The sequence below is a fragment of the Micromonospora sp. B006 genome, assembly GCF_003408515.1.
GTDB classification, from domain to species: Bacteria; Actinomycetota; Actinomycetes; order Mycobacteriales; family Micromonosporaceae; genus Micromonospora; species Micromonospora echinospora_A.
Window position 1 is genome coordinate 4145482 of the sequence record NZ_CP030865.1, and the last position, 55330, is coordinate 4200811.

The window sequence follows — 55330 nt, forward strand, 5'->3', positions numbered from 1 at the left end:
CGGCCTGGACCAACTGCCGCCGCCCGAATCCCTCCCCGGACAGGACCTCGGCCGCGCGGACTCCCGCCAGCCAGGCCGGCAGCTGCTCGGCGCGCTGCACGACGTCCCAGACCACTTCTACCGGCGCCGCCACGTGTGCGCTGCGTTCCACGAGGATCATGAGTATCTTTCCCCCACTTAAATCACATCCGCGATATTCGGCACTCTATGTGTAAATCGGACTTAAGCGGACGGGTTCGGAAAAGACACGCCGAACTGCCTTGCGTCAAGCAGTCATCCCGGCCTATGGCGCGGCGGTCCGCCGAGCCCTAGAGTCGCGAGCACGCTTCATGTCTTGGAGGGTGACTTGACGACCGCGCCGATGCCCGAGTTCCCCGCCGGCTTCCGCTGGGGGGTCTCCACCTCCGCGTACCAGATCGAGGGCGCGACCACTGCCGACGGTCGCGGTCCGTCCATCTGGGACACCTTCGCCCACGAGCCGGGCCGGGTCACCGACGCCAGCACCGGCGACCAGGCGTGCGACCACTTCCACCGGTACGCCGAGGACACCGCGCTGCTGGCCGGGCTGGGCGTGTCCGCGTACCGGTTCTCGATCGCCTGGCCCCGGATCCAGCCGGCCGGCACCGGCCCGGCCAACGCCGCCGGGCTGGACTTCTACGACCGGCTGGTGGACGGCCTGCTCGCCGCCGGCGTGGACCCGGTCGCCACGCTGTTCCACTGGGACCTGCCGCAGCCGCTGGAGGACGCTGGCGGCTGGCTGAACCGGGACACCGCGGCCCGCTTCGCCGAGTACGCCGACCTGGCCGCGGCCCGCCTCGGCGACCGGGTGAAGCTCTGGATCACGCTCAACGAGCCGTTCATCCACATGAGCATGGGCTACGGCATGGGCGTGCACGCCCCCGGCCGGATGCTGCTGTTCGACGCCTTCCCGGTGGCCCACCACCAACTCCTCGGGCACGGTCTCGTGGTCTCCGCGCTGCGCGCCCGCACCACGTCCCCGGTGGCGATCGCCAACAACTACTCCCCGGTGCGGGTCGCCGGCGACACCGACGCGGACCGGGCCGCCGCGATGGCGTACGACGCGCTGCACAACCTCCTGTTCACCGATCCGCTGCTCGGACGCGGCTACCCGGAGGCGCCGGGTGTGGACCCGGCGGTGATCCGCGACGGGGACCTGGACGTGCTGGCCGCGCCGATCGACGTTCTCGGGGTCAACTACTACAACCCGACCGGCATCCGGGCGCCCGAGGCGGACTCGCCGCTGCCGTTCGACATCGTGCCGCTGGACGGCTACCCGCGTACCGCGTTCGACTGGCCGGTGGCCCCGGACGGCCTGCGGGACCTGCTGCTCCAGCTGCACCAGCGCTACGGCGACGCGCTGCCGCCGATCCAGGTCACCGAGAGCGGCTGCGCGTACGACGACGCGCCGGACGCCGACGGCCGGGTGCACGACCCGGAGCGGATCGCGTACCTGGACGGGCACGTCCGCGCGGTGCGCGAGGCGATGGCCGCCGGTGTGCCGGTGACCGGGTACTTCGTCTGGTCGCTGCTGGACAACTGGGAGTGGGCCGAGGGCTTCACCAAACGGTTCGGCCTGGTGCACGTCGACTTCGACACGCAGCGGCGGACGCCGAAGTCGTCGTACACCTGGTTCCGGGACCTGGTGCGGAGATGACCACTGTGAACCCGACGCCGGCGTCGCTGCCGGCGGCGCTCGCCGAACCGACGGTGCCGGTACGGCGGAGCTGGATCGCGCTGATCTTCGCGGCCAACCTGGGCGTCTGGATGGCGTTCTTCACCCCGATCCAGGTGCTGCTGCCGCAGCAGGTGGAACGCATCGCGCCGGCCGACAAGGAGGCGATGCTCGCGGTGGTGACCGGTATCGGCGCGCTCGCCGCGGTGCTGGCGAACCCGCTCGCCGGGGCGTTGTCCGACCGCACCTCGCTGCGGCTGGCCAACCGCCACTTCGGCCGCCGGCACGTCTGGACCGCGCTCGGCGCGGTGATCGGCGCGCTCGCCCTGGTGCTGCTGGCCCGGCAGAACACCATCGCCGGGGTGGCGGTGGCCTGGGTGGCAGCGCAGGTCTGCTTCAACGCGATGCTCGCGAGCCTCACCGCCGCGATCCCGGACCGGGTGCCGGTGGCGCAGCGGGGCGGCGTGTCCGGCTGGGTGGGCATCCCGCAGGCGCTGGGCCTGGTGCTCGGCGCGGTGCTGGTCACCGCCGTGGTCACCGGCAACGCCGCCGGGTACGCCGCGATCGCGCTCGCCGTGCTGCTGCTGTCGCTGCCGTTCGCGCTGCTGACCCAGGACGACCACCTGCCCCGGGAGCACCGCTCGCCGCTGCGGCTGCGCTCGCTGTTCTCCTCGATGTGGATCAGCCCGCGCCGCCACCCCGACTTCGCCTGGGCGTGGTTCACCCGGTTCCTGGTGCAGACCGGCAACGCGCTGGGCACGCTCTACCTGCTCTACTTCCTCACCGACGGGGTACGGGTGGCCGACCCCGAGGGCTCGCTGCTGATCCTGATCCTGCTCTACACGGTCGGCATGATGCTGACCGCGGTGGTCGCCGGGCGCATGTCCGACCGCTCCGGCCGGCGCAAGGTCTTCGTGATCGCCTCCGGGCTGATCATGGCGGTGGCGGCGCTGCTGCTCGCGATGGCGCCGACCTGGCCGATGGCGATGGTGGCGGCGCTGCTGCTCGGCGCGGGCTACGGCGTCTACCTGGCGGTGGACGCCGCGCTGATCACGCAGGTGCTGCCCGCCGCCACGGACCGGGCCAAGGACCTGGGCGTGATCAACATCGCCAACTCGGCGCCGCAGGTGCTCGGCCCGGCGCTGTCCGCGCCGATCGTGGTGCACCTCGGCGGCTACCCCACCCTGTACGCGGTCACCGCGGTGGTCACCGTGCTGGGCAGCGCCCTGGTCGTGAAGATCAAGTCGGTGCCCTGACCCGGCCCCCTGCCGGAAACCCATGGCGGGCCGCCGTAGGCTGGGGGACGTGACGGTACGTGTACGCTTCGCCCCCTCCCCGACCGGTATGTTCCACGTCGGCGGCGCCCGCTCGGCGCTGCAGAACTGGATCTTCGCCAAGCAGCAGGGCGGGGTGTTCGTGCTGCGCATCGAGGACACCGACGCGGCCCGCAACAAGCCCGAGTGGACCGAGGGCATCCTGTCCGCGCTCGAGTGGATCGGCATCGACCGGGGCAGCTACGAGGGCCCGTACTTCCAGTCCTCGTACGCCGGTGAGCACCGGGCCGCCGCGCAGCGGCTGTACGAGGGCGGCCGGGCCTACTACTGCGACTGCACCCGCGAGGACGTGCAGGCGCGTACCGGCCCGCAGCAGCGCGGCTACGACGGCTTCTGCCGCGACCGCGGCCTGGGGCCGGGCGAGGGCCGGGCACTGCGCTTCCGTACGCCCGACGAGGGCGAGACGGTGGTGGTCGACCTGGTGCGCGGCGAGCCGACGTTCGAGAACAAGCTGATCGAGGACTTCGTCATCGCCCGCGGCGACGGCTCCCCGGTCTTCCTGCTGGCCAACGTCGTGGACGACATGTCGATGGGGATCACGCACGTGATCCGGGCCGAGGAGCACCTGCCGAACACCCCGAAGCAGCAGCTTCTCTGGGACGCGCTCGGGGTCAAGCCGCCGATCTGGGCGCACGTGCCGGTGGTGGTGAACGAGAAGCGGCAGAAGCTGTCCAAGCGGCGGGACAAGGTCGCGCTGGAGGCGTACCGGGACGAGGGCTACCTCGCCGACGCGATGCGCAACTACCTGATGCTGCTGGGCTGGGCGCCGTCGGGCGACCGGGAAATCGTGCCCTGGTCGGTGATCGAGCAGGAGTTCCGGCTGGACGAGGTCAACCCGTCCCCGGCGTTCTTCGACGAGAAGAAGCTGCGCGCCTTCAACGGCGACTACATCCGGGCGCTGCCGGTGGAGGACTTCGTCGCCGCGTGCCAGCCGTGGCTCACCGGCACCGGGACCATCGCCCCGCCGCCGTGGCAGCCGGAGGAGTTCGACCCGGCCGCGTTCGCGGCGGTGGCCCCGCTGGCGCAGACCCGGATCGCGGTGCTCAGCGAGATCGTGCCGAACGTCGACTTCCTCTTCCTGGCCGATCCGCTGATCGACGAGGCGGCGTGGGCGAAGGCGATGAAGGAGGGCGCGGCCGACCTGCTGGACGCCGCGATCGTCGCGTTCGAGGCGCTGGAGTCCTGGGACGCCGAGTCGCTCAAGGCCACGCTGGAGGCGGTCGGCGCGGAGCGCGGGCTGAAGCTGGGCAAGGCACAGGCGCCGGTACGGGTCGCTGTCACCGGCCGCACCGTCGGGCTGCCGCTGTTCGAGTCGCTGGAGGTGCTCGGCCGTGACCGTACGCTGACCCGGCTGCGCGCCGCCCGCGTACGCCTGGTCTGAGCGGCGGGCCCGCGCCGGTCGCCGCCGGCCCGGGCGTGCCGTGGCCGGCCGGCGTCAGCGGCGGGCGGCCCGGCGGCGCAGCAGCAGCCCGCCGCCGAGCGCGGCGAGCACCACCACCGCGCCGGCCGCCCACAGCCAGCCCGTACCCCCGTCGTCGTCCGCCTCGGCGGCGGCCGGGGTCGGGGTCGCCGGGGACGGCGCGGCGCTGGTGGGCGCGGCGGTCGGCGCGGCGCTGGTCGATGGCGCGCTCACCGACGGCGCCTCCGCCGGGGTGCCGGTGGTCAGGGTGAACCGGACCTCCCCCTTGATCGGGTGGCCGTCGTCGGACGCCAGCCGGTAGGTGACGATGTAGAGCCCGGCCGCGCCCGGCCGGAACGGCACGATCACCCGCTTGCCGGAGAAGGTCGGCGCGCCGCCGGTCGCGGCCACATTGTCCGGTCCGGTGACGGTGACCTCGGTCGTGGCCTCCTTCGGCGTGGCAAGGAACCGCAGCTCGATCCGCTCCGGCGCGGCGGCCAGCCGGGCCCCGTCGCGCGGGTCGCTGCCGGTCAGCGAGTTGTGCGCGGCGGCCGGCGCGGCCGGCAGCACCGACACCGCCGCCGCCACCCCGAGCACCACCAGCCAGGTACGCGCCACACGAGCGACCCTGCCCCCCATGGTTCCCTCCGTCCGGGTAAGATCCGGCCGATGATCATCGACCGCTCATTGGTCGGTCTCAGCTCGCAAATAGTTCCAAATACTCTTCCACCTGCTGCAACCAAGCGCCGTTCTGCGGAGTCTTTGTGGTGGACACCGGTCCAGTGTGACTGCAGCGGAAGCCAGCCATCGAACGGGGCGAGGAGGCGGCGATGATCCGGAAGGTGAGACGGCTGCTGATCGCCGTGACCGGGACGATGGCGGCCCTCGCGTGCACACTGGCCCTGACCGGCGCGACGGCGGCCCACGCCGCCCCGAAACCGACGCCCGCGCCCGCCCCGACCGGCGTCGACATCACCGGCGACAAGCTCGACGAGCCGCTGCGGCTGCGCACCGACAGCCGGTCGGCCGACGTCCACCTGGTGATCGACCAGGTCAAGTGGCTGGGCACGACCGGCCAGCTGCGCGGCCCGGCCGCCGCGGACCTCGGTCCGAAGTACACGGTCGTGGTGCACGTCGCCGCCGGTCCGCAGCGCACGTACGACCTCTTTCCCCTGGCCAAGGGCGGCCCGCGCGTCTACCGGCCGGCGAAGCAGCCGGACAAGAGCAACCCCCGCGCGGGCTGGTTCTTCGGGCGGCTCAACATGCCGGAGACGCTGCGGTCGGTCGGGGTGCCGATGCCGGCGCAGTTCGACACGCTCGCCGGTGGCATCGGCGGCGGCGACCGGGTGCTCCCGGAGGAGGCGCTCGACCCGGTGGGCGATCTCGACACCGCCCTCGGCGAACTCCAGCGGCTGCTGCTGCTCAACGTGGGCGTCGTGCTGGTCATCACCGCCGGACTCGCCGGCATCGCGCTGCTGGTGCGCCGCCGCACCCGCTGAGCCCGGCCGCGACACCAGGCCCGGCGTCCGCCCGGCCGGCGTCAGCGCGGGCGGCTCCGCGTCAGCACCGACGGCCCCGCTTCAGCACCAGCGGCTTGGCGGCCGCTCCCGGCGCGACCGGCGATTGAGCGGGCGTACCGCGCCGTGGCGGTGGGCGCCCGCCCAGCCCGCCAGATCGCTGCGGCAGCCCTGCTCCGGCGACGGCTCGTCCGCGAGATGCGCCGGCTCGGCGGCCCGCTGGCGGGGCACCACCGGCTCGTCCTCGGCGCGCTCCGCGGCCCGGCCTGCGGCCTGCTCGCCCTGGTGGTGCAGGCACGGCCGACGCGGGTGCGTGGCCGTGACCGGCTGGTCGTGGCCACGCCGGCACGGCTCGTCCTGGGCGCAACCGTGCTCGGCCTCCCCCTGCGCCATCCCGGCCTCCTCACCATCGCCCTCGCGCGCCCGCCGGAACGGCCCGGGCGCGCCCTGACACCGTACTGGCCCGCCCGGACAAGATCGCCAGCGCGTACCGGTGGAGATCGTCACGCCACGGCGACGCCGCCACCTCGGGGTGGAACCGCTGCTCAGCGCGTGTCAGGCTGGTGCGGTGAGCGAACCGGGCGGTACGGAGACGTCGGCGACGCTGCGCCGCATCGAACGGGCGGCGGGCAGCCTGGCCACCGCCAGCGTGGCCCGGATGGACGAGACGCTGCCCTGGTTCCGCGGCCTGCCCGCCGACCAGCGCTCCTGGGTCATGCTCGTGGCCCAGGCCGGCGTGCGGTCACTGGTGCAGTGGCTGCGCCAGGGCGGCGGCGCGACCGACCGCACCCAGGAGGTGTCGGACGAGGTCTTCGCCGCCGCGCCGCAGGCGCTGGCCCGCTCGATCAGCCTCCAGCAGACCGTGGCGCTGATCAAGGTGACCATCGACGTGGTCGAGGAGCAGGTGTCGGAGCTGGCCGTGCCGGGCGAGGAGCAGTCGCTGCGGGAGGCGGTGCTGCGCTTCTCCCGGGAGATCGCGTTCGCCGCCGCCCGGGTCTACGCCCGCGCCGCCGAGAGCCGCGGCTCCTGGGACGCCCGGTTGCAGGCGCTGCTCGTCGACGCGTTGCTGCGCGGCGACTCCCCGGACGTGCTGGCCAGCCGGGCCGCCGCGCTGGGCTGGACGGACGCGCCGCCGGTCGCGGTGGCGGTGGGCCGCTCGCCGGGCGGCGAGGTGGCCGCCGTGCTGCACACCGTCTACCGGCAGGCCCGGCGGATCGGCGTCGAGGTGATCGGCGGCGTGCACGGCGACCGCCTGGTGATCGTGCTGGGTGGGGCGGCCGACCCGGTGGCGGCCACGGAGAAGCTGCGTACCGCCTTCGGTGAGGGACCGGTGGTGGTCGGCCCGGCGGTGCCCAGCCTGGACGAGGCCACCGAGTCGGCGCGGGCGGCGCTGGCCGGGTTCCGGGCCGCGCCGGCCTGGCCGACCGCGCCGTGCCCGGTCGCCGCGGACGAGCTGCTCCCGGAGCGCGCGCTGGCCGGCGACACGGAGGCCCGCCGCCGGTTGCGCCACGACGTGTACGCGGCACTCGCCCGGTCCGGCGGTGAGCTGCTGGAGACGCTCGACGCGTTCTTCGCCGCCGGTGGCACGCTGGAGAGCGCCGCCCGGGCGCTGTTCGTGCACCCGAACACCGTGCGCTACCGCCTGAAGCGGATCGCCGAGGTGACCGCCTTCTCACCGCTGGCCCCGCGCGACGCCTTCGCGCTGCAGGTGGCGCTGACTGTGGGTAGGCTCGACCCGGTGGTACCGGCAGTCGCACCGGTCCCGAGCCAGACAGGCAGCACAGCCGGGCGGAAACCGTCCCAGAGCGGCGACGATCGCCGCCGACCTTTGTAGGTTTCCTCCAAAGGTCCTAGTGCGGTTTCGTGCCGTGCGTTACAGCGCGACCCGCCGGTATCCGTCAGAGTCGTACACGTGCTCGCCGTACTCTCTCCCGGACAGGGTTCACAGAAGCCCGGCTTCCTCGCGCCGTGGCTCGACCTCCCCGGCGCCGAAGCGCGTCTGCGCTGGTGGTCGGCCCTGGCCGGGGTGGATCTGATCCACCTGGGCACCGAGGCGGACGCGGACGAGATCAAGGACACCGCCCGCACCCAGCCGCTGCTCGTCGCCGCCGCGCTGCTCGCCGCCGAGCACCTGCCGATGCACGACGTCGCGCTGGTCGCCGGGCACAGCATCGGTGAGCTGGGCGCCGCCGCCCTGGCCGGGGTGCTGCCCGCCGAGGCCGCCGTGACGCTCGCCGGCGTACGCGGACGCGAGATGGCCGCGGCCTGCGCGCTGGAGCCGACCGGGATGGCCGCCGTACTCGGCGGTGACCCGGACGAGGTGCTCGCCGCGCTGCGGGCCCACGGGCTGCACCCGGCCAACCGCAACGGCGCCGGTCAGATCGTGGCCGCCGGTGCTGTCGACGGGCTGGACAAGCTCGCCGCCGAACCGCCGGCCCGCACCCGGGTCATCCGGCTCCAGGTGGCCGGCGCGTTCCACACGCCGTACATGGCGCCGGCCGAGGCCGCGCTGGCCGGCGTCGCCGCCGGTGTCACCGCCTCCGCCCCGGCCCGGATCCTGCTGTCGAACCTCGACGGCGCGCCCGTCGGGCACGGCCCGGAGACGGTGCAACGGCTGGTCCGGCAGGTCACCGCCCCGGTCCGCTGGGACCTGTGCATGCGCACGCTCGCCGACCTCGGGGTCACCGGCGTGATCGAACTGCCGCCCGCCGGCACCCTGGCCGGGCTGGTCAAGCGGGAACTCAAGGGCGAGGGCGCACCGGAGATCGTCACCCTGAACACCCCCGCCGACCTGCCCGCCGCGCGACGGCTGATCGCCCGCCACGCCGGTCCCGCCGCCCGCCCGCCCGCGCCGTGGTTCCGGACGGTGGTCTCCCCCGCCGCCGGCCGCCTCACCCGGGCGGCCGAGGCGACGGTGGGCGTCGAGGTACACGCCGGCCAGGTCCTCGGCCAGGTCACCGGAGGGCGAGGGCCGGTCGAGGTGACCGCGCACGACAACGGGCTGCTCACCGAGTGGCTCGCGCACCACGACGACCCGGTCGCCCCGGGCCAGCCCCTCGTCCGCATCGGAGGAACGCACTAAATGGCCGGCAGCCGGATCGTCGCGATGGGGCACTATCAGCCCTCCCGCGTCGTCACGAACGACGAGATCGCACAGATGGTCGACACCAGCGACGAGTGGATCCGGGACCGGGTCGGCATCGTCACGCGGCGCATCGCGGGCGACGAGACGGTGGCCGACATGGCCACCGCCGCCGCCGGCAAGGCGCTCGCCAACTCCGGCCTGACCGCCGCCGACATCGACCTGGTCGTGGTGGCCACCTGCTCGTCGGTGGACCGCAGCCCCAACCTGGCCTGCCGGGTCGCGGCGAAGCTCGGCATCAACGCGCCGGGGGCGTTCGACCTCAACACCGCCTGCTCCGGCTTCGCGTACGGGCTGGGCACCGTGGACCACGCGATCCGGGCCGGCGCGTCGCGCAACGCGATCGTCGTCGGCGCGGAGAAGCTCTCCGACTTCACCGACTGGACCGACCGCTCGACCTGCATCATCTTCGCCGACGGCGCGGGCGCCGCGGTGGTCACCGCGACCGCCGACGACGAGCCGGCCGGGATCGGGCCGGTGGTCTGGGGTTCCGCCCCGGAGAAGAGCGACGCGGTACGCATCGAGGGCTGGCAGCCGTACATCGCGCAGGAGGGCCAGTCGGTGTTCCGCTGGGCCACCACGGCGATCGCCCCGCTCGCGCTGCAGGCCTGCGAGCGGGCCGGGGTGCACCCGTCGGAGCTGGCCGCGTTCGTGCCGCACCAGGCCAACGGCCGGATCATCGACGGCATCGCCAAGCGGCTGAACATCCCGGACGCGATCATCGCCAAGGACATCGTCGAGTCCGGCAACACGTCGGCGGCGAGCATCCCGCTGGCCCTGTCGAAGCTGGTCGAGCGGCGCGAGGTGCCCTCGGGTGCCCCGGTGCTGCTGTTCGGCTTCGGCGGCGGCCTGACCTACGCCGGTCAGGTCGTGCGCTGCCCCTGAGACCCCCTCGGGCGCGAACGCGCCGAGGCGCGTGGCCGGCGACGCCGGTCACCGGAACCCCCGATGAGAGGAACCAACCGCAATGACCCGTGACGAGATCACCGCCGGCCTCGCCGAGATCCTCGAAGAGGTTGCCGGGGTGAACCCGGACGACGTGGCCGAGGGGAAGTCCTTCACCGACGACCTCGACGTCGACTCGCTCTCCATGGTGGAGGTCGTGGTGGCGGCCGAGGAGAAGTTCGGCGTCAAGATCCCGGACAACGAGGTGCAGAACCTCAAGACGGTCGGTGACGCGGTCAGCTACATCGAGGCGCAGTCCTGATCATGAGTCGTCCCGACGTCGTCGTCACCGGGCTCGGCGCGACGACCCCGCTCGGCGGGGACGTCGCGTCGACCTGGGACGCCATGCTCGCCGGCCGCTCCGGGGTGAGTGCGCTCACCCAGGAGTGGGCGGCGGACCTGCCCGTCCGGATCGCCGCCCAGCTGGCGGTCGACCCGTCCGAGGTGCTGGACCGGGTGAAGCTGCGCCGGCTGGACCGCTCCGAGGCGATCGCCATCATCGCCGCCCGGCAGGCGTGGGCCGACGCCGGGCTGGCCGAGGCCGGGCCGGACCCGGAGCGCCTGGCGGTCAGCGTCGGCTCGGGCATCGGCGGCGCCACCACCCTTCTCGCCCAGGACGACATCCTGGAGGCGTCCGGCCCGCGGCGGGTCTCCCCGCACACCATCCCGATGCTGATGCCGAACGGCCCGGCCGCCTGGGTCGGGCTGGAGCTGGGCGCCAAGGCCGGCGTACACACGGTCGCCAGCGCCTGCGCGACCGGCGCGGAGGCGATCGCGCTGGGCCTGGACATCATCCGCGCCGGCCGGGCCGACGTGGTGGTGGCCGGCGGCACCGAGGCGGTCATCCACCCGCTGCCGATCGCCGGCTTCAGCTCGATGCGGGCCATGTCGACCCGCAACGACGAGCCGGAGCGGGCCTCCCGGCCGTGGGACTCGGGCCGCGACGGTTTCGTGCTCGGTGAGGGCGCGGGCGTGGTGATCCTGGAACGGGCCGAGCACGCCGCCGCCCGGGGCGCCCGGGTGTACGCGCGCCTGGCCGGCGCGGGGATCACCTCGGACGCGTACGACATCGTGCAGCCGCACGCGGAGGGCGAGGGCGCGATCCGGGCCATCGCCCGGGCGGTCGCCGACGCGGACGTGGCCCGTACCGACATCGTGCACGTCAACGCGCACGCCACCTCGACCCCGGTCGGGGACATGCTGGAGATCGGCGCGCTGCGCAAGGCGGTCGGCGACCACCCGGTGCTCACCGCCACCAAGTCGATGACCGGGCACCTGCTCGGCGCGGCCGGGGCGCTGGAGTCGATCGCCACCATCCTGGCCATCCGGGACGGCGTGATCCCGCCGACGATCAACCTGGACGACCCGGACGAGGGCCTCACCCTGGACGTCGCCGCGCACAAGGCGCGGCACATGGAGATCCCGGCGGCGCTGAACAACGCGTTCGGCTTCGGCGGGCACAACGTGGCGCTGGTCTTCACCCGCCCCTGATGTAAGGAAGGGCCCCTTCTTAACAGTCGCCTGTTAAGAAGGGGCCCTTCCTCTACCGCAGGCGTTAAAAGGGGGCCCTTCCTTACACCTCAGCCGCGGTTGCGGGGGTGTAGCCGGGCGGTGCGCTCGTTGCCCCGCCGGTAGTTGCCGGTCCACCGGGCCATGGCCAGCTGCGGATCGTCGTCGACCTCGGCCAGGAACTGCGCGGCCCGGCCGCCGCGAAGCGTGCCCGCGACCCGCCCGTGATGCGTGATGACCACTGTCCCGTCGGCGCGCTGGACGTACCGGAAACCCTGTGCTGCCTCTCCCATGGGCCCACACCCTGCCAGCCGGAGCCGCCCGGCCGCATCCGACTTAGGCCGCAGAAGATCAGGTGCGGCAGGTGGTGGCCGGCAGGCCGGCGACCGGCACCGGGGAGCGGCCGGCCGGGCGGGCCTTGCCGGCGAGCACGGCTGCCAGCCCGTTCATCGAGGCCCGGGTGGACGAGTAGGTGGCCATCAGCGTCGGGGACTTCGCCCCGGACAGCACGTACGGCGTGTCCATCGCCACCGTCACGGCGGCGTCGGCGCGCAGGTCCTTCGCCCCGTCGCCGTACCCGACCAGGTGCACCACGGTGCCGCCGGAGGGCACCACCTTGACGCCGGCCGCGGTGAGCGCCTCCGTGAGCAGCTTGCGGGTGGGTTCCCGGCCGCCGGACGAGGTCACGCTGACCGGTCCGGTCACCGCGCCGCCGCACTTGCCGCGCAGCACAGTCACCGCGGCGGTGGCGAGGTCGTCGGCGGCCTTGCGGTGTGCGGCGTCGTCGAGCGTGGACAGGGCGGGCGTGTCCCGTCCGGCCAGCCGGAACTTCATGGTGAGCACCCGGGTGACCGCCTCGACCAGGCGGGCGCGGGGCAGCGAGCCGTCCTTGAGCGCGGCGCGCAGCCCGTCGTACGCCTGCTTGACGTTCGGCGTCATCAGGATGAGGTCGTTGCCGGCGTTGAGCGCGCGCACCGCGGCCTCGCCCGGCGACCACTTCTTCGCCGGGGCCATGTTCATCCCGTCGGTGATCACCACGCCCTGGAAGCCGAGCTGGCCGCGCAGCACGTCGGTGAGCAGCTTGCGGGAGAACGTCGCCGGGGTGCCCGGGTCGACGGCCTTGACGTCCAGGTGGGCCGACATCACCGCCATGGCCCCGGCGCCGATCCCGGCCCGGAACGGCGGGAACGCGAGGCGGTCCAGGTCGGCGCGGGACTGCTTGACCACGGGCAGCTCGGTGTGCGAGTCCTCGGCGCTCAGGCCGTGCCCGGGGAAGTGCTTGACCGCCGCGCCGACGCCCTCGGCCTGCAGGCCGCGTACCGCGCCGGCCACCTGCGGGGACGCGGTCGCCGGGTCGGCGCCGAAGGACCGGGAGCCGATCACCGTGCTGCGGGTGACGAGCACGTCGGCGACCGGGGCGAAGTCGAGGTTGATGCCCATCGCGGCCAGCTCGGCCCCGGCGGCCCGCCACGCGGCCTCGGTCAGCGCCGGGTTCCCGGCGGCGCCGGCCGCGAGCGGGCTGGGCAGCAGGGTCACCCCGTCGGTGATCCGGGTGACCACGCCGTACTCCTGGTCGGTGCCGATCAGGAACGGCGCGGCGCCGGTGGGCAGCTTGCCGGCGGCGGCGCGCAGCCCGTCGGTGAGCGCCCGGACCTGCTTCGGGTTGTCGACGTTCGTGGTGGCCTGGTTGCCGGAGGTCGGGTCGTCGGCGCTGAAGCCGACCAGGATCACACCGCCGAGCCGGTACTTCGCCACCATCTCGGCGGGCGTGTCGACGCCGGCGAGCGCCCGGTTGCCGGCCGCCGAGGCGGCCGAGACCTCGGTGGCCGAGCTGCCGTACGCGTACGGCATCAGCACCTGCCCGACCAGGTCCTCGTCGGAGAGCGTGCCGACCAGCGCGGCGGCGCGGGCGGCCGGGTCAGCGGCCGGCGGGTCGCTCGGCGCCGGCGCGGCCGACGACGGCGCCGGACTCGACGGGGTGGGACGGGGCCGGTCCGGCCCGTCCGAGCACCCGGAGACGAGCAGCGCGGTGAGTGCGGCGAGCGCGACGGCGGAACGCCGCGGGGAAATCGACACGCGGCCCACCGTATCGGGGCAACTCGACCGCCGTCACCCGACCCGGGTGAGCAGCGTCACCGGGGCGCCGTCGCCGGCGTACCGGTAGGGCTCCAGTTCGGCGTCCCAGGCGGTGCCGAGCGCCTTGTCCAGCGCGTGGGCCAGCGCCTCCGGGCCGCGCGCGGCGGCCATCAGGCTGCGCAGCCGGTCCTCGCCGAGCTGGATGTCACCGGCCGCGCCGACGGCGGCCCGGAACAGGCCGCGGCCCGGTAGGTACATGAAGCGCTCGCCGTCGACGCCGGGACTGGGCTCCTCGGTGACCTCGAAACGGATCATGGGCCACTGCCGGAGGGCAGCGGCCAGCTCCGCGCCGGTCCCCGGGCTGCCGGTCCAGCCGCACTCGGCGCGACGAGCGCCCGGATCGGCGGGCTGCGCCGTCCAGTGCAGGTTGACCGGCGCGGCAAGGACGCGCGCGATCGCCCACTCGACGTGCGAGCACACGGCGAGCGGGGTCGAGTGGACGTATACGACGCCACGCGTTGGCACGGTGACCTCCCGGTGAGCCGAGGTGCGTCTTCCCCTACGACCTCGTCCTACCGAGTGGTACCTGGACACACATGATGACCCGTGTGACTGGTGGTGCGCCAGCGAATCGGAAAATTCGCCGGTCCCAACCGGCGGGAAATACCCGGGAGGTGGAGCCGGTTGTGCCCTCTGACGCCGCGATGACCAGCCAGGTGTCGTGGTCGTGTACAGTTCTCTGGGCGGTTCTCTGTGCCGCCGTACATCTTCGCGGGCCGGCGCTCACCCCGGGCGTCACTCGCACAGCCCCCGGACGGCCTTCCGTCCCCACCGTACGTCTGCAAGGAGTACCTCCGTGGCGAGCAACACCTCTAAGACCGCGCGCGCGTCCGTCCGGGCCGGCCAGGCTGGCCAGGGTGGCGCCCTCAGCGTGCTGGGCGAGTTCAAGTACCTGATCCCGCTCAACGGCGGCAAGCACGCCTACGTGCGCAACCTGACCAACGGCAAGACCGCGCACCTGCGCACCGACTCCGAGGCCTTCGTCGAGGAGATCCGCGTGCTGGCCGCCGCCGGCCACGCCGCCAAGATCCGGGCCGAGATCAACGGCCTGGCCGCGGCCCACCCGGGGCACGGCTGGGAGGCCACCGAGAAGCGCCTGGTCGAGGCCGGCGTCTTCGAGGGCTGAGCGCCCTCACCCGCACCACCGAAACCGCCCGCCGGGATCACTCCGGCGGGCGGTTTCGCGTCTGCTCCTGCGGCAGCAGCGTCACCTCGCCGGTGGCCAGGTCGTAGAGCGCGCCCTCGACGGCCAGCTCACCGGCCTCCACCGGCCCGGCCAGCCGGTCGTCGCAGCGCAGCGCTGCCACGGTGCGCCGGACGTGGCGGCGGATCGCCAGCGGATGCGCGTCCGGCTCGTCCACGCCGACGTCGGTGACCGCCGGGGCGATCCGGTCGACCACGTACGCCAGGTCGCCGCCGGGGCGCCGCCCGGTGCGCAGCGCCTCGACCGCCGAGCCGACCGCGCCGCAGCGCTCGTGGCCCAGCACCATCACCAGGCGTACGCCGAGCTGCCCCACCACGTACTCGATCGAGCCGCGTACAGCCCTGTCCAGCACGTGCGCGCCGGTACGGATCACGCAGATCGAACCGAACGTCTGGTCGAAGATCGCCTCCAGCGGCACCCGGGAGTCGATACAGCCCAGCACGACCGCGTACGGCTGCTGGTCGCCGGAGGCCACGGCGGCGGCAGCGGTGACGTCGTGCCCGTGCACCGGCTGGCCGCTGACGAAGCGGCGGTTGCCGGCGAGCAGCTCGGCCAGCGCGGCGCGCGGACTGCGGGCGGCGGACGGCATGCCCCCAGCCTGGTCACCGATCCGACCCCTGTGGGGCCGGACGCGAATCTTCTCCCCGCCCCGGTTGCCGTGGTGTCATGACGGGTAACGCCGGTGTCACCGCCGGGACACCCGGTGGACGCGAACCGGACGGCTCGGGGGTGGACGACATGGAACTGCGACTTCCGGACGGCGTACGCCTGCACGTGACAGTCACCGGTCCGGTCGACGCCGAGGTCACCGTGGTGATGCTGCACGGCTGGACGCTCGACGGGCGCAGCTGGCACCGCCAGGTCGCCGACATGCGGGAACGTTTCGGCGACCGGGTCCGCCTGGTCACCTACGACGCGCGCGGCCACGGCCGGTCGAGCTGCCGGGCGCTGCGGGACGCCACGCTGGCCCAGCTCGGCGACGACCTGGCCACGGTGGTCGACGAGATCGCCCCGTCCGGGCCGATCGTGCTGGTCGGGCACTCGATGGGCGGTATGACGGTGATGGAGTACGCCCACCGCCACCCCGACCGGTTCGCCGCGCGTACCGCCGGGCTGGTCTTCGTCTCGACCACCGCCGAGGGTCACACGCACACCGTCTACGGCCTCTCCCCCCGCATCACCCGGCTGATCCGGCTCGCCGAGACCACCGGCGCCGGGGTGCTGGCCCGGTGCGGCGGTTGGCGGCCGCCGCACGCGCTGCTGCGCGCGCTGCGCCCGAGCATCCGCTGGATGCTGTTCGGCGACCGCTGCGACCCGGCGGACATCCGGCTGGTCACCTCGGCGGTGGCCCGCGCCACGCTGCGCTCGATCGGCGGGTTCCGCGCCTCGATCGGGGCGCAGCACCGGCTGGAGACGCTCGCCGCGCTCGGCGGGCTGCCGGCCGCCGCGCTGGTCGGGGACCGGGACCGGCTCACCCCGCCGCCGTGCGCCGAGTCGATCGCGGCGGCGCTGCCCACCACGGAGCTGACCGTCTGCCCGGGCGCCGGTCACATGCTGATGATGGAGCGCCCGGACCAGGTGAACGACGCCGTGGCCGGGGTGCTGGACCGGGTGCTGACCAGCCGCCCGACGACCCGCCTCTGAGCGTCTCCCGCTAACGAACGGCACTGACGTACGCCACGCGGACGGCATGCCCCGGCACTCCGGTTGCCGAGGGCCCGTACCCTCATTCAGCCCGTCGTGCCGTCCGACCACAGGAGCGCCCGCGTTGACCGACCAGACCACGCTGGACCGGGAGATCGCCGCCGAGCAGCGCCACCTCGACCGGGTGTACGCCAGGCTGGCCGAACTGCGCCGGTCGGCGGCCGACGCCGAGCGGGAGGGCTACCAGCTGGCCCGGGTCGGCAACTTCGGCGCGCTGGTCGAGCGGGACGCGATGGTCTTCCACGCCGCCCAGCGCCGGCACGTGCTCGACGCCGAGCACGAGGGACTGGTGTTCGGGCGGCTGGACCTGCGTACCGGGCAGGTGCTGCACGTCGGCCGCCTGGGTGTGCGGGGTGTGGACGCGGAGACGCTGGTGGTGGACTGGCGGGCCCCGGCCGCCGCCGCGTTCTACCAGGCGACGCCCGCCGAGCCGCGCGGCGTGGTGCGCCGGCGCACGATCCAGTCGGCCTCGGAGAAGGTCACCCGGATCGAGGACGACCTGCTGGACCCGGAGGCCGCGCCGCCGGAGATGGCGGTGGTCGGCGACGGGGCGCTGCTGGCCACGCTGTCCCGGGCCACCGGCCGGGGCATGCGCGACATCGTCGCCACCATCCAGCGCGAGCAGGACGAGGCGATCCGCTCCCCCGGCAACGGCGTCACGATCGTCTCCGGCGGCCCGGGGACGGGCAAGACGGCGGTGGCGTTGCACCGGGCCGCGTACCTGCTCTACTCCGACCGGGCCCGATACGCCGGCGGCGGCATCCTGGTGGTCGGCCCGTCCGGCGTGTTCGTCGAGTACATCGCCTCGGTGCTGCCCTCGCTCGGCGAGGAGACCGCCACGCTTCGCTCGCTCGGCTCGCTGTTCCCGGGCCTGTCGGCGTCCCGGACCGACCCGCCGGACGTGGCGGCGGTGAAGGGCTCGCTGCGGATGCGCCGGGTGCTGGAGCGCGCGGTACGCGACGCGGTGCCGGACTCCCCGGCCGAACTGCGCCTGCTGTACCGGGGTGAGCTGCTGCGCCTGGAGCGTCCCGCGCTGGACGCGATCCGGGACCGGACGCTGGCCCGGGGCGCGCGCCGCAACGAGGTACGCCGGGCGGCGTTCGACGCGGTGCTCGCCGCGCTCTACGCGCAGGCCCGCACGCTGCGGGTGGGCCGGCTGCCGGAGCAGCCCGCGTTCGAGGACGAGATCATCGAGCGGCCGGAGTTCCGCGAGTTCCTCAAGGCGTGGTGGCCACGGCTGCACCCGCGGCACGTGCTGGACTGGCTGGCCCGCCCGGACCGGCTGCGCCGCTACGCCGGGGGGATCCTCTCCTCGGCCGAGATCCGGCTGCTCGGGCAGGCGTACCGCACGCTCGCGACCGACGGGCTGACGGTGGCGGACATCGCGCTGCTGGACGAGCTGGACGCGCTGCTGGGCAAGCCGGTGCAGCGGGCCCGGCCCAAGCGCGACCCGTACCAGCTCGCCGGTGGCGTGCGCGAGCTGAGCACGTACGCCGATCGGCAGCGCGCCGCCCGGGCGGCGGCCCGGGAGCGTCCGGCCGACTACCGCGACTACGCGCACGTGGTGGTGGACGAGGCGCAGGACGTCTCGCCGATGCAGTGGCGGATGGTGGGCCGGCGCGGACGGCTGGCCTCCTGGACCGTGGTCGGCGACCCGGCGCAGACGGCCTGGACCGGCGACCCGCAGGAGCTGGACCGGGCCCGGGAACAGGCGCTGGGCCGGCGCAAGCGGCACCGCTACGAGCTGACCACCAACTACCGCAACTCGGCGGAGATCTTCGCGGTGGCGGCGGCGGAGATCCGCCGGCTCTACCCGGATCTGCCGCTGCCCGACGCGGTCCGGTCCACCGGCGTGCCGCCGGTCGAGCGCGTGGTGCCCGCCGCCGAGCTGCCGGCGGCCACCGTCGAGGCGGCCGAGGCACTGCTCGGACAGGTGGAGGGCACGGTGGGCGTGATCACGCCGGTGCCGCGCCGGGACGAGGTGGCCGGCTGGCTGGGCGCGCGCGGCGCGGGCCGGCTCCAGGTGGTGACCAGCCTCCAGGCCAAGGGCATGGAGTACGACGGTGTGGTGCTGGTGGCGCCGAGCGAGATCCGGGCCGATCCCGGGTCGGGCGTGCGCACGCTCTACGTGGCGCTGTCCCGGGCGACCCAGCGCCTCACCACGCTCGACCCGGTGGGGTGAGGGGCCGCGCCGGCACCACCCACAGTTCACTTGCATACATAGCGATGTGAACATACATTGGGCCCGGCCGGTACGCGGCAGGGAGGGTGTTGGCGTGGGCGCAGGTCATGACCACAGCGGCGCGGTGGCCAACGCGGCACACCGCCACCGGGGCCGCCTATGGGCCGCGTTCGCGCTGCTCGCCGTCCTGATGGTGGTCGAGGCGGTGGCCGCCTTCACCACCGGCTCGCTCGCCCTGCTCTCCGACGCCGGGCACATGTTCACCGACGTGCTCGGCATCGGCATGGCCCTCGCGGCGATCACCGCCACCCGGCGCGCCGGCACCGACCCGCAGCGCACGTTCGGCCTCTACCGGCTGGAGGTGCTCGCCGCGCTCGCCAACGCCGTGCTGCTCGGCGCCGTCGCGGTCTACGTCCTGGTCGAGGCGGTACGCCGCTTCGGCGAGCCGCCGGAGGTGCTCGCCGGCCCGATGCTCGTGGTGGCGGTGCTCGGCCTGCTCGCCAACATCGTCGCCTTCGCGCTGCTGCGGGCCGGGTCGAAGGAGAGCATCAACCTGCGCGGCGCGTACCTGGAGGTGCTCGGCGACCTGCTCGGCTCGCTCGGCGTGATCGCCGCGGCGCTGGTCATCGCGGTCACCGACTGGTGGTGGGCGGACCCCCTGGTCGCCGTCGGGATCGGCCTGTTCATCCTGCCGCGCACCTGGCGGCTCGGCCGGGCCGCGGTGCGCATCCTGGTGCAGGCGGCGCCGGAACACCTGCAGGTGACCGCCGTGCACGACCGGCTGGCCGCGGTCCCCGGCGTGGCCGAGGTGCACGACCTGCACGTCTGGACGCTCACCTCCGGGATGGAGGTGGCCTCGGCGCACCTGACCACCGACCCCGGCGTCGACCCCGGCGGGGTGCTTGCCGCCGCGCGGGCCGCGCTGCACGAGGACTTCTCCATTGATCACGCCACGTTGCAGGTCGAACCCGGAGCGTCCGCGGGCGTGTGCGGAAAGACCGAGTGGTGATTAGGACCGACTTAAATCACTGTGGCTGCTGTACAGTAATGTCGGTTTTGCCCCGCCATGCGGCACCACGCGTCGGAGCCGCGCCCGGGCCGCGCCGGTAGGCTCGGTCGCGGCCGCAGCCACCGGCGTCACCGGCGCAGGTGGGGTGGCCGTCGCCTAATCGCCCGAAGGGGCGAGCCGGGGAACCACGTAAGTGGGGTGCATCCGCGTCAGCGGTAGGGATCTTCCGTCCCGAACCCGTCAGCTAACCCGGTCGGCGGTTGACGGAAGGACGTGTTGAATGCCCCCAGTGGCACCTGTACGACGGACGGCCGCCCGGTTGGCGGCCCTGTTCGTCGCGACGCTGACTCTCGGCGTCGCGACCGTTCCGGCCTCCCCCGCCTCGGCGGCGCCCCGGACCGCCCTGCTCGCCGCCGCACCCGGCGACGACGAGGGCGGCACGCCGGAGCTGCGCGCCCAACTCGACGCGGCCAGCAAGGGCTGGCTGGAGGCGAAGGCCGCGCTGAACCAGTCGGTGAACCGCCAGAAGCAGCTGAACGACCAGCTCAAGACGGTCGGCGCCGAACTGGCCGCACGCGACGCCAAGGTCGGCGAGATCGCCGGAGTGGCGTACCGCGCGGGCCGCCTCGGCACCGCCGCGGCGCTGCTCGACAGCAACAGCCCGGCGGGCTTCATGGACCGGGCCGCCACCCTGGAACAGGTCGCCGCGCACGAGGACCGCACGGTGCGCGAGCTGATCGCCACCCGCGACGAGGCCACCCGCACCCGGGCCGCGCTCGACACCGAGATCCGCGAGCAACGCAAGCAGGTCACGGTGATGGGCAAGCGCAAGGAGCAGGCCGAGCGCGCGCTCGAAGTGGCGAACGACAGGGCGTCACGCAGCAGCAGTGGTGGCGGCGGCAGCGTCCAGGGCACCTCCAACAAGAACGCGAAGCCGGCGCCGCGCAACTCGGACGGCTCGTGGCCGGCGGAGTCGTGCAGCGTCAACGACCCGACCCCGGCCAACGGCTGCATCACCCCGCGGACGCTGCACGCGCTGCAGCAGGCCAAGGCGGCCGGCTTCACCCGGTACGTCTCGTGCCACCGGCCAAGCGGCTCGGGCGAGCACCCGAAGGGGCGGGCCTGCGACTTCGCCGCCCAGAAGAACGGCTTCGGCGGCGTGGCCAGCGGCGGTGACCGGACGTACGGCAACAACCTGGCCGCGTACTTCGTCCGCAACGCCGACCCGCTCGCCGTGCTCTACGTGATCTGGTTCAAGCAGATCTGGCTGCCCAGCAGCGGGTGGAAGGCGTACAGCGGCGGCAACGGCGACCCGTCCAGCGACCACACCAACCACGTGCACCTGTCGGTGTACTAGCGCGCTCCCGGGGGGCCGGCCGGATCGGGCCGGCCCTCCAGCGTCGCGCCGAGACGGGCCGCCAGGCTCAGGTGAGCGGCCCGGGCCTGGCGGAACGCGTACCCGAACAGCGGCGCCGGCGCGGTCAGCGTGATCTCCACGTCGATGCGCACGGTGCCGTCGGGCTCGTCGCGCAGCCGGGTGTGGTTGCGCACCGTCGTCGCCGGCTGCTGCCGGGCCACCGTGACCACCTCGTCCTCGCTCGCGACCAGCACGTCCGCTTGGTACGTGACCGGGAAGTGCAGCGGGCCCAGTTGCAGCCGGTCGGTGATCGCGTAGCTGGCCAGCGCGCCCGGCCGGGCCGGCAGTTGCCGGACCCGGACGATCAGCGGATGCAGCTCGCCCTGGCGACTGAGGTCACCCAGCAGTGCCACCGCGTCGGCCCGGCCGCACCGGGCCTGCACGGTGTAGCTGAAGCTGTCGCTGCTCTGCAAGCGGGCCCCCTCGCCGTCGTACGTCGCGACGATCGTCCCGTACGGACGCCGGGCTGGCAACGGGTAGAAGGTCCCTGGCCGGAGGGGGTGCGAGCGGGCGCTCAGGCGCCGGGCAGCACCTCGGGGGTGTCGTCGGCGAACCACGGTTCGGGAGCGCCGAAGAGGCCGAGCAGGCCGGTGACCCAGAGCTGCCGGTGCACGAACCGGCTCGGCTCGGTGACCACGAGCTTGACGCCGCTGACCTCGCAGGTCTGGAAGCCGGCCACCATGGCGCTGATGCCGACCGAGTCGATGAACGTGACGAGCCGCATGTTCAGCTCGATGCGCGCGGGACGGCCCTTCGCGAGCACCTCGGCGATCGCTTCCCGCACCTCGTACGCGGTGTCGACGTCGATCTCCCCACGGGGCGCGATCTGGACGACACCACCCGGCCGCACCGACTTCACGATCGACAGGCTCACGCGAGCACCTCCACTCGCCCTTGACGGGCGCCTCATCAGTACGCGGGCCGCGACCGAGAGTATTCCTCCAACGGCTCGGTCGCCACCCCCCGGGATGAGCAATTCGCGAACTGGGCACACCTGGGCGCACCCAATCCGGACCTCCGGGTTCCAGTTTCCCCTTCGACGCGGGCCACGGCCAGCCGTACGGCCGGTCGGACCCGTCGATCCGCCGACCAGGGTAGCGGGCGCGCGCACCTCGCGCCGACACCCCGCTCTCGGCGCGTTCGGGTGGTTCGTCCCGGTTTGAAAGCCTGGTAGCCGCCCGCGCCCCACTGTGGGTTTGCCGCCGCCGCCCGCGGGGCACTGCCCGGGGGAGTCAACCCGTGACGCGCCGGATGGACACCGGAGTCCGAAGTGGCCGCCGGCCTTCGGCACCCGAGGAGGTAGAACGATGTTCGGATCCAACCTGCTGGACCGCCGGGGCAAGGCCGAGCGGGTCGCCGACCAGGCGTGGCAGCACCTGCTCTCCGCGGCCGGCTCCGCCGGTGACAGCGTGCGCGACGCCACCCGCGCCGCCCGCCGCAACTCCTCCGGCTTCGCCGACGACGCCACCGACCTGGTCGGCACCGCCGCCGAGGAGGCGCGCCGGCGTGCCACGCTCGCCTTCGACGCGCTGGCCGGGCGCCGGCCCGCCCTGCCCTGGACGCTGCTGATCGCGGCGGCGCTCGCGGGCGCGGCGATCGGCTGGGCCGCCGGCACCGCCGCGCGCGCCGCGGGCAGCCGCGACCGCGCCGCGGACGAGATCGAGTTCGTGGACGTGGACCGCCCGAACTCCCCGGCCGGCCTGGACGGCTGACCCGCACCCCACCGGCACGGTGGCCGCTCCCGGTACTCCCGGGGCGGCCACCGTGCTGCGTGGTGCGCTCCCCCTCCCCTCGCCTCACCCGGACCGGGTGAGGGTGGGTCACCCGGGACACGCGCAGGATCGCGGGTGCGGGACCCCGTGCCCGCGCCGCCGTCGACGGGAGGGGAAGCCGGATGGCCACCGACACGATCACGCGTACCGACCGGGACATCCAGTCCGCGGTGCTCGACGAACTGACCTGGGAACCCCGGGTCGGCCCGGACGAGATCGGGGTGACTGTCACCGAGGGCGTGGTGACGCTGACCGGCCGGGTGGACAGCTACGCCAAGAAGTGGGCCGCCGAGCGGGCCGCGCACCGGGCCGCCCGGGTCCGCGCGGTCGCCAACGACCTCTTCGTCCAGATCGCCACCGCCGCCGGGCGGGAGGATCCGGAGATCGCCGTCGCGGCCGTACGGGCGCTGGAGTGGGACGCGTTCGTACCGGTCGAGGCGCTGCAGGTGACCGTCTCCGACGGCTGGGTCACGCTGCACGGCGACGTCGAGTGGGAGTACCAGCGGCGCGCCGCCGAACGGTCGGTCGCCCGGCTCACCGGCGTACGCGGGGTGAGCAACGGGATCGCCGTGCGCCCGGCGGTCCGCGCCGACGGGCACGACCTGGCCGAGCGGATCGTGGACGCGCTCGCGCGCAACGCCGCCACCGAGGCCGAGACCGTCGACGTCCGGGTGCACGGCGACACCGTGGTGCTGGGCGGGCAGGTCCACTCGGCCGGCGAACGCGCGGAGATCGAGCGGGTGGTGTGGAACGCCCCCGGCATCCGGGAGGTGCACAACCACCTCGTCGTGCGCTGAGCCGAACCACCCCGCCCGGGTGAGCCCGCCTCACCCGGGCACCGGCCATGGTGGGAGGCATGAGTGATCCGAACGGGCTGATCACACCCGGGCGGGCCGCCCCCGGGTTCACGCTGCCGGCGGCGCCGGACGGGCGACAGGTGGGTCCCGGGCAGTTCCGGGGCCGTCCGGTGGTGCTGGCCTTCTATCCCGCCGACTGGTCACCGGTCTGCGGCGAGCAGATGGCCCTCTACCAGGCGGCCCTGCCTGAGCTGGAGCGGTACGACGCGATGCTGCTGGGCATCTCGGTGGACAGCGTCGACTCGCACCGGGCGTTCGCCGAAGCCCAGGGCATCCGCTTCCCGCTGCTCGCCGACTTCGAGCCCAAGGGCGAGGTGTCGCGCCGATACGGCGCGTACGCGCCGCGCGGGCAGTCCGACCGGGCGCTCGTGGTCGTCGACCCGGACGGCCGGGTGGCCTGGAGCCACCTGTCCCCGCCCGAGGTGAACCCGGGCGTGGACGGCATCCTCGACGCCCTGGAGCGGCTCAACTCGGATCGGCGGGTGAGCACCTGATGACCACGCCACTTCAGGTCACCACCGCGCGGCTGCGGACCCCGGTGACCGACAGCGACCACGTCCGCGGGCCGGTGGACGCGCCGGTCACCATCGTCGAGTACGGCGACTTCCAGTGCCGGTTCTGCGGCGCCGCGTACCCGAACCTCACCGAGGTGCTGCGCCAGCGGGCCGACGTGGTGCGCCTGGCGTACCGGCACTTCCCGATCGCCAACATCCACCCGTACGCGGAGAGCGCGGCGGAGACCGCCGAGGCCGCCGCCGCCCGGGGCCGGTTCTGGGAGATGTACGACTGGCTCTTCCAGCACCAGGACCAGCTCGACCCGGTGCACCTGTCGCTCGGCGTCGAGCAGATCGGACTGTCGCCGGACGAGATCGCCGCGGAGGTCGGCCGTCAGGAGTACGCCGACCGGGTCCGGCAGGACTTCGTCGGCGGCATCCGCAGCGGCGTCAACGGCACCCCGACGCTGTTCGTCAACGGCGTCCGCCACGACGGCGGTTACGACCTTGCCGAACTGCTGACAGTGGTGGACGCCGCCGCCGACGTCTGAGTCAGATCAACCGCAGCTCGCGCGCCCGCCGGACGGCGTCCCGCCGGCGGGTCGCGTCGAGCTTGCGGTAGATGTTGCGCACGTGCGTCTTGACGGTGTTCACCGACAGCGACAGCTCGGCGGCGATCTCCACGTTGGACAGGATGCTCTGCAGGTAGCGCAGGATGGTCAGCTCCCGCTCGGTGAGCGGCTCGTCCAGCCCGCGCGCCGGGCCGTCCGCCGTCCCGGCGACCGGCTGCGCGTCCGCTCCCCGGACCAGCTCGCTCACCGTCGCCCAGTACGCGGTGCCGGAGTCCAGGTGCGCGGCCAGCAGGTCCCGTACCCCCGGGTCCGCCCGGGTGAAGACGCGCCGGTAGCCGTCCGGCTCGGCGAGCGCCAGCACCTCCTCCAGCAGCCGCCCGGCCCGCCGGGCGTCCCCGGCCTCGCCGGCCAGCGCCGCGTCGAGCAGCCCGGCGCCCAGCCGTACCGGCAGCGGCCAGTCCGCCGCGCCGGGCCCGGCCCAGTCGGGCAGCGCCCGTTCGGCCGCGCGGGCGTCACCGGCACGCAGCAGCAACCGGGCGGACGCCAGCGCCGGCGCCGGCCCGCCACCGGTGGCGTCGAGCAGCGCCCGGGCGCCGTCGACGTCACCCGCCGCCGCGCGCACCTGAACCTCCTCGGCGGCCAGCCACCCGCCCAGCTCCGGGCCCGGCGCGACCGCCCGCGCCCCGGCGAGCGTGCGCAGCGCGCCGCCCGGGTCGTCACCGTCGGCCAGCAGCCCGGCCCGGCAGAGCGCGACCAGCGCCGCGCCCCCCGGCTCCGCGGCGGCTGGACCGGCCAGCGCCAGGTGGGCCACCGCCTCCGCCGGCCGGTCCCGGTGCCAGGCCACGAGCGCCAGCGCCAGGTACGCGTAGCCGCAGTCCGACCGGGCCGACCAGCCCTGACAGGCCGGCATCGCCAGCGCCTCCCCGGCGAGTTCCTCGGCCGCCCGCAACGCGCCCCGGGCCGCCTCCAGCGCCGCCGAGCGGCTGACGCAGAGCAGCTCGGTCCGCGGCCGGCCGGCCCGGCGCGCCGCCTCCCGCTCCTCGGCGAACCGGGTACGGGCCACCGGCAGCTCCCCCTCGGCCAGCGCGACCAGCCCGTGCGCGGCGCCCGCCACCGCGCGTACGTCGTCGCGCTCGGCCGACCCGGCACGCGGATCGGCGGCGGCGTCGACGGCCGGGCCGGAAGCGGTGGCGAGCAGGCGGTCGGCGGCCTCGCGTACCGCCTCGTGGTTCCCGCCCAGCCGGGCCAGACTCAACTCCACGGCGGCGGCCAGCCCGCGGAACCGGTCGCGGCGCGGCGCGGGCAGGTCGTCGGCGTGGGCCAGCGCGCGCCGCAGCTGCCCGTCGGCGGCGGCCGGATCAACGGCGTACGCCCGCTCCGCCGCGGCGGCCAGCGCCAGCTCGGGGTCGCGGCGGACCGCGTCCGCCGGCGGCTCGGGCGGGGGCGCCACGGTCGTCGGCTCGTCCGGTGCCAGCTCCGGCCAGCGGCTGATCAGCAGCTCGGTGGCCGCGGTCCACTCACCGGCGGTCAGCGCGTGCCGCACCGCCTCGGCCGGCCGGTCGTGGGCGGCGTACCAGTCCGCCGCCCGCCGGTGCAGCTCGCGCACCTCGTCGGCGGGCAGCCGGCCCAGTTCGTCCCGGAGCACGTCGGCCAGGAGCGGATGCGGCCGGTACCACTGCGGGTTGCCCCCGTCCTGGTGGAGGAAGCCGCCGTCGCGGGCCGCCTCGGCGAGCACCTGCCCGGCGTCGGCCCGCCCGGTCAGCACGGCGGCGAGGTCGGCGCGGACCGCGACGGCCACCGCCACACGGCGCAGGACGTCGCGGGTCGCCGGGCCCAGCGGCGCGAGCACCTCGTCCCGCAGGTACGCGGCGACGTCCGGCTGGTCACCGCCGAACCGGTCCACCGCGCGGGCCGGGTCGGTCCCGTCGGCGAGCGCGAACGCGGCGAACCGCAGCCCGGCCGGCCAGCCGGCGGTGCGCTCGGCCAGCCGGGGCACCGCCGGGGCGGGCACCGGCACGCCGTGCGCGACCAGCAGGTCGGCGACCTCGTCGGCGGTGAACGCCAGCTCGTCCGCGCCGATCAGGGTCAGCTCGCCGGCCAGCCGCCAGCGGTGCAGCGCCAGCGGCGGCTCGCGCCGCGCGCCGGCCACCAGCCGCAGCCGCCCGTCGGCGTGCTGGAGCAGGAACTCCAGCCCGGACAGGGCCGCCGGGTCGGTGACCCGGTGCAGGTCGTCGAGGACCAGCAGCACCGGCCGTTCCCGTCCGGCCAGCGCGGCGGCGAGCGACTCCAGCTGCTCGGGCCGGGGCGGGCCGTCCGGCACCGGCGGCGGTGGTCCCTCGTCCGGGTCCTCGGCGGCGGCCATACGCAGGGCCGCCGCCAGATAGCCCCAGAACCGCCGGGTCGTGTCGCCCTCGCCCACAGTCACCCAGGCCGGCGCCGGGCCGTCCCGCTCCGCCCGTGCCCAGGCGGACAACACGGTCGTCTTGCCCCAGCCGGCCGGCGCGAGCACGAGCGTCACCGGCCCGCTCGCGCCCCGCTCCACCCGCTCCACCAGCCGGGGCCGCAGCAGACCCGGCTCGGGTGGCGCCGGTGGCGTCAAGCGGGACGCCAGCAGCGGTGGGCCGCCCGGCAGCGCACCACCGGCCAGGTCGGGTGAATCGACGCCGGCGGTACGCAGATCGGGCGTACCGGTGATCTCCCTGGTGTCGTGCGGCGCGGCCACGAATCGGACCTGGTCGGCCTCCTCCGGCATGCATCCCTCCCCCTGTCGACGCCGGCAGCGGTTACCCGGACCGGGCCGGTTCACCCCTTCCGGGCGAACCCGGCTCACCCGGGCCCGGCCCACCCTGGAGGCACGCGGGCGGCCGGCCGGGCAGCGCCGGCCGCCCGAGGCCGGGACCTCGGGAGGTCAGGTGGCGCGGATCAGACGGCTGACGGCCGGCGCGCTGGCGCTGGCGGCCGTCGGGGCGCGGAGGCTGGCCGACCGCCTGCCGCAGCGGGCCGCGACGGATCCACGGCCGGGACGGTGGCAGAAGGTGACGGTGGCCGCCGCGCCCGAGCGGGTGCTCCCGGCCGGACGGTGGCCCGAGCCGCTGCATCGTCTCGACGGGGCGGTCGAGGTGTGGGCCCGCCCGGCGCCCGGCGGTCGCGGCACCGAGCTGGCGATCCGTCCGCTGGGCGGGGAGTGCACGCTGCCGGGGTTCGCCGCGCACCTGGTCGGCGACGACCCGGGCCGGTACCTGCGCCACGTGCTGCGGCAGACCAAGCAGCTCCTGGAGACCGGCGAGGTGCTGCGCGCGGACCGTCCGCCGATGGACCGGCCGGGGCCGGTGCGATGAGGGCGCTGTGCTGGGCCGGGGCCGACGCGGTGGAGGTGCGCCGCGTCCCGGACCCGGAGCTGCGCAACGCCCAGGACATGATCGTGCGGGTGCGGCGGAGCACGACCTGCGGCGCGGACCTGCCGCTCCTGGGCGGGCGGGTGCCCGAGGCGTCCACCGGGGAGGTGCTCGGCCGCGAGTTCCTCGGCGAGGTGGTCGAGGTCGGCCCGGAGGTACGCCGGCACCGGGTCGCCGACCGGGTGGTGGTGGGCGCGGCGGTGGCCTGCGGCGCGTGCTGGTTCTGCCGGCAGGGGCTGCTCGCCTGCTGCGACAACGGCACGAGCGGCGTGACCGCCGAGCCGGAGTGGGGCCAGCCGTCAGCGGGCGGTTTCGGCCGCCCGGCCCGGCTGGGCGGGTTCGCCGGTGGCCACGCCGAGTTCGTCCGGGTGCCGTACGCGGACGTGGGCGCGTTCGCCGTACCGGAGTCGGTGAGCGACGACCGGGCGGTGTTCGCCGCCGACGCCGCGCCGGCCGGCTGGTACGGCGCCGAGCTGGGCGAGGTCGCCCCGGGTGACGTGGTGGCGGTGTGGGGCGCGGGCGCTGTCGGCCAGCTCACCGCCGGGGCGGCGGTGGCCCGGGGCGCGGACCGGGTGATCGTGGTCGACGACCGGGACGACCGGCTGCGCATGGTCGCCCGGCACGCCGGGGTGGAGGCGCTCAACCACAGGTACGTGGACGTGCTCGCCGAGTTGCGTGAGCGCAGCGGCGGCCGGGGCCCGGACGTGTGCGTCGACGCCTCCGGGATGCCGGCCGAGCCGAGCCGGTGGCCGCTGACCGAGGCGGACGGCGGAACGGCGCTGCGCGAGGCGGTGCACGCGTGCCGCAAGGGCGGCGTCGTGGTGGTGCTCGACGCCCGGCCCGGTGTGGTGGACCGGTTCCCGCTCGGCGCGCTCGCGGACAAGGGCCTCGCCGTCCGCGCCGCCCGGCGGCGGGGCGCGACAGCGATTCCGGAGCTGCTGGCGCGGATGGACCGCGACGAGCTGGTCACCGAGCATCTGGCCACGCACCGGATGCCGCTGGAGCGGGGCGCCGACGGGTACGCGTTGTTCCGCGACCGGGCCGACGGATGCGTGCGGGTGGTCTTCACGCCGTGAAGGTGAGCGCCGTGGATGGCACACTCGGCGGATGCGCGCAGACCGTCGGTACGACCTCGTCCTGTTCGGCGCCACCGGCTTCACCGGCGGGCTGACCGCCGAGTACCTGGCCCGGCACGCGCCGGAGCGGCTGCGCTGGGCGCTGGCCGGGCGTAACCCGGACAAGCTGGCCGCCGTGCGGGAGCGGCTCGCCGCGATCGACCCGGCCCTGGCCGAGCTGCCCCTGCTCACCGCCGACGTGACCGACCCGGCGTCGCTGCGGGCGGTGGCCGAGTGCGCCCGGGTGGTGGCCACCACCGTCGGCCCGTACGTGCACCACGGCGAGCCACTGGTGGCCGCCTGCGCCGCGGCCGGCACCGACTACCTCGACATCACCGGCGAGCCGGAGTTCGTCGACCGGATGTACGTGCGGCACCACGCCGAGGCGGTACGCACCGGGGCCCGCCTGGTGCACGCCTGCGGCTTCGACTCGATCCCGCACGACCTGGGCGTCTGGTACACGGTCAAGCAACTGCCGGCCGACGGGCCGATCGCCGTGGACGGCTACGTGCGGGCCGGTGGCCGGTTCTCCGCCGGGACGTACCACTCGGCGCTCACCGCGTTCTCCCGTACCGGTGAGACGAGCCGGGCGGCGCGGGCCCGGCGGGCGATGGAGCCGAAGCCCGACGGGCGCCGGGTCCGCGCGGTGCCGGGCAAGGTCGGCCGGGTACGCGAGTTCGGCCAGTGGGCGGTGCCGCTGCCCACCATCGACCCGCAGGTGGTCCGCCGGTCCGCGGCGGCCCGCCCGGAGTACGGCCCGGACTTCCGCTACCGGCACTTCGCGGCCATGAAGCGGCTGCCCACGGTGCTTGTCGCCGGAGTCGGGCTGGCCGGCGTGATGGGGCTGGTGAAGGTGGCGCCGACGCGACGCTGGCTGCTCGGGCGGCTCGCCTCCGGGCAGGGGCCGACCGCCGAGCAGCGGGCGAAGTCGTGGTTCCGGGTGCGGTTCGTGGGCACCGGCGGCGGCCGCCGGGTGGTGACCGAGGTGGCCGGCGGCGACCCGGGATACGACGAGACCGCCAAGATGCTCGCCGAGTCGGCGCTGTGCCTGGCCTTCGACGACCTGCCGGAGACCGCCGGGCAGGTCACACCGGTCGCGGCGATGGGTGACGCGCTGCTGGACCGGCTGGTCCGCGCGGGCATCACGTTCCGCACGCTGCCGGCGTGAGGTTGACCCTCGACCCGGTCGAGGTCACAGGATGACGGCCGTGGAGAGCGAGCTTCGCAGCATCGGCGAACTGGCCCGGGCCAGCGGCTTGACGGTCAGCGCGTTGCGGTTCTACGACCGTTCCGGCGTGCTGCCCCCGGCCCGGGTGGACCCGGTGACCGGCTACCGCTGGTACACCGAGGAGCAGGTGGCCCCGGCCCGGCTGGTGGCCGGGCTGCGCCGGGTGGGGATGCCGCTGACCGGCATCGCCGAGGCGCTGCGGCACCGGCACCGGCCGGCCGAGGTGCACCGCCTGCTGGACGCGCACCTGCGCCGCCTGGAGGACGGCCTGGCCGACGCGCGTCGTGAGCTCTCCCGGATCCGCAGCCTGATCGACCCGGAGGAGACCACAGTGACCACCCGCCTCGTGCTGTCCCGCACCGACCTCGCCGCCGCCGTGGACGCCGTACGCTTCGCCGTCGGCGCCGACCCCGAGCTGCCGGTCCTGTCCGGCGTGCTGCTGGAGGTCGCCCCCGACGGGGTGCACCTGTTCGCCACCGACCGGTTCCGGCTCGCCGTGGCCCGGGTCGGCGCCACTGTCGACGGCCCGCCGGTGAGCGCGCTGCTGCCGGTGGCCGCCGTCGACGAGCTGCGGGCGATGCTCTCGCTCCCGGGTCCCGACGCCTCGATGTCCGGCTCTATGTCCGGCCTCGACGGGTCGCGGGCGGGCCTCGACGGATCGGACGTCGCCGAGGTCGTCGTCGCTGCCGGCCGGGTGACTGTCACGGTGGCGGGCCGGCCGCTGACCGCCGTCCCGCTGCCGTACGACTTCCCGGACTACCGCCGGCTGCTGCGGGCGCAGCTCGGTGACGTACCCGCGTACCGGATCCCGGTCGACGGCGCGGCGCTGCGCGCGGCGCTCACCGCCGACGGCGCCCCGGTCTGCCACCGCGCGCACGAGGGCGTCGAGCACGAGGTGGTGGCGCTCGGCCTGGACGGCCGCGGCGAGCTGCGCCTTGTCGACCCGGCCGGCGCGGCCGGCGCTGACGCGCTTCGGGTGGGGGTGAACCGGGAGTACCTGCTGGACGCGCTGGGGTCCGGCGACGGCCAGCTCGTGCTGGAGCTGGATGGCCCGATCACTCCGCTTGCCGTGCGGCGGGCCGACGACGCGGACGCCTTCTCGGTCCTGATGCCGGTACGCCTCTGACGCCCAACGCTCCCTCTTCCGCCGCCAGACACCGGCGACACACATCGGTGACTGTGCGTGACGCCGCCGCTCTCCCGGCTGTTCCACCCCTCGCGGACTTTGCTCTGCAGCCATCGGCGCAACGCTGACGCTCCGTCAAACGCCGCGGGGGTGGCTGCAGAGCAAAGTCGCCGAAGGGGCAAGCCCGCCCGAAGGCGGATCCGTCAGATTGACCAGGTCAGCACGTCCACCAGCGGACGCGGGGCGAAGCGGGCACCAGAGCACCGTCACGCACTGTGAGCACACCCCTCCGACAACACCACCATCACGCGCCGTTACCGAAACGGGCCTGATGGCGGCGGGCTGCGCGGGCCGGGCCGGGGCGGCGGGGGCGCGACGGTAGCATCTGGAGGTCCCACCTGACTGCCTGGACGGAGGCGTACGAGCAGCATGCTCGACATGGAGTTGATCCGGAAGGATCGCGAGGCGGTGGCGACCGCGCTGGCGAAGCGTCTGGATCCCGCCGAGGTCACCCGGGCGCTGGACGACATCCAGCGGCTCGACCAGGAACGACGCGCCCTGATCACGGAGATCGACGCCGAGCGGCAGCGCCGCAAGGCCGAGGCGCGCGCGTACGCGGAGGCGAAACGGTCCGGCGGCACGCCGCAGCCGGTCGCCCCGGAGGCCGAGCGCAAGCAGCTCGCGGAGCTGGAGTCCCAGCTCGACGAGGTGCAGTCCCGGCTCCGCTCGGCGATGAGCGAGCTGCCGAACCTGCCCGCCGACGACGTGGTCGCCGGGGGCAAGGAGGCCAACCGGGTGGTGCGGACGTTCGGCGAGGCGCCCGCCATCGAGAAGGTACGCGACCACGTGGAGCTGAGCCGCGCGCTCGGCCTGGTCGACCACGAGCGCGGCGTGAAGCTCGGCGGCTCGGGCTTCTGGATGTACACCGGTATGGGCGCCCGGCTGGAGTGGGCGCTGGTGAACTGGCTCATCGAGCAGAACATCCAGGCCGGCTACGAGTTCCTGCTCCCGCCGCACCTGCTGCTGGAGAGCGCCGGTTTCGCGGCCGGGCAGTTCCCGAAGTTCCACGACGACGTCTACCACATCGACAAGCAGTCGTCCTCGCGCGGCCAGTTCCTGCTGCCGACGGCGGAGACGGCGATCCTCGGCGCGTACCAGGACGAGATCCTGGAGACGCCGAAGCTGCCGTTGAAGGCGTTCGCGTACACGCCCTGCTACCGCCGTGAGGCGGCCGGTTCGCACTCCGACGAGCGCGGCACGGTGCGCGGCCACCAGTTCAACAAGGTGGAGATCTTCCAGTTCACGCTGCCGGAGCAGGCGGGCGAGGCGCTGGAGGCGATGGTCGGGCACGTCGAGGGCCTGGTCGGCAAGCTCGGTCTGCACTTCCAGACCAGCCTGCTCGCCGCCAGTGACGCCAGCGCCTCGATGAAGAAGACGCTCGACGTCGAGGTCTGGATGCCGAGCACCGGCAAGTACAAGGAGGTGTCGTCGGTCTCCTGGGCCGGTGACTACCAGGCCCGCCGGGCGGCGATCCGCTACCGCGAGCCGGGCGCGAAGCAGACCCGTTTCGTGCACACGCTCAACGGCTCGGCGCTCGCCACCAGTCGCCTGTTCCCGGCCATCCTGGAGCAGCACCAGCAGTCCGACGGCTCGGTGGTGGTCCCGGAGGTCCTGCGCGACAAGCTCGGCACCGACCGCCTCACCCCGCGCTGACCCGCTCCCCCGCCGCCGTCCCCGCCCCTTCCCCACGATCTTGCACTTCCGGCCCGCGAGAAGTCCGCTTCACCCCTTCCTTCCGGGCCCCGACTGCAAGATCGCGGGAGAGGGAGAGGGAGCGGGGGCGGGGGCGGCGGGTGAGGGGCAGGGCGGCCAGGAGCAGTGCGGCGAGGACGGCGGCGAGCGCGGCGGGGCCTAGAGTGTCGACGGCCTTCACCACGGTCTGCTGGACCTCGGCGGCGGCGCGGATCACCGGGTCGGTGAAGGCGTCGTACCGGCCCTCGGCGAGGCGCACCTCGTACCAGCCGTACCAGGCGACGTAACCGCCCGCGACCACGAGCACCAGGCCGCTCAGGCGCGGCGCCCACGCGCCCGCGCCGCGCAGTCGCGCCACGACCCGGCCGCGCAGCAGCGCCACGGCGAGCGCGGCCACCCCGACCACGAGCGCCATGCCCAGCGCGTACGCCCCGAACAGCGCCAGCCCGCGCAGCGGCGATCCGGCCCGCAGGCTGGTCACCACGATCGCCAGGAACGGCGCGATCGCGCAGCTCAGCGACGTGAGCGCGTACGCCGCGCCGAACAGCACCATGGACGGCCAGGTGCGGGTGAGCCGGGGCGCGGCGCGCAGCGGGCGCGGCGCGGGCAGTCGCCGTCCGGCGAGCAGCCAGCAGCCGGCCAGCGTCAGCAGCACGCCGAGCGTCACTGTGAGCCACGGCAGCCGGGGGCGCAGCCAGTCCGCGGCCGGCGCCACGGCCAGCCCGAACGCGCCGAACACCAGCACGTACCCGAGGGTGAGCGCGGCCGTCGCGGTCAGCGCGCGGCCGACCGCGCCGCGCCCGTCGGCCACCAGCAACGACAGGTACGCGGGCAGCATCGCGAAGCCGCACGGGTTGACCGCGCCGAGCATGCCCGCGGTCAGGGCGAGCAGCAGCGCGCCGGTCATCCCCGGGCCAGCGTCTCGACCTGCCGGGTCAGCGCCTCACCGTCCAGGAATCCCTGGTGGACGACCCGGCCGGTCCGGTCCAGGACGACGAACGTGCTCTGCTCGGTCACCTTGAACCGGCGCCACAGCGCGCCGTTGCGGTCGTCGATCTGGGTCGTGCCGGCCAGGTCGAACTCGGTGACGAAGTCCTTCATCGCCTTCTGCTCGCCGAGTCCGGCGACGCCGACGATCGGGACCGTGTCCCGGTAGGTGGGGGCGATCTCGGCCACCGTCCACGCCTGGCTGGCGCAGGTGGCGCACCAGGGCGCCCAGAACCAGAGCAGCACCGGCCGCCCGGCCAGGTCGGCGGCGGAGAACGCCGTACCGTCGAGGGTCTTGCCGGTGAACGACAGCGTGGCCGGCACCGCGGCCGGTGGCACGAACGTCGGCCCGCCCGGCGTCACGGCCGGGGACGCGGCGTCCGACGGCGCGGCGGCCGGGCCCGCGGGGGGCACCGCGCCGGCCTCGGGTCCGGCCGCGCAGGCCGTTGCGGCGGCGAGCGTGGCGGCCAGTACGGCGGCGGTGGTGAGACGGCTGGCGGCGCGCGGTGGCATCGGCGGCTCCTGGAGTGGTCGCTACTCGGCCCGGACCAGCCGGAGCGCGAGTTCGGGACAGACCTTTACCGCCTTGAGCGCGCCCTCGCGCAGCCACGTCGGCACCGGGGTGGGCGGGAACGCCGGGTATCCGTTGCCGTCGAGCCGGATGAAGTCCGGCACCACGTGGGCGCAGAGCCCGTGCCCGTCGCAGCGGGACCAGTCCAGCGTGAGCTTCTGCGGGTTGGCGTCGGGCGCGCCGGGCAGGCCCATCGTGCCCTTGACCCGCTTGCCGCAGCCCTCGCCGGTGGCGTGCAGCCGCAGGTCGTCGGCGAACACCTCCATGGCGGACAGCGCGAACCGGGCGGTGCCGTCCGGGTGGCTGCACGCGCCGCGTCCCTTGACGTCCCCGGCCGCGGCCCGGACCAGCTCGACCGGGGCGCTGCCGGAGACCGCGAGGTCGACCGAGCGGGCCAGGTCGGGCAGGCCCATCTTGCACGGGCCGCACTGCCCGGCGGACTCGCCGGCCAGGTACCGCACGACCTGTGCGGCCTCGCCGAGCGGGCAGGTGTCGGCGCCGAGCGGCACGATGATGCCGGCGCCGAGCGTGCCGCCCACCGCGGTGAGCCCCTTGCGGGACACCTCGGCCCGGTCCGCCGCCGCCGCGGTGATCCACTTTCCGTGGTAGCCGCCCATCAGGATGCCGGGGCCGGGCGGCACCTCGCACAGGTCGAGGATCTCGCGCAGCGGGGTGCCCGCGGCGCACTCCACCACGGCGGGCCGCTTCGCCGACCCGGTGACGGTGAGCAGCACGGTGCCGGGCTCGTCGTCGGTGCCGAGCGCGGCGTACTCGTACGGGCCGATGCGGGCGGCGACGGCGAGCTGGGAGTACGTCTCGGCGTTCGACAGCAGGGTGGGCAGCCCGCCGACGCCGGAGTCGCTGGAGCGCTTCTTGGTGCCGGGCGGGATGTGTGGCAGGCCGTTGATGCCGTTGACGAGCGCGCCGCCCTCGCCGGAGATGAACCGGTGCGGCACCGTGACGATCGTGGTGGGCACCGGCATCCGGCGTTCCTTCAACGCCTCGGCCAGCGAGGGCCGGCCCACGTCGTCGTCGGCGACGCCGATGACGATCTCCTCCGCGTCCAGCGCGAACGCGGCCAGCGCGGCGCCGTCCAGGATCAGGTGCGGGGCGCGGGTGAGCAGCACCTTGTCCTTCCAGCTCGCCGGTTCCCCCTCGGTGGCGTTGACCACCACGACGGCGGAGAGGTCCTGCCGCTCGCAGGACTCCAGCACCGCGCGCAGCTTGCGGGCGAACGGGAAGCCCGCGCCGCCCTTGCCCTTGAGGTCGATCGCCTCGGCGAGCCGCAGCAGCGCCGCCGGTTCCATCGGGCCGATCGGGCCGTGCACCTCCTCGTGGGCGAGCAGGTCGAGCCGGCCGAACTCGGCGAAGCCGGCGGTCAGGCGGGGCTCGCCGACGCAGGCGACCGGCGGGACGGTTGCCTGCCGCGTCACCGGGCCTCACCCCGCAGCCCGGCCCAGTACGCCCCGTCGACCGCGTCCGCGTCGGCCCGCTTGCGACGGCCGGACCGGCTGTCCTTGCCGGCCCGCATGGCGCGGCGGGAGGCGAGGTCGACGAGCGTCGGGGTGTCGTCCACGAACGCCTCGTCGGCGTCGTAGCGGGCCGGCGGGCGCCAGTAGTCCGGCTCCTCCGGCACGTCCTCCTCGTCCCGGTAGCGCCGGCCGGACCCGCTGAGCGGCTCCGCCGACATGGGGGTGCCGGAGATCGGCCCGGCTGAGATCGGCTTACCGGAGACCGGGCGGGTCTCCCAGCGACGCGGGCTGTCCCACGGCTCCTCCGGCTCGCTGCCGGCACGCGGCGGCGCGGAGTAGCGGGCCACCTCGGCCGGGGTGGCGTAGCGGCTGCTGTCCGGCGGGGCGGAGTGGCGGCCCCCGGTGTCCGGGGGCGCGGAGTGGCGGCCACCGCTCTCCGGCGGCGCCGAGTAGCGGGCGGCGACGTCCTCGTCGGCCCGGGAGCGGCGAGCGGCCCGTTCCTCGTCCAGCCGGGACCGGCGGCTCACCCGCTCCTCGTCGGTCCGGGACCGGCGGGCCGCCGGCTCCTCGCCGGACCGGCGACGACGGCGGGACCGTTCACCGTCGGACCGGCGTGCCGGCACCAGTTCCTCGTCCCGGTCGAGGAGGACCGGCTCGCGCTCCTCCTCGCGTACCCGGACGGCGACCCGTTCGGCGTCGCGGCGGCGGGCGGCGGTCGCGCGGACCGGTTCGCGCAGCGACCCGGGTTCCGGCACCACGGGTACGGCGAACCGCTCGGGGTCGCGCCGCCGGGCGGTGCCGGCCGGCGCGGTCCAGGTGGCGGTCGCCTCGGCCCAGCGGCCCCGGCCGGCGCCGCTGTCCTCCTTGGCGGTGGCCTTCTTGCGGGTGAGCACGGCGAACACGCCGGTCCGCTCCTCGCCCTTGCCGGCCATGGCCTTGTTGAGCGCGGCGGCCTGGTGCTGTTCCCGGCTGCGCTTGCCCAGGTGGACGGAGAGCCGCACCATCAGCGCCAGCACCACGGCCAGCACGCAGGCGAGGTAGCTGAGCAGCACCCAGGTCGCCGCGGGCCGGCCGGCGTTGAGGCCGTGCACCAGCGCGAACGGCCAGGACACGTACGCCATCGAGTGCAGCGCCCGCCAGAACCACTTGGGACCGACTCCGGCGAACCGGACCCGGACGATTCCGGTCCAGAGCACGCCCACCATCAGCAGCGCGGCGACGGTGCCGAGCCCGACGTAGAGGCCGGTGCCGCCGATGAACGGCACCACCGCGTCGGTGGGGCCGGCCCGGCCGATCGCCACCTTGGTGATGACGTGGAAGACCAGTCCGGCCACGCCGAGCACGCCGGTGGCGCGGTGCGCCGACTGGAGCAGCACGCGGTGCCGGATGAGCAGCACCAGGCGGTCGGTGGCGAGCAGGCCCAGCATCACGGTGATGCTGAGTGCGACCAGGGCGACCACCCCGGCGAAGAACTCGGTGAAGAAGAATCCGTACGAGTACATGAGCCCGCCGGCGCCGGCCAGCTCCACTCCGGCCCACGCGAGGCCGAGCGCGGAAGCGGTCAGCGCCGCGATCGCGGACTTCGACATGGTCCGGGCACCACGGCTGCTGCTGGTGGTCCGGACGGTCGTCGTCTTCTCGTTCTGCTGTGCCCGGGCCATCTGCTCCTCGATCGTCTCGCGGCGGCGCCCCCACCGGCCGACCCTGCTCCCCACTCAGGTACGGAGCGAGGGCGCGGACGGATCACCTCCGGTGGCGAATTTCTCGGCCGGTTTTTCGAACCGTCCGCACCGGACGCGCGTGTAGCGCGTGACGCAACGACGAATGCGCATGCGTTGACAGTCCTTGCAACATTCTCGTAACCTTGCCGCAAAATTTCAGCGCAGGTTGCAAGAAGCCAGCACTGAGACAGGCTCCACTCCCCCGTACCCCCGTACCCGCAGGAGTCCTGATGCATCGACGCCGATTCCGCGCCGCGGCGCTCGCCCTGGGCCTGGCCGCGAGCCTGCTCGTCCCGATCACGGCGGCGGCTCCCCCGGCCACGGCCGCCACCCCGGGCGCCAAGAAGGTCATCGTCCAGCTCTTCGAGTGGAACTGGACCTCGGTGGCCGCCGAGTGCACCAGCACGCTGGGCCCGAAGGGCTACGGCTACGTGCAGGTGTCCCCGCCCCAGGAACACGTCAACAGCAGCCAGTGGTGGGTGTCCTACCAGCCGGTCAGCTACCGGATCGAGTCCCGCAAGGGCACCCGCGCGCAGTTCCAGTCCATGGTGAACACGTGTCACGCGGCGGGCGTGAAGGTGATCGTCGACGCCGTGGTCAACCACATGTCCGGCCAGGAGAACGGCGGCACCGGCTGGGCCGGCTCGTCGTACGGCCACTACAACTACCCCGGCGTCTACTCGGCGCAGGACTTCCACTACTGCGGGCGCAACGGCAACAACGACATCGCCAACTACAACGACCGGTACGAGGTGCAGAACTGCGAGCTGGTCAACCTCGCCGACCTCAAGACCGAGTCGGAGTACGTGCGCGGCCGGCTCGCCGCGTACCTCAACGACCTGCTCTCCCTCGGCGTCGACGGCTTCCGGCTGGACGGCAGCAAGCACATGCCGGCCGCCGACATCGCCGCGATCAAGGCCAAGCTGAACCGCAGCGCGTACCTGGTGCAGGAGGTCATCTACGGCGCCGGTGAGCCGATCCAGCCGACCGAGTACACCGGCAACGGTGACGTGCACGAGTTCCGGTACGGCAAGGACCTGGCCCGGATGTTCAACAACGAGCGGCTCGCGTACCTGCGGAACTTCGGCGAGTCCTGGGGTTACCTGTCGAGCGCGAAGGCGGTGGTCTTCACCGACAACCACGACACCCAGCGCGAGGGTGGCGTGCTCACCTACCGCGACCGCGGCACGTACGCGCTGGCGAACGCGTTCATGCTGGCCTGGCCGTACGGCACCCCGGCGGTGATGTCGAGCTTCACCTACAGCGGCCGGGACCAGGGCCCGCCCGCCGACGGCAGCAACCGGATCACCAACGTCACCTGCTACTCGGGCTGGGAGTGCGAGCACCGCTGGCCGGTCATCGCCAACATGGTCGGCTTCCGCAACGCCACCGAGGGCGCCGGGGTCTCCAACTGGTACGACAACGGCTACCAGCACATCGCGTTCAGCCGTACCGGCAAGGGCTACCTGACGATCAACGACGAGGGCAGCGCGGTGAACGGGCGCTCGTACTACACCGGGCTGCCGGCGGGCCGCTACTGCGACGTCGTCCACGGCACGTTCAGCAACGGCTCGTGCAGCGGTCCGGTGATCACGGTGGACTCGTCCGGCTGGTTCGCCGCGAACGTCCCCGCCCACGACGCGATCGCCATCCACATCGGCGCGAAGCTGAGCTGAGCCACCCGGGCCGCGAAGCCCCCGTACCCGTAGTACCGGGTACGGGGGCTTCCGGTCAGTTACAGTCAGTTTCGTGCTGTTCGACCGGTTTGCCACACGTCGGCCTCCCGGCTGGCTGATCGCCGCGCTCGCCGTACCGCTGCTGCTCGTCACCGCGCTGCTGGTCGGCCGCGCGCTGACCGCCACGCCCGCGCGCCCGTCCGCGCCGGCCGCCGCCGCGCCTTCGGCCACGACCGCCGCGCCGAGCCCGTCGCCGTACGAGTCGGTGCCGCCCGCCGCGCCCCCGCCGGACGACCTGCCGGTGATCACCTACGATCCGGCGCCGCGCGGCTTCCCGCCCGACCCGGATCCGGCCGACACCCGCCCGCTGAGCGAAGGGCTGCGCCCGAACCGGAACGTCGCCGCGTACGACGCGCCGGGCGGCCGTCCGCTGGCCTTCCTCGCGCCGACCATCAACGGCGTACGGCTCACCGTGCCGATCGTCGAACGCCGCTCCGGCTGGACCGCCGTGCTGCTCCCGTCAGCCAACCGCACCATCGCCTGGCTGCCCTCGGGCGGCTGGACCACTGTCGCGCTGCGCGACCAGATCGTGGTGGAACGGCGCACCCACCGCCTCACCTGGAGCCGGGACGGGCGCGCGATGCGCACCTGGCCGGTCAGCCTCGGCATGTCCGGCCAGCTCACCCCGCTGGGCCGCACGTTCGTGCTGGGCCGCACCCCGCCCCCGGAGGCCGTCTACGGCGGCGTCGACATCTTCGCCCTCGGCGCGATCCCCGACGACCCGGACGCGGTGCCGACCGGCCTGCGCGGCGCCCACATCGGCCTGCACAGCTGGTACAACGACGACACGCTCGGCAAGAACGTCACCAACGGCTGCATCCGGCTGACCCGCAGCGCCCAGCGCCTGCTGCTGACCGAGGTCGAGCCGGGCACCGCCTTCGTGGTGGTCGACCGCCTGCCCTGACCGGGGTCAGCCCGGCAGCCGGCCGTCGGCCCGGATCCGCTCAGGCCGTCGCGCCGCCGTCGACCGCGATCGACGCGCCGGTGACGTGCCGTCCGCCGACGCCCACCAGGTGACTGACAGTCGCCGCCACGTCTTCCGGATCGGCGTACCGGCCGAGGGCGATGTGCGACCGCTGCCCGTCCGCGCCCGCGCTGTCCGCCGGGTTCATGTCGGTGTCGGTCGAGCCGGGCAGGATCAGGTTGACGGTGATCCCACGCGGACCGAGTTCGCGGGCGAGCGCCCGGGTCAGCCCGTTCACGGCGCTCTTGGTCATCGCGTACGCGCTCACCCCCGGTGCCGGGACACGGCTGGCGAAGCTGCTGCCGATGTTGACGATCCGCCCACCCGCACCCATGTGGCGTACCGCCGCCTGGGTGGCGAGGTAGACCCCGCGCACGTTCACCGCGATCGCCCGGTCCAGGGCGTCGAGGCTGACCGACTCGATCGGCCCACCCGCGAACACCCCGGCGTTGTTGACCAGGATGTCCAACCGCCCCAACTCGGCGACGGTCCGCTCCACGGCGCCGACGACGGCCGTCGCGTCGGTACTGTCCGCTTTGATCGCCAGGCCGGTCCGGCCGTACGCCTCGATCTCGGCCACCACGGACTTCGCGCTGTCCTCCGCGGTGCGGTAGGTGAACGCGACGTGGATGCCGTCCTCGGCCAGCCGGCGCACGACGGCAGCGCCGATACCCCGGCTCCCGCCCGTCACCAGGGCAACCCTGTCGGCAAGTCTGACCGTCATGCCGTCATCCTGACAGTCGACTCAGGACGCTGATCATCCGGGTCGCCCGTCCATTTCCTGTCCGTTCGATCAGACAGGATTGCCGGCACCCAGTCCGGGTACGCGCGGGCCGTCCAGCGGCGGAACGGGGAGACTAGACATGAGCGCACCGACGGGACGGGTCGACACGATCGTGCTCATCCACGGGCTCTGGATGACCTCGCGGAGCTGGGAGCGCTGGGCGCAGCGGTACGCCGCGCGCGGCTTCCAGGTGCTCACGCCCGCCTGGCCCGGCATGGACCGCGAGGTGGAGGAGCTACGGGCCGACCCGGCGCCGATCGCCGCGCAGCGCATCGCCGACATCGCCGAGCACTACGCGGCCATCGTCCGGGACCTGCCGCGCCCGCCGATCATCATGGGCCACTCGTTCGGCGGGCTGATCGCCCAGTTGCTGCTGGACCGGCGCCTCGGCGCCGCGGTGGTCGCCGTGCACCCCGCGCCGGTACGGGGCGTGCTCAAGCTGCCGCCCAGCACGCTGCGCTCCGGGTATTCGATCCTGCACAACCCGGCGAACCGGCACCGCGCCGTGCCGTTCACGCCGGAGGACTTCCGGTACGCCTTCGGCAACACCATCAGCCAGGAGCAGTCCGACGCCGCCTGGGAGCGGTACGCCGTACCGGGCGCCGGGCACGTGCTGTTCGAGGCGGCGTTCGCCAACCTGGACCCGAAATCGGCCACCGAGATCGACAAGAAGCGCAGCGACCGCGCCCCGCTTCTCATCACCGCTGGGGGCGAGGACCACGTGGTGCCCGCAACCCTGGCCAGCTCGATCGCCAACCTCTACCGGAGTTCGACGGCGCTCACCGGCTACCGGGAGTTCCCCGGCCGGTCGCACTTCGTCGGCGGCGAACCGGGCTGGGAGGAGGAGGCGGACTACGCGCTGGAGTGGGCGGTGGAGGCGGCGAACGAGTACTCCCCGACAGTGGTCGCCGAGGCCCCTCGACGTCCCTGACCCCGCCGCAAACCGAACACCGAGCAGCCGCGTTTCGAATATGAGCATGCCGCAAATCGCACACGAATACCCTCGCAGATCGAAACCCTCGCCGGCTATCATGATGTCGTGCCGACCCCGCATTTGATTCCGCGTCGGGCCGCCGCGCAGGTCGACGCCGCGCTCGCCGACACCCGCGTCGTGCTGATCAGCGGAGCACGCCAGGCAGGCAAGAGCACGCTGGTCCGCATCGTCGCCGGCGATCGTCTCGCCGAGCGCCGCGACCTCGACCGGGCACAGGACCGGGCGGCGGCGATCGCCGACCCGGTCGGCTTCGTGGATTCCTCCGAACTCCTGGTCATCGACGAGATCCAGCGCGCCCCGGAGCTCCTACTGGCCATCAAGGCAGCCGTCGACGAGGACCCGCGCCCCGGCCGGTACCTGCTCACCGGCTCGTCCCGGCTGTTCGGCATGGTGGCCGCCCCGGACGCCCTGCCCGGCCGGATGGAAACCGTCGAGCTATGGCCGTTCTCCCAGGGCGAACTCGACGCAGCGCCGGACGGATTCATCGACGCCGTCTTCGCGCTCGGCCCGGACCTGCGACACGAGTCCGACGTGACCCGCGCCGACTACGCGGCCCGAATCGTGCGCGGCGGCCTACCCGAGGCCACCACCCGCACCGACCCACGCCGGCGCCAACGGTTCCTCGACGCCTACGTCCAGGCACTCATCGACCGCGACGTCCGGCAACTGTCCGACATCCAACACAAGAGCGAACTCCGCAAACTGGTACGCCTCCTGGCGGCCAGATCCGCGACCATCATCGCCGCCAACTCCCTCGAATCCGCCCTTGGACTGAGCCGGCCGACGATCGCCCGCTACCTCCAAGCTCTGGAGGAGATCTTTCTGATCAAACGGATCCCCGGATGGTCCCGCAACCTGGGCACCCGTGCCACCGCAGCCCCGAAACTGATCTTCGTCGACTCGGGTATCGCCGCCAACGAGACCGCGACCGACGCTCGCGCACTACTCCGACCGGGCGCACCGTTCGGCCCACTACTCGAATCATTCGTCCTGTCCGAACTGTCCCGCCAGCTCACCTGGTCCGATCAGCCCGTCGACCTGTCCCACTACCGCGACCAGAGCAGGTACGAAGTCGACGCGGTGCTCGAGAACAGGGCGGGCCAGGTCGTGGGGATCGAGGTCAAAGCAGCCACCACCGTCGGACCCGACGACTTCCGCGGCCTACGCCGACTCGCCGACCGTCTGGGCGACGACTTCATCGCCGGCATCGTCCTCTACACCGGCACCTCCACGCTGCCGTTCGGCGACAGACTCCGCGCCCTGCCGGTCAGCGCACTGTGGCAGACTTCCGCACCGCCACCAGCCTGACCTCGTTCCCTTCCGTAGGTCGCTCCCCGCACCGGAGTGGACATACCCGCCAGCCGGGCGAGGGCGACGTCTGGGATCGGGCGATCGACCCCCACGAGTCATCCCCCGAACTGGCGCAGCCACTCCATGTTCCGGTCGTGCTGCTCGTCGGTGATCGGCGGCTGTTGTGCCAGCCTCCGGCGGGCCTGCTCGACGTCCTCGTTGGTCACGACTCGTACATACTCCGCTGCCGGTACGGCACACGGGTGCTGTCCGACTCTGTTCCGGCCGGTACTCATCGCGGCCGGAACCGCCGGGAGCACTCACCGTCGTGTCCAGGCCGGAGCAGGCACCGCTGCCCGCCGGGCAGCAACCGGTCGCAGAACACCCAGTGACGAACGTTCTGGTCGTCCTCCGCCGAGACAGTGGTGCCGCCGGGCTCGGCCTGTGGCAGGACGTGCGTCCAGTGCGCCACCACCCGGGCCAGCCGCTGAGCGGAGAGCAGGTCGTTGACGACGACCGGCAGGTGGATCACCCAGCGCTCGGTCACCTGTCGTACCCCCGTTCGTTGCGGGCCCGGGCCTGCTCCGACTGCCAGCGGCGCAGCGCGTTCTTGATCCGGTCGGTCTCCCGGCGGCTCTGCGCCAGCGCGTCGTAGACGGCGGCCAGGTCACCGGCGACGCGGTCGAGGAACTCCCGCACCTCCTGCGGGTCGAGCCCGCGCCGACCCAGCGGGGTCGTCGGGAAGCTCCGCTCACGGACCTGCCACGGGCGCAGGGGCTGGTAGGCGGACGAGCGGTAGCAGGTCGATCCGAGGACCGACCGCCGGCGACGCCGGACACGCCGGAGGAAGACGCGCATGACAGGACCTGCCCCTCACCGTCGAGATCGAACCGTGGAAGGGCGGGCCCACCGACCCGCCCCGCACCGGCGGACCCACCCCGGCACCTGCCACCGCAGCCTTCGATCAGCAGTACGTCAGCAGGGCACAGCACGTGACTCAGGTCGACAAACCGGTAACCCAGCCGATCCGGCCACTCACCCATCGTGCAGCGAACTGCACCCTTTACGCAACTCCCGATTCGGGAGTGTGTCATTGCGAAGCTCGTCCGGTTCCGCCACACTGACCGGCATGACTGGAAGCCCGACCGTCCGACGTCGACGCCTGGCCGCTGCCCTCCGTCGCCTCCGTGAGCAGACCGGCATGACCGCCGACCAGGCTGCCAAGGAGGTGGGTATCTCGAAGTCGGCGATCAGCCGCATCGAGAACGCCCAGGTGTCCGTCATGCCGCCGGTCGCCCGTGGACTTCTCGAGCTGTACGGGGTGGAGGGCGACGAGGTGGACGCACTCGTCCAGGTCGCCCGCGACGCCCGCAAGCGTGGCTGGTGGCAGGCGTACGACGACGTGCTGCCGGACTGGTTCGAGGTCTACGTCGGGCTGGAAGCCGAGGCGTCCGAGATCCGCGCCTTCCAGCCACAGCTGATTCCGGGTCTACTCCAGACCGCCGACTACGCCCGCGCGGTCATCCGCGCCGAGCACCCGGACGCCCCGACCGACGAGGTGGACCGGCGGGTGGAGTTGCGCATGCGCCGCCAGGACACCGAGACTCCGCCGAAACTCTGGGTGGTGCTGGACGAGGCAGCCCTACGGCGGCCGGTCGGCGGCGCGGAGCTGTTCGCGGCGCAGTTGCGGCGGCTGGCCGAGGAGGCGGACCGGCCCGGCCGCACCATCCAGATCCTGACCTTCGGCGCGGGCGAGTACGGCTCGATGGGCAGCGCCTTCAGCGTGCTGACCTTCCCCGAGCCGGCCGATCCGGGGGTCGTCTACGTCGAGACCCGCGCGGGTAGCCTCTATCTCGAAGGCCAACAGGTCAGGGAGTACAGCCGCGTCTTCGAGCACCTGGTCGCCACGGCGGCCGGCGCCCGGGAGTCGCGCGACCTCATCCTGGGGGCGATCGACGAGCTTTGAGAGGACGGCGCGGGTGGAAAAGGCCAACCAGGCGACGATGACCTGGCGCAAGAGCACCCGTAGCAACGGCTCCGGCGACTGCGTTGAGGTCGCCGACAACCTGCCCGGCGTGGTCGGGCTACGCGACAGCAAGGACCCCGCCGGTCCGGCCCTCGCGTTCCCGCCGAGCAGTTGGACCGCTTTCATCCGGGCCGTCAAGAGCGAGACCCTGAGCCGCTGAGGGGCTCCTCGCCAGCACGGGAGCGGCGGTGTCGGCGTGTTGACAGTGTGCTGCGCGGCTTCCGGTGAACAACCCGGCGGGCTACTTCCGGATCAACGGGTTTCGCCGACCTACTCGCGGAACGCACCACACTGGAGGCCGTGACGGCGAGCGTCCGGTTCTGGGAGGAGCAGCTCCTCATCCAGCCCTCGAATCCCGGCCGGGAGATCAGAGCGTGTCATAGACGTCGCCACGATGGCCGAGGTGAACCACGAGGACGATCAGTTCTTGATCGCGGACGGTGTAGATAATGCGGTAGTCACCGACCCGTATGCGCAGTAGACCGGGATGCCCGGCTAGCGCCTTCACCCCGGCCGGACGGGGCTCGATGGCCACGAGGCGAGGGCGTCGACAAGGCGGGCCTGCACGGGTCTATCGAGCTTGCGCAGCAGTTTGGCGGCGGCTCGATCGACCCGGACGGCGAAGACCGGCTCCGGTGGCAGCGTCACAAGCCGAGCTCGTCGCGCAGGTCGGCCAGCGGGACGGGGGTGTCGCCGGCGTCGATGCGGGCCAGGGCATCGCGGGCCGCCGAGACATCTGCGGCGTCCTCGGCTCGCTCGATCGCTTCGGCAAGCTCGGCGGGGACGATAGCCGCCAAGCGCTGCCCACGGCGGGTCACATAGGTGATCCGCCCCGCGTAGTGGGCACGCGACACGACATCCGCGAGGCTGTCTCGGGCATCGGAGATCGGCAGTTCGGCCGCGGGCTCGCTCATATCCCGATCGTACAACTCGTACGACTCGTACAAGTGCAAAAGTGCCGCCTGCCGACCCTGGTGTGCGGGTGGGTGCGCCGGGTATGACGGAAACATGAGGGCGAGTTTCCGTCTGGGTCGGATCGCTGGCGTACCGGTCGGCGTCAACTGGAGTGTCCTGGTCATCTTCGTGCTGATCGCGTGGGCGCTGTCGGCGAGCCTGTTTCCCGCCTCGTACCCCGGTCACTCCCCCATCGCCTACGTCGCGGCCGGCCTGGCCGCCGCCGTGGTCTTCTTTGTCGGCCTGCTCGCCCACGAGGTGGCGCACGCGGTCGTCGCCAAGCGCAACGGCATCGAGGTCGAGGGCATCACGCTGTGGCTGTTCGGCGGCGTCGCCGAGCTGAAGGGCGAGGCGAAGGACCCTGGCGCCGAGCTTCGGATCGCCGGGGTCGGGCCGCTGGTCAGCCTGATCCTCGGCGTGTTCTTCGCGGCGATCGCGGTGGCCGTCGCCGCAGCGGGTGGGCACGGGCTGCTGCTCGGCGCGCTGGCCTGGCTGGCGGGCATCAACGTGCTGCTGGCGATCTTCAACGTGCTGCCCGCCGCCCCGCTGGACGGCGGGCGGCTGCTGCGCGCGGCGGTCTGGAAGTTCACCGGCGATCGAACCAAGGCGTCGGTGGTGGCGGCCCGCGCGGGCTGGGTGCTCGGTGTCGTGCTGATCGGGCTCGGGCTGTGGCGGTTCCTGACCGGCGCCGGGTTCGGCGGGCTGTGGCTGGCGCTGATCGGCTGGTTCCTGCTCGGCGCCGCCGGCCAGGAGGAACGCGCCGCCCGGATGGGCGACGCGCTGCGCGGCATCCGGGTGGGCGACGTCATGACGCCGCAGCCGCAGACCGCGTCCGGCGACCTCACGGTGGCCGACTTCGTCGACCACTACCTTTTCGCGTACCGGCACTCGGCGCTGCCGCTCACCGTCGACGGCAGGCCGGTCGGTCTGGTCACGCTCGCTCGGGTACGCGGCATCGCGGCGGACCGCCGCGCCTCGACAACCCTGGCCGAGGTCTCCTGCCGGGCCGACGAACTGGTGCTCGCCCGCCCGGAGGAGCAGCTCACCGACCTGCTGCCCCGCCTCAACGAGTGCACCGACGGCCGGGCACTCGTGGTGATCGACGACCAGTTGGTGGGCATCGTCTCGCCCAGCGATATCAGCCGGGCGGTCCAGCGCGGCAGCCTGCGCCAGCAGACGCCGGCCGGGCGGTGAATCAGTCCCGGGGGAAGTAGCGGTCCATCTCGGCGGTGCGGAACTTCCCCTTCGGGTCGAACTCGCGCAGCAGCTTGGCGAAGTCCTCATGTCGGGGGTACGCGGCGGCGGGATCGCGCTCGAACAGCTTGCCCCAGTGCGGGCGCGGCGCGAACGGGGCGAGCCGCTCCTCCACCTCGGCCAGCACCGGCGCGACAGCCACCGGGTCGCCGATCCAGGTGAAGTGCAGCGCCAGCGAGTCGCGCCGGAAGTTCGGGCTCAGCCACAGCTCGTCGGCGGCGACCGTACGCAGCTCGCAGATCTGGAGCACGGCGGCGATCCGCTCGGCGACCGGGTCGAGCGCGGCGAGCGCCGCCATGGCGTCGCCGCGGGCCACGTGCCACTCGGACTGCAGCTCGTCGCCGCTGCTGGGGGTGAAGCCGAGCCGGAAGTGCGGCAGCCGCTCGTGCCACGGCCCCGGCTCGCCGAGCTGCGCGGTGCAGTGCTCCGGTGACATGCCGGGCACCGGGTGCCGGGGCGAGTCGGCGGCCACCGTGTCCAGCCAGTCGGCGGGCGGCGGGGCCTGGTCGGCGTACTGCTTCACCCACACCTGGTCGAAGCGCTCGGAGCGCCACGAGGTGAAGACGCTGACGCTGTACGCGGCGTCGAGCGCCTCGTCCAGCGCGGCGAGGGGCAGGCCCAGACGGACGTGCTGGCGCACCGCGTACGTGGGCACCACGTCGAGCGTGAGCCGGGTGACCACGCCCAGCGCGCCCAGGTTGACCACCAGCCCGGCGAACCGCGGATCGCTGCGGTCGACGGTGATCAGGTCGCCGTCTGCGGTGACCAGTTCCAGCGCGGCGACGGCGGCGGCGAGGTTGCGGTTCCGCGCGCCGGAGCCGTGGGTGGCGGTGGCGACCGAGCCGGCCACCGAGATGTGCGGCAGCGACGCGAGGTTCGCCAGCGCGTACCCCTGAGCCTGGAGCTCGGTGGCCAGATCGCCGTAGCGGACGCCGGCCGCGACGGTGACGGCGCCGCGGTCCGGGTCGAGCGCGACGGTGGGCGGCATGCCGTCCAGGGCGATCTGGGTGCCTGTGGTGTCGCCGAGCCGGTTGAACGAGTGGCCGGTGCCGACGGCCCGGACCAGGTCGGCGTCCGCGACCAGCCGCCGCAGTTCGTCGGTCGAGGTCGGCCGCGATCGGGTACGCGCCGACCAGCTGACGTTTCCGGCCCAGTTGGTGTCCGTCATGCGCTGCATCATCCGCCATCATGCGCCGACAGGGTTGCCCCGGCCACTCGGCGGGAATCCTGGCGGAATGAGCAGCTACCGCGACCCGAGCCTCCGCGGCGACGTGTACCCGTCGGAGGAGGAGATCGACCCGACCGGCGTGGACCCCGACCTCACCGGCACCACGCCTCCCGCGTCGGGCATGGCGCCCGCCGCTGTGGGGGTGACGCCCGCCGCGACCGCCCCGGTTCCGGGGCCCACGCCGGAGCCCGAGCCCGCGCCGGTGCCCCACCCGGGGCCGCCGCCGCGCCAGGCGTCGGGCCGGTCGATCGTGACCCGGCACCTGGACGGCTCCGTCGAGGTGGTGACCGACCTCGACGGCGACGGCGTGGCCGACGTGGTGCAGGTCGACCTGGACGGCGACGGTGTGCCCGACGTGACGTACCTGGACAGCGACCGCGACGGCCGCCTCGACACCGTCCGCCGCGCAACCCCACGCTGACCACCCCTGGCCGCCCGGCGCCACTCACCCGGCTCGTCGATCTTGGAGTTGTGGCGCCTGGATTGCCCCCTTGAGCGAAGCTTGTGAGGTGCCACAACTCCAAGATCGGCGGGGTGGGCCCGGCGGGGCAGGGGCCGGGTCAGACGTGGGGCATCACCTCGGCGGCTACCAGCTCCAGGTGGTCCAGGTCGGTCAGGTCGAGTACCTGGAGGTAGGCCCGGGAGCTGCCCGTCTCGGCGTACCGGCCGAGCGTCTCGACCACCTCGGCGGGCGTGCCGGCGGCGCCGTTCGCGCGCAACTCGTCCGGGTCGCGGCCGATCGCCTCGGCGCGCCGCTTCACCTCGGCCTCGTTGCGACCGCAGCAGAGCACGAGCGCGTTGGACCAGGCCATCGTGGACGGGTCGCGGTCGATCTCGGCGCAGGCGTCGCGCACGCGCTGGAACTGCGCCACGGTGTCCTCGACCGAGACGAACGGCAGGTTGAACTCGTCGGCGTACCGGGCGGCCAGGCGGGGCGTGCGCTTCGGTCCCATGCCGCCGAGCAGGATCGGCGGGCGGGGGCGCTGCACCGGCTTGGGCAGCGCGGGCGAGTCGCTGACCGGGTAGTACGTGCCGGGGAAGTCGAACGTGGAGCCCGCCGGGGTGGACCAGAGCCCGGTGATCACCGCGAGCTGTTCCTCCAGCCGGTCGAACCGCTCCCCCAGCGGCGGGAACGGGATGCCGTACGCGGCGTGCTCCTCGGCGTACCAGGCCGTGCCGATGCCCAGCTCGATCCGGCCGCCGCTCATCTGGTCGACCTGCGCCACGGTGATCGCCAACGGGCCGGGTAGCCGGAACGTGGCGGCGGTCATCAGCGTGCCGAGCCGGATCCGGGTGGTGTCGCGGGCCAGCCCGGCGAGAGTGGTCCAGGCGTCGGTCGGGCCGGGGTCACCGCTCACCGAGCCCATCTTCAGGTAGTGGTCGGAGCGGAAGAACGCGGCGAAGCCGGTCTCCTCCGCGCGCCGGGCCACCGCGAGGAGCTGGTCGTAGGTGGCGCCCTGCTGGGGTTCGGTGAAGATCCGCAGTTCCATGCCCCGAGCATATGGAGCCGGCCGGCGCGAGGCAGCGCGACCTGCCATTCCTTGCCAGGCATATAACCAGTGAGGCATATTGAAGCTGTGACAGTCGACGCCTTCGCCGTGCTGGCCGAGCCCTCCCGGCGCCGCATCCTGGACCGGCTGCGCCGGGCGGAGAGCAGCGTCGGCGAGCTGGTGGACGCGCTGGGCATGAGCCAGCCGGCCGTCTCCAAGCACCTGCGGGTGCTCCGCGACGCCGGCCTGGTCACCTGCCGTACAGCCGCGCAGCGGCGGATCTACCGGGTCGACACCACGCCGCTACGGGCAGTCGACGACTGGCTCGGGCCGTACCGGTCGATGTGGACCGCGCACCTCGACGCCCTGGAACGCCACCTCGACAGTCAGGAGTGACAGATGGACCGCGACACGTTCCGTCCCGGCCCGCTCGCCCGGGTGGAGCTGACACCCGAGAACGAGCTGGTCTTCGTCCGCGACCTGCGGCACCCGCCGGAGAAGGTGTGGGCGGCGCTCACCGACCCGGATCGGCTCGCCGAGTGGGCGCCGTTCCTGACCGACCGTGACCTGGGCCGTACCGGCGACGCCGTGCTCAGCGCCGTCGACGGCGACCAGACCTACCCGGCGCCGGCCCGGGTGCTGCGCGCCGACCGGCCGCACCTGCTGGAGTACACCTGGGGCGACGACCTGCTGCGCTGGGAGCTGACGGCGAACGGCGACGGCACCACGCTCACGCTGCGGCACCGGGTCGGCGGTCCCGACCTCGCCGCGATGACGGCCGCCGGCTGGCACATCTGCCTCGACGTCGCCGCGCGTCTGCTCGACGGCGACCCGGCCGGCCCGATCCGGGGCGCGCAGGCGAAGGACTTCGGCTGGGCGGAGCTGCGCGACGCGTACGCCGAACGCCTGGACCACGGCTGACGCCTGCCGTCACCCGGTCCGGCGGCGCAGCCACCCGGCGGCGCCACCGACGAGCGTCGTTCCGATGGTGGTGCCGATGGCCACGAGCGCCGCCCCGACCGCCCACAGGCCGGTGTCGTCGGTCGAGGCGGCGTGCACCGCCCACGGGACGGTGAACGCCACTGTCATCACTGTTGCCACCAGCCAGATGTTCAGCCACCAGCCGGCGACGGCGGCCAGCGCGCCCAGGGTCAGCACCGCGGCGGCGACCTGCCAGACCGCGTACGGCCCGCTCATGTCGCCGGTCTGCGGGTCCACGGTCCAGCCGGACTCCCAGCTCAGCCAGGCCACCCACGCGCCGGCCGTGGCCAGCGCCAGGAACAGACCGCCGAGCAGCGTACGTCTCGTTGTCACGCCTTCGATCCTGCCCGGCCGGCGGGGCGGGCGAATGAGCACGCGTACTCGATTTCGCCGCCGCGCACACGGCGGTGTGCGCGGCGTGTGCGCCCGGTGCCAGCGGCCCCGGTCATCGTCGGCGTCATGAGTTACGCATTCGAGGCAGAGGGCCTGGTCAAGCGGTTCGGTACGACGACCGCGCTGGCCGGGATCGACCTCGCCGCACGCCGGGGGACCGTGCTGGGGGTGCTGGGGCCCAACGGCGCCGGCAAGACCACAGCGGTGCGGATCCTCGCCACGCTGTTGCGCCCGGACGAGGGGCGCGCCACTGTCGGCGGCCACGACGTGGTCACCGACGCCGCCCGGGTACGGCGGCTGATCGGCCTGACCGGCCAGTACGCCTCGGTCGACGAGGACCTGACCGGCACGCAGAACCTGGTGCTGATCGGCCGGCTGCTCGACCTGAGCCGTCGTGAGGCCCGGGCGCGGGCGGCGGAGCTGATCGCCTGGTTCGGCCTGACCGACGCGGCCGGGCGCCCGGCCAAGACGTACTCCGGGGGTATGCGCCGCCGCCTGGACCTGGCGGCGAGCCTGGTCGGCCGACCGGAGGTGATCTACCTGGACGAGCCGACGACCGGGCTGGACCCGGCCAAGCGGGAGGAGATGTGGGGCGTGGTTCGCTCGCTCGTCGACGACGGGTCGACGGTGCTGCTGACCACGCAGTACCTGGACGAGGCGGACGCGCTCGCCGACGAGATCTCGGTGATCGACCACGGGCGGGTGATCGCGCACGGTACGCCGGGCGAGCTGAAGCGGATCGCCGGCAGTCAGACGATCGTGGTCCGGCCGACCGATCCGGGCCGGATCGGCGCTGTCGCCGAGATCCTGCGCGCCGCCACCGGGACCGATCCCGAGCTGCCCCGGCCGGGCGTGCTCACCGTGCCGGTGGACGACGACGCCACGTTCACCGCAGTGGTCCGCCGGCTCGACGAGGCCGGCATCGGGGTGGTCGAGCTGGCGCTGCGGCTGCCCAGCCTCGACGAGGTGTTCTTCACGTTGACCGGCCACGGCGCCGAGGAGCCCACGGAGGTGGCGGCATGACCACGACGACCCGTACGGCGGCGATGCCGTCCCGGACCGGCGCCACCCCCACCGCGGCCCGTCCGTTCGGGCTGGTCCGGCACAGTCTCGCGCTGGCCGGCCGCAGCCTGATCAAGACGATCCGGACCCCGGAGCAACTGCTCGACGTCACGCTTCAGCCGATCGTCTTCGTGCTGATCTTCGTCTACCTGCTCGGCGGCGCGGTCGCCGGCTCGCAGCACGAGTACCTGCAGTTCCTGCTTCCCGCGATCATGGTGCAGACCGTGCTCTTCGCGTCCATCGCGACAGGCGTCAGCCTCAACACCGACGTGGAGAAGGGCGTCTTCGACAGGTTCCGCAGCCTGCCGATCGCCCGGTCCGCGCCGCTCGTCGGCTCGGTGGTCGGCGACCTGGTCCGGTTCGTGGTCTCCATCGCGGTGCTGCTGGGGTTCGGGTACGCGCTCGGCTTCCGGATCGGCACCGACCCGCTCTCCACGCTCGCCGCCTGCCTGCTCACCATCGCGTTCGCGTTCGCGGTCAGCTGGATCGGCGTGCTGCTCGGGGTGCTGATGCGCAGCCCGGGCGCGGTGCAGGGCACGGCGTTCCTGCTGCTGTTCCCGCTGACCTTCGGCACCAACATGATGGTGCCGACGGACACGCTGCCCGGCTGGTTGCAGTGGTGGGTCGGGGTCAACCCGGTGGCCGACGTGATGGAGGCGGCGCGGGGTCTGATGATCGGTGGCCCGGTGGCCGGGCCGGTGACCCGGTCGTTGCTCTGGACCGTGGCGATCATCGCGGTGTTCGCGCCGCTCGCGGTCCGCGCCTACCGCCGCCGCGCCTGACCGGACCGCACGACGATCACCGAGCCGGGTCGCCGCCCACGAACGCGAGGGCGTCGGCCCGGCTGCGGCCGTGACCCCGGGCGTACGCGGCGGCGTAACTCTCCTCGCCCAGCTCGGCGCGCAGCCGCTCGGCGAGCCGCTGCGCGTCGGGGTTGGAGCGGTCCGGCCGCCCGCGCAACGAGTCGGAGACGCCGAGCAGTTCGGCGGCCCGCTCGTACCGGCCCTCCGCCGCCGCCAACGCCACCCAGCCGACCGCGATGATCGCGACCACCGGCATGTCCCGGGCGGCGAGAGCCCGCGTGGTCGCCTCGTCGAGGCACCGGCGCGCACCCGAGAGGTCACCGCGGGCCAGCGCCAGGTGGCCCGTCTCGGCCAGCAGCAGGCCACGGAACTGCGGGGCGACCAGCGGCGTCTCGGCCTGGCGGCGCATCGCCTCGGCGAGGCACTCCTGCGCCTCGTCCAGCGAGCCGTCGGAACGGGCGATGCTGCCGAGCATCATCAGCCCGAACGCGCCGTCCCGGCCGTCCCGGTCGGTCACGAACCGGCGCAGCTCGGCCTTGGCGCCGGCCACGTCGCCGGAGCGGGCCCGGATGGCCGCGAGCCAGATCAGTTGGAAGCCCGGCTCCGAGGCCGGGTTGAGTTCCCGGGCCAGCCGCACCGACTCCTCCAGCGCCGCTGTCGCCGCGTCGAAGTCGCCGCGTTTGGTGAGCGCGTCCGCGTACTCGCTGAGCACGTGCGACAGGCTCATCCGTTCGCCGACCGCGCGCAGCTCCGCGGCTGCGACGGTCAGGTCACGCAGCATGCCCTCGGCGTCGCCGTCGTTCTCCTTGAACTTGCCGCGTATCCCCAGCAACGTGCCGTCGGTCCACGGGTCGGGGTGCCCCCGCGCCCGGTCGATCGCCGCGATCCCGGCGGCGGTGTCGTCGCCGAAGATCGACAGCATCGGTGCGAGCAGCCCCACGATCGGGTGCTTGGTCCCCTCCACCGCCCGCAGGGTCGTGGTCAGCTCGGCGATCTGCTCCGGCGTCGGCCCCTGCTCGCCGCGTGCCAGCTCGGAACCGATGCGGATGGCGAGCACCACCGCCCGCTCCTCCTCCGGAGCCGGGCCGGGCAGCGCCAGCGCGCGGGCCAGCACGTCA

The 55330-nt window shown here is 73.8% G+C and carries 58 protein-coding genes and 1 riboswitch (2 of these 59 running past the window's edge); of the genes, 35 read left to right on the forward strand and 23 right to left on the reverse strand.

Translation table 11 applies throughout. From position 1 onward, the window contains the following. A protein-coding gene (locus MicB006_RS18450) for an SRPBCC domain-containing protein (RefSeq protein WP_073831293.1) crosses the window boundary here: on the reverse strand, window positions 1–160 show its 5' portion. The gene continues 287 nt to the left of window position 1, outside the view; 160 of the gene's 447 nt are visible here — the first part of the coding sequence; it begins with the start codon at window positions 158–160; its stop codon lies beyond the left edge, outside the window. A gap of 201 nt (window positions 161–361) precedes the next feature. Between MicB006_RS18450 and MicB006_RS18455 the strand changes: the two genes are divergently transcribed. From MicB006_RS18455 to gltX, 3 genes are read left to right on the forward strand one after another with little or no spacing between them, the layout of a single operon-like run. Next, window positions 362–1675: a GH1 family beta-glucosidase gene (locus MicB006_RS18455; protein WP_116507756.1), complete on the forward strand. Its 1314-nt coding sequence runs from the start codon at window positions 362–364 to the stop codon at window positions 1673–1675. Next, the gene (locus MicB006_RS18460; protein ID WP_116507757.1) at window positions 1672–2949 is read left to right on the forward strand and encodes an MFS transporter; all 1278 of its coding nucleotides are present in this window, start codon (window positions 1672–1674) and stop codon (window positions 2947–2949) included. Before MicB006_RS18455 ends, MicB006_RS18460 begins: the two co-directional genes overlap by 4 nt. A gap of 49 nt (window positions 2950–2998) precedes the next feature. Then, window positions 2999–4408: a glutamate--tRNA ligase gene (gene gltX, locus MicB006_RS18465; RefSeq protein WP_073831290.1), complete on the forward strand. Its 1410-nt coding sequence runs from the start codon at window positions 2999–3001 to the stop codon at window positions 4406–4408. A gap of 54 nt (window positions 4409–4462) precedes the next feature. On the opposite strand, the gene MicB006_RS18470 is transcribed toward gltX, so the two are convergent. Next, the gene (locus MicB006_RS18470; protein WP_225980412.1) at window positions 4463–5044 is read right to left on the reverse strand and encodes a copper resistance CopC family protein; all 582 of its coding nucleotides are present in this window, start codon (window positions 5042–5044) and stop codon (window positions 4463–4465) included. Window positions 5045–5256: 212 nt separating this feature from the next. On the opposite strand from MicB006_RS18470, the gene MicB006_RS18475 reads away from it, so the two are divergent. After that, entirely contained in the window at window positions 5257–5925 is a 669-nt protein-coding gene (locus MicB006_RS18475) for a hypothetical protein (RefSeq protein ID WP_116507759.1), read from the forward strand. An 81-nt stretch (window positions 5926–6006) separates the two neighbouring features. On the opposite strand, the gene MicB006_RS18480 is transcribed toward MicB006_RS18475, so the two are convergent. Beyond that, entirely contained in the window at window positions 6007–6336 is a 330-nt protein-coding gene (locus tag MicB006_RS18480; RefSeq protein ID WP_116507760.1) for a hypothetical protein, read from the reverse strand. Window positions 6337–6436: 100 nt separating this feature from the next. On the opposite strand from MicB006_RS18480, the gene MicB006_RS18485 reads away from it, so the two are divergent. The 5 genes from MicB006_RS18485 to fabF all read left to right on the forward strand — a co-directional run bounded on the left by MicB006_RS18485 (window position 6437) and on the right by fabF (window position 11521). Further along, window positions 6437–7777, forward strand: coding sequence for a CdaR family transcriptional regulator (locus tag MicB006_RS18485; RefSeq protein ID WP_305021765.1), 1341 nt, complete (start codon window positions 6437–6439; stop codon window positions 7775–7777). 78 nt (window positions 7778–7855) lie between these two features. Beyond that, the gene (locus MicB006_RS18490) at window positions 7856–9025 is read left to right on the forward strand and encodes an acyltransferase domain-containing protein (protein ID WP_116507761.1); all 1170 of its coding nucleotides are present in this window, start codon (window positions 7856–7858) and stop codon (window positions 9023–9025) included. Beyond that, window positions 9026–9970: a beta-ketoacyl-ACP synthase III gene (locus MicB006_RS18495; protein ID WP_116507763.1), complete on the forward strand. Its 945-nt coding sequence runs from the start codon at window positions 9026–9028 to the stop codon at window positions 9968–9970. Window positions 9971–10052: 82 nt separating this feature from the next. Continuing rightward, window positions 10053–10292, forward strand: a complete 240-nt coding sequence (locus tag MicB006_RS18500) for an acyl carrier protein (protein WP_007072348.1) — start codon at window positions 10053–10055, stop codon at window positions 10290–10292. A gap of 2 nt (window positions 10293–10294) precedes the next feature. Further along, the gene (fabF, locus tag MicB006_RS18505) at window positions 10295–11521 is read left to right on the forward strand and encodes a beta-ketoacyl-ACP synthase II (RefSeq protein ID WP_073831283.1); all 1227 of its coding nucleotides are present in this window, start codon (window positions 10295–10297) and stop codon (window positions 11519–11521) included. Window positions 11522–11610: 89 nt separating this feature from the next. Here fabF and MicB006_RS18510 read toward each other — a convergent pair whose 3' ends face one another. From MicB006_RS18510 to MicB006_RS18520, 3 genes are read right to left on the reverse strand one after another with little or no spacing between them, the layout of a single operon-like run. After that, window positions 11611–11832, reverse strand: a complete 222-nt coding sequence (locus MicB006_RS18510; protein ID WP_116507764.1) for a hypothetical protein — start codon at window positions 11830–11832, stop codon at window positions 11611–11613. Window positions 11833–11890: 58 nt separating this feature from the next. After that, entirely contained in the window at window positions 11891–13615 is a 1725-nt protein-coding gene (locus MicB006_RS18515) for a glycoside hydrolase family 3 protein (protein WP_116511588.1), read from the reverse strand. A gap of 33 nt (window positions 13616–13648) precedes the next feature. Next, window positions 13649–14140: a DUF3145 domain-containing protein gene (locus MicB006_RS18520; RefSeq protein WP_116507765.1), complete on the reverse strand. Its 492-nt coding sequence runs from the start codon at window positions 14138–14140 to the stop codon at window positions 13649–13651. Between the two features lie 331 nt (window positions 14141–14471). On the opposite strand from MicB006_RS18520, the gene MicB006_RS18525 reads away from it, so the two are divergent. Beyond that, entirely contained in the window at window positions 14472–14801 is a 330-nt protein-coding gene (locus MicB006_RS18525) for a hypothetical protein (protein ID WP_073831280.1), read from the forward strand. 37 nt (window positions 14802–14838) lie between these two features. Here the strand turns inward: MicB006_RS18525 and MicB006_RS18530 are convergent, their stop codons facing one another. Further along, complete coding sequence (locus tag MicB006_RS18530) at window positions 14839–15468, reverse strand: carbonic anhydrase (RefSeq protein ID WP_116507766.1); 630 nt, start codon at window positions 15466–15468, stop codon at window positions 14839–14841. Between the two features lie 149 nt (window positions 15469–15617). Here MicB006_RS18530 and MicB006_RS18535 point away from each other — a divergent pair, with 149 nt between their 5' ends. The 4 genes from MicB006_RS18535 to MicB006_RS18550 all read left to right on the forward strand — a co-directional run bounded on the left by MicB006_RS18535 (window position 15618) and on the right by MicB006_RS18550 (window position 21131). Continuing rightward, window positions 15618–16523 (forward strand): alpha/beta fold hydrolase, encoded by a 906-nt coding sequence (locus MicB006_RS18535; RefSeq protein ID WP_192900097.1) that lies wholly within the window; start codon window positions 15618–15620, stop codon window positions 16521–16523. Between the two features lie 124 nt (window positions 16524–16647). Then, window positions 16648–18765 carry a UvrD-helicase domain-containing protein gene (locus tag MicB006_RS18540; RefSeq protein WP_116507768.1) on the forward strand — a complete coding sequence of 706 codons (2118 nt, stop codon included), beginning with the start codon at window positions 16648–16650 and terminating at the stop codon, window positions 18763–18765. Between the two features lie 94 nt (window positions 18766–18859). Beyond that, entirely contained in the window at window positions 18860–19774 is a 915-nt protein-coding gene (locus MicB006_RS18545) for a cation diffusion facilitator family transporter (protein WP_073831277.1), read from the forward strand. 143 nt (window positions 19775–19917) lie between these two features. Further along, a riboswitch (cyclic di-AMP (ydaO/yuaA leader) is annotated at window positions 19918–20049 on the forward strand. A gap of 5 nt (window positions 20050–20054) precedes the next feature. Next, complete coding sequence (locus tag MicB006_RS18550; protein WP_116507769.1) at window positions 20055–21131, forward strand: hypothetical protein; 1077 nt, start codon at window positions 20055–20057, stop codon at window positions 21129–21131. Here the strand turns inward: MicB006_RS18550 and MicB006_RS18555 are convergent. Both MicB006_RS18555 and MicB006_RS18560 read right to left on the reverse strand, forming a co-directional pair. Further along, the gene (locus tag MicB006_RS18555; protein WP_225980413.1) at window positions 21128–21664 is read right to left on the reverse strand and encodes an SRPBCC family protein; all 537 of its coding nucleotides are present in this window, start codon (window positions 21662–21664) and stop codon (window positions 21128–21130) included. The genes MicB006_RS18550 and MicB006_RS18555 overlap by 4 nt on opposite strands. Before the next feature lie 41 nt (window positions 21665–21705). Beyond that, the gene (locus tag MicB006_RS18560; RefSeq protein WP_013475611.1) at window positions 21706–22065 is read right to left on the reverse strand and encodes an STAS domain-containing protein; all 360 of its coding nucleotides are present in this window, start codon (window positions 22063–22065) and stop codon (window positions 21706–21708) included. A gap of 433 nt (window positions 22066–22498) precedes the next feature. Between MicB006_RS18560 and MicB006_RS18565 the strand changes: the two genes are divergently transcribed. From MicB006_RS18565 to MicB006_RS18580, 4 genes are all read left to right on the forward strand, one after another. Further along, window positions 22499–22903 carry a hypothetical protein gene (locus tag MicB006_RS18565; RefSeq protein WP_116507770.1) on the forward strand — a complete coding sequence of 135 codons (405 nt, stop codon included), beginning with the start codon at window positions 22499–22501 and terminating at the stop codon, window positions 22901–22903. Window positions 22904–23085: 182 nt separating this feature from the next. Continuing rightward, window positions 23086–23760, forward strand: coding sequence for a BON domain-containing protein (locus MicB006_RS18570; protein WP_116507771.1), 675 nt, complete (start codon window positions 23086–23088; stop codon window positions 23758–23760). Between the two features lie 59 nt (window positions 23761–23819). Continuing rightward, complete coding sequence (locus tag MicB006_RS18575; RefSeq protein WP_116507772.1) at window positions 23820–24314, forward strand: redoxin domain-containing protein; 495 nt, start codon at window positions 23820–23822, stop codon at window positions 24312–24314. Next, the gene (locus MicB006_RS18580; RefSeq protein WP_116507774.1) at window positions 24314–24865 is read left to right on the forward strand and encodes a DsbA family protein; all 552 of its coding nucleotides are present in this window, start codon (window positions 24314–24316) and stop codon (window positions 24863–24865) included. Before MicB006_RS18575 ends, MicB006_RS18580 begins: the two co-directional genes overlap by 1 nt. 1 nt (window position 24866) lies before the next feature. Here MicB006_RS18580 and MicB006_RS18585 read toward each other — a convergent pair whose 3' ends face one another. Further along, on the reverse strand, window positions 24867–27638 hold the full coding sequence (locus MicB006_RS18585) for a LuxR C-terminal-related transcriptional regulator (RefSeq protein WP_116507776.1): 2772 nt from the start codon (window positions 27636–27638) through the stop codon (window positions 24867–24869). A 160-nt stretch (window positions 27639–27798) separates the two neighbouring features. Between MicB006_RS18585 and MicB006_RS18590 the strand changes: the two genes are divergently transcribed. The 5 genes from MicB006_RS18590 to serS all read left to right on the forward strand — a co-directional run bounded on the left by MicB006_RS18590 (window position 27799) and on the right by serS (window position 33463). Continuing rightward, window positions 27799–28224 carry a hypothetical protein gene (locus tag MicB006_RS18590; RefSeq protein ID WP_116507778.1) on the forward strand — a complete coding sequence of 142 codons (426 nt, stop codon included), beginning with the start codon at window positions 27799–27801 and terminating at the stop codon, window positions 28222–28224. Beyond that, window positions 28221–29357, forward strand: a complete 1137-nt coding sequence (locus MicB006_RS18595; protein WP_116507780.1) for an alcohol dehydrogenase catalytic domain-containing protein — start codon at window positions 28221–28223, stop codon at window positions 29355–29357. The genes MicB006_RS18590 and MicB006_RS18595 overlap by 4 nt, the downstream gene beginning before the upstream one ends. Before the next feature lie 31 nt (window positions 29358–29388). After that, on the forward strand, window positions 29389–30564 hold the full coding sequence (locus MicB006_RS18600; protein WP_116507782.1) for a trans-acting enoyl reductase family protein: 1176 nt from the start codon (window positions 29389–29391) through the stop codon (window positions 30562–30564). 31 nt (window positions 30565–30595) lie between these two features. Beyond that, complete coding sequence (locus MicB006_RS18605; protein WP_116507784.1) at window positions 30596–31750, forward strand: MerR family transcriptional regulator; 1155 nt, start codon at window positions 30596–30598, stop codon at window positions 31748–31750. A gap of 429 nt (window positions 31751–32179) precedes the next feature. Beyond that, complete coding sequence (gene serS / locus MicB006_RS18610) at window positions 32180–33463, forward strand: serine--tRNA ligase (protein ID WP_116507786.1); 1284 nt, start codon at window positions 32180–32182, stop codon at window positions 33461–33463. Here serS and MicB006_RS18615 read toward each other — a convergent pair. The 4 genes from MicB006_RS18615 to MicB006_RS18630 are packed head-to-tail and all read right to left on the reverse strand — an operon-like array spanning window position 33450 to window position 38247. After that, window positions 33450–34409 (reverse strand): cytochrome c biogenesis CcdA family protein, encoded by a 960-nt coding sequence (locus tag MicB006_RS18615; protein ID WP_116507788.1) that lies wholly within the window; start codon window positions 34407–34409, stop codon window positions 33450–33452. The genes serS and MicB006_RS18615 overlap by 14 nt on opposite strands. After that, window positions 34406–35002, reverse strand: a complete 597-nt coding sequence (locus tag MicB006_RS18620) for a redoxin family protein (RefSeq protein ID WP_116507790.1) — start codon at window positions 35000–35002, stop codon at window positions 34406–34408. The genes MicB006_RS18615 and MicB006_RS18620 overlap by 4 nt, the downstream gene beginning before the upstream one ends. 21 nt (window positions 35003–35023) lie before the next feature. Further along, the gene (locus MicB006_RS18625; RefSeq protein ID WP_116507792.1) at window positions 35024–36493 is read right to left on the reverse strand and encodes an NADH-quinone oxidoreductase subunit NuoF family protein; all 1470 of its coding nucleotides are present in this window, start codon (window positions 36491–36493) and stop codon (window positions 35024–35026) included. Beyond that, entirely contained in the window at window positions 36490–38247 is a 1758-nt protein-coding gene (locus MicB006_RS18630) for a hypothetical protein (protein ID WP_225980414.1), read from the reverse strand. The genes MicB006_RS18625 and MicB006_RS18630 overlap by 4 nt, the downstream gene beginning before the upstream one ends. A 236-nt stretch (window positions 38248–38483) precedes the next feature. Here MicB006_RS18630 and MicB006_RS18635 point away from each other — a divergent pair, with 236 nt between their 5' ends. Next, entirely contained in the window at window positions 38484–39929 is a 1446-nt protein-coding gene (locus tag MicB006_RS18635) for an alpha-amylase family protein (protein ID WP_116507796.1), read from the forward strand. A 73-nt stretch (window positions 39930–40002) separates the two neighbouring features. After that, window positions 40003–40893 (forward strand): L,D-transpeptidase, encoded by an 891-nt coding sequence (locus MicB006_RS18640; RefSeq protein ID WP_116507798.1) that lies wholly within the window; start codon window positions 40003–40005, stop codon window positions 40891–40893. A 40-nt stretch (window positions 40894–40933) separates the two neighbouring features. Here MicB006_RS18640 and MicB006_RS18645 read toward each other — a convergent pair whose 3' ends face one another. Beyond that, on the reverse strand, window positions 40934–41677 hold the full coding sequence (locus MicB006_RS18645) for an SDR family NAD(P)-dependent oxidoreductase (protein ID WP_116507800.1): 744 nt from the start codon (window positions 41675–41677) through the stop codon (window positions 40934–40936). A gap of 139 nt (window positions 41678–41816) precedes the next feature. On the opposite strand from MicB006_RS18645, the gene MicB006_RS18650 reads away from it, so the two are divergent. Together MicB006_RS18650 and MicB006_RS18655 are read left to right on the forward strand one after the other, a co-directional pair. Continuing rightward, complete coding sequence (locus tag MicB006_RS18650) at window positions 41817–42668, forward strand: alpha/beta hydrolase (RefSeq protein WP_116507801.1); 852 nt, start codon at window positions 41817–41819, stop codon at window positions 42666–42668. Between the two features lie 108 nt (window positions 42669–42776). Further along, window positions 42777–44039, forward strand: a complete 1263-nt coding sequence (locus MicB006_RS18655) for an ATP-binding protein (RefSeq protein WP_116507803.1) — start codon at window positions 42777–42779, stop codon at window positions 44037–44039. Between the two features lie 274 nt (window positions 44040–44313). Here the strand turns inward: MicB006_RS18655 and MicB006_RS18660 are convergent, their stop codons facing one another. After that, window positions 44314–44568: a hypothetical protein gene (locus MicB006_RS18660; RefSeq protein ID WP_116507805.1), complete on the reverse strand. Its 255-nt coding sequence runs from the start codon at window positions 44566–44568 to the stop codon at window positions 44314–44316. Beyond that, window positions 44565–44879: a DivIVA domain-containing protein gene (locus tag MicB006_RS18665; protein ID WP_116507807.1), complete on the reverse strand. Its 315-nt coding sequence runs from the start codon at window positions 44877–44879 to the stop codon at window positions 44565–44567. Before MicB006_RS18665 ends, MicB006_RS18660 begins: the two co-directional genes overlap by 4 nt. Before the next feature lie 271 nt (window positions 44880–45150). Between MicB006_RS18665 and MicB006_RS18670 the strand changes: the two genes are divergently transcribed. Both MicB006_RS18670 and MicB006_RS18675 read left to right on the forward strand, forming a co-directional pair. Continuing rightward, window positions 45151–45987, forward strand: a complete 837-nt coding sequence (locus MicB006_RS18670) for a helix-turn-helix transcriptional regulator (RefSeq protein WP_116507809.1) — start codon at window positions 45151–45153, stop codon at window positions 45985–45987. Window positions 45988–46024: 37 nt separating this feature from the next. Further along, the gene (locus MicB006_RS18675) at window positions 46025–46207 is read left to right on the forward strand and encodes a DUF397 domain-containing protein (protein WP_116511596.1); all 183 of its coding nucleotides are present in this window, start codon (window positions 46025–46027) and stop codon (window positions 46205–46207) included. 207 nt (window positions 46208–46414) lie between these two features. Here MicB006_RS18675 and MicB006_RS18680 read toward each other — a convergent pair whose 3' ends face one another. Together MicB006_RS18680 and MicB006_RS18685 are read right to left on the reverse strand one after the other, a co-directional pair. Next, a complete protein-coding gene (locus MicB006_RS18680) occupies window positions 46415–46582 on the reverse strand; it encodes a type II toxin-antitoxin system RelE/ParE family toxin (protein ID WP_225980415.1) in 168 nt (55 codons plus the stop codon). A gap of 109 nt (window positions 46583–46691) precedes the next feature. After that, window positions 46692–46961, reverse strand: a complete 270-nt coding sequence (locus MicB006_RS18685; protein ID WP_174361730.1) for a type II toxin-antitoxin system prevent-host-death family antitoxin — start codon at window positions 46959–46961, stop codon at window positions 46692–46694. Window positions 46962–47055: 94 nt separating this feature from the next. Between MicB006_RS18685 and MicB006_RS18690 the strand changes: the two genes are divergently transcribed. Beyond that, window positions 47056–48195, forward strand: a complete 1140-nt coding sequence (locus MicB006_RS18690) for a site-2 protease family protein (protein ID WP_116507811.1) — start codon at window positions 47056–47058, stop codon at window positions 48193–48195. Between the two features lies 1 nt (window position 48196). Here the strand turns inward: MicB006_RS18690 and MicB006_RS18695 are convergent, their stop codons facing one another. After that, on the reverse strand, window positions 48197–49423 hold the full coding sequence (locus MicB006_RS18695) for an FAD-binding protein (RefSeq protein WP_116511598.1): 1227 nt from the start codon (window positions 49421–49423) through the stop codon (window positions 48197–48199). A 67-nt stretch (window positions 49424–49490) separates the two neighbouring features. On the opposite strand from MicB006_RS18695, the gene MicB006_RS18700 reads away from it, so the two are divergent. Next, window positions 49491–49904, forward strand: coding sequence for a hypothetical protein (locus MicB006_RS18700; protein ID WP_116507813.1), 414 nt, complete (start codon window positions 49491–49493; stop codon window positions 49902–49904). Between the two features lie 139 nt (window positions 49905–50043). Here MicB006_RS18700 and MicB006_RS18705 read toward each other — a convergent pair whose 3' ends face one another. Beyond that, on the reverse strand, window positions 50044–50973 hold the full coding sequence (locus MicB006_RS18705) for an LLM class F420-dependent oxidoreductase (protein ID WP_116507815.1): 930 nt from the start codon (window positions 50971–50973) through the stop codon (window positions 50044–50046). Window positions 50974–51060: 87 nt separating this feature from the next. On the opposite strand from MicB006_RS18705, the gene MicB006_RS18710 reads away from it, so the two are divergent. Together MicB006_RS18710 and MicB006_RS18715 are read left to right on the forward strand one after the other, a co-directional pair. Further along, the gene (locus MicB006_RS18710; protein ID WP_116507817.1) at window positions 51061–51369 is read left to right on the forward strand and encodes a metalloregulator ArsR/SmtB family transcription factor; all 309 of its coding nucleotides are present in this window, start codon (window positions 51061–51063) and stop codon (window positions 51367–51369) included. 3 nt (window positions 51370–51372) lie between these two features. Then, window positions 51373–51894, forward strand: a complete 522-nt coding sequence (locus MicB006_RS18715; RefSeq protein ID WP_116507819.1) for an SRPBCC family protein — start codon at window positions 51373–51375, stop codon at window positions 51892–51894. Between the two features lie 9 nt (window positions 51895–51903). On the opposite strand, the gene MicB006_RS18720 is transcribed toward MicB006_RS18715, so the two are convergent. Further along, window positions 51904–52287, reverse strand: a complete 384-nt coding sequence (locus MicB006_RS18720; protein ID WP_043329122.1) for a hypothetical protein — start codon at window positions 52285–52287, stop codon at window positions 51904–51906. Between the two features lie 126 nt (window positions 52288–52413). On the opposite strand from MicB006_RS18720, the gene MicB006_RS18725 reads away from it, so the two are divergent. Both MicB006_RS18725 and MicB006_RS18730 read left to right on the forward strand, forming a co-directional pair. Next, on the forward strand, window positions 52414–53370 hold the full coding sequence (locus tag MicB006_RS18725; RefSeq protein WP_116511601.1) for an ATP-binding cassette domain-containing protein: 957 nt from the start codon (window positions 52414–52416) through the stop codon (window positions 53368–53370). Then, on the forward strand, window positions 53367–54191 hold the full coding sequence (locus MicB006_RS18730; RefSeq protein ID WP_116507821.1) for an ABC transporter permease: 825 nt from the start codon (window positions 53367–53369) through the stop codon (window positions 54189–54191). The genes MicB006_RS18725 and MicB006_RS18730 overlap by 4 nt, the downstream gene beginning before the upstream one ends. Window positions 54192–54207: 16 nt before the next feature. Here the strand turns inward: MicB006_RS18730 and MicB006_RS18735 are convergent, their stop codons facing one another. Further along, window positions 54208–55330 carry the 3' end of a BTAD domain-containing putative transcriptional regulator gene (locus MicB006_RS18735; RefSeq protein WP_116507823.1) on the reverse strand. 2027 nt of this gene lie beyond the right edge of the window, so only the last 1123 of its 3150 coding nucleotides appear in the window; its start codon lies off the right edge, out of view — the gene reads right to left on this strand; it ends in the stop codon at window positions 54208–54210.

Coding starts and splice junctions, on each gene's coding strand:
- MicB006_RS18455 (WP_116507756.1), top strand. CDS start 362: ATGCCCGAGTTCCCCGCCGGCTTCCGCTGGGGGGTCTCCACCTCCGCG.
- MicB006_RS18460 (WP_116507757.1), top strand. CDS start 1,672: ATGACCACTGTGAACCCGACGCCGGCGTCGCTGCCGGCGGCGCTCGCC.
- MicB006_RS18475 (WP_116507759.1), top strand. CDS start 5,257: ATGATCCGGAAGGTGAGACGGCTGCTGATCGCCGTGACCGGGACGATG.
- MicB006_RS18480 (WP_116507760.1), bottom strand. CDS start 6,336: ATGGCGCAGGGGGAGGCCGAGCACGGTTGCGCCCAGGACGAGCCGTGC.
- MicB006_RS18495 (WP_116507763.1), top strand. CDS start 9,026: ATGGCCGGCAGCCGGATCGTCGCGATGGGGCACTATCAGCCCTCCCGC.
- MicB006_RS18500 (WP_007072348.1), top strand. CDS start 10,053: ATGACCCGTGACGAGATCACCGCCGGCCTCGCCGAGATCCTCGAAGAG.
- fabF (WP_073831283.1), top strand. CDS start 10,295: ATGAGTCGTCCCGACGTCGTCGTCACCGGGCTCGGCGCGACGACCCCG.
- MicB006_RS18510 (WP_116507764.1), bottom strand. CDS start 11,832: ATGGGAGAGGCAGCACAGGGTTTCCGGTACGTCCAGCGCGCCGACGGG.
- MicB006_RS18530 (WP_116507766.1), bottom strand. CDS start 15,468: ATGCCGTCCGCCGCCCGCAGTCCGCGCGCCGCGCTGGCCGAGCTGCTC.
- MicB006_RS18535 (WP_192900097.1), top strand. CDS start 15,618: ATGGAACTGCGACTTCCGGACGGCGTACGCCTGCACGTGACAGTCACC.
- MicB006_RS18550 (WP_116507769.1), top strand. CDS start 20,055: ATGCCCCCAGTGGCACCTGTACGACGGACGGCCGCCCGGTTGGCGGCC.
- MicB006_RS18565 (WP_116507770.1), top strand. CDS start 22,499: ATGTTCGGATCCAACCTGCTGGACCGCCGGGGCAAGGCCGAGCGGGTC.
- MicB006_RS18570 (WP_116507771.1), top strand. CDS start 23,086: ATGGCCACCGACACGATCACGCGTACCGACCGGGACATCCAGTCCGCG.
- MicB006_RS18575 (WP_116507772.1), top strand. CDS start 23,820: ATGAGTGATCCGAACGGGCTGATCACACCCGGGCGGGCCGCCCCCGGG.
- MicB006_RS18580 (WP_116507774.1), top strand. CDS start 24,314: ATGACCACGCCACTTCAGGTCACCACCGCGCGGCTGCGGACCCCGGTG.
- MicB006_RS18585 (WP_116507776.1), bottom strand. CDS start 27,638: ATGCCGGAGGAGGCCGACCAGGTCCGATTCGTGGCCGCGCCGCACGAC.
- MicB006_RS18595 (WP_116507780.1), top strand. CDS start 28,221: ATGAGGGCGCTGTGCTGGGCCGGGGCCGACGCGGTGGAGGTGCGCCGC.
- MicB006_RS18600 (WP_116507782.1), top strand. CDS start 29,389: ATGCGCGCAGACCGTCGGTACGACCTCGTCCTGTTCGGCGCCACCGGC.
- MicB006_RS18605 (WP_116507784.1), top strand. CDS start 30,596: ATGACGGCCGTGGAGAGCGAGCTTCGCAGCATCGGCGAACTGGCCCGG.
- serS (WP_116507786.1), top strand. CDS start 32,180: ATGCTCGACATGGAGTTGATCCGGAAGGATCGCGAGGCGGTGGCGACC.
- MicB006_RS18615 (WP_116507788.1), bottom strand. CDS start 34,409: ATGACCGGCGCGCTGCTGCTCGCCCTGACCGCGGGCATGCTCGGCGCG.
- MicB006_RS18620 (WP_116507790.1), bottom strand. CDS start 35,002: ATGCCACCGCGCGCCGCCAGCCGTCTCACCACCGCCGCCGTACTGGCC.
- MicB006_RS18635 (WP_116507796.1), top strand. CDS start 38,484: ATGCATCGACGCCGATTCCGCGCCGCGGCGCTCGCCCTGGGCCTGGCC.
- MicB006_RS18645 (WP_116507800.1), bottom strand. CDS start 41,677: ATGACGGTCAGACTTGCCGACAGGGTTGCCCTGGTGACGGGCGGGAGC.
- MicB006_RS18650 (WP_116507801.1), top strand. CDS start 41,817: ATGAGCGCACCGACGGGACGGGTCGACACGATCGTGCTCATCCACGGG.
- MicB006_RS18665 (WP_116507807.1), bottom strand. CDS start 44,879: ATGCGCGTCTTCCTCCGGCGTGTCCGGCGTCGCCGGCGGTCGGTCCTC.
- MicB006_RS18670 (WP_116507809.1), top strand. CDS start 45,151: ATGACTGGAAGCCCGACCGTCCGACGTCGACGCCTGGCCGCTGCCCTC.
- MicB006_RS18675 (WP_116511596.1), top strand. CDS start 46,025: ATGACCTGGCGCAAGAGCACCCGTAGCAACGGCTCCGGCGACTGCGTT.
- MicB006_RS18685 (WP_174361730.1), bottom strand. CDS start 46,961: ATGAGCGAGCCCGCGGCCGAACTGCCGATCTCCGATGCCCGAGACAGC.
- MicB006_RS18690 (WP_116507811.1), top strand. CDS start 47,056: ATGAGGGCGAGTTTCCGTCTGGGTCGGATCGCTGGCGTACCGGTCGGC.
- MicB006_RS18695 (WP_116511598.1), bottom strand. CDS start 49,423: ATGACGGACACCAACTGGGCCGGAAACGTCAGCTGGTCGGCGCGTACC.
- MicB006_RS18700 (WP_116507813.1), top strand. CDS start 49,491: ATGAGCAGCTACCGCGACCCGAGCCTCCGCGGCGACGTGTACCCGTCG.
- MicB006_RS18705 (WP_116507815.1), bottom strand. CDS start 50,973: ATGGAACTGCGGATCTTCACCGAACCCCAGCAGGGCGCCACCTACGAC.
- MicB006_RS18715 (WP_116507819.1), top strand. CDS start 51,373: ATGGACCGCGACACGTTCCGTCCCGGCCCGCTCGCCCGGGTGGAGCTG.
- MicB006_RS18725 (WP_116511601.1), top strand. CDS start 52,414: ATGAGTTACGCATTCGAGGCAGAGGGCCTGGTCAAGCGGTTCGGTACG.
- MicB006_RS18730 (WP_116507821.1), top strand. CDS start 53,367: ATGACCACGACGACCCGTACGGCGGCGATGCCGTCCCGGACCGGCGCC.